At 70.9% G+C, this 47,977-nt stretch carries 40 protein-coding genes, 2 rRNA genes, 1 pseudogene and 1 riboswitch; of the genes and pseudogenes, 26 read left to right on the top strand and 17 right to left on the bottom strand.

Annotation, left to right across the window (positions count from 1 at the left end):
- The 12 genes from ABT381_RS15035 to ABT381_RS14980 form a co-directional block, all read left to right on the top strand.
- A 23S ribosomal RNA gene (locus ABT381_RS15035) occupies nt 1-1,395 on the top strand; the annotation flags it as partial.
- 76 nt (nt 1,396-1,471) lie between these two features.
- Nucleotides 1,472-1,588: ribosomal RNA gene (rrf, locus tag ABT381_RS15030) — 5S ribosomal RNA — on the top strand.
- Nucleotides 1,589-1,805: 217 nt separating this feature from the next.
- Nucleotides 1,806-2,414: a cardiolipin synthase ClsA gene (clsA, locus tag ABT381_RS15025; RefSeq protein ID WP_223732209.1), complete on the top strand. Its 609-nt coding sequence runs from the start codon at nt 1,806-1,808 to the stop codon at nt 2,412-2,414.
- Between the two features lie 113 nt (nt 2,415-2,527).
- Nucleotides 2,528-5,023 (top strand): sugar phosphate nucleotidyltransferase, encoded by a 2,496-nt coding sequence (locus ABT381_RS15020; RefSeq protein WP_351593200.1) that lies wholly within the window; start codon nt 2,528-2,530, stop codon nt 5,021-5,023.
- Between the two features lie 85 nt (nt 5,024-5,108).
- On the top strand, nt 5,109-6,026 hold the full coding sequence (locus ABT381_RS15015) for a DUF881 domain-containing protein (RefSeq protein WP_351593198.1): 918 nt from the start codon (nt 5,109-5,111) through the stop codon (nt 6,024-6,026).
- Nucleotides 6,023-6,355 carry a small basic family protein gene (locus ABT381_RS15010; protein WP_003984969.1) on the top strand — a complete coding sequence of 111 codons (333 nt, stop codon included), beginning with the start codon at nt 6,023-6,025 and terminating at the stop codon, nt 6,353-6,355. The genes ABT381_RS15015 and ABT381_RS15010 overlap by 4 nt, the downstream gene beginning before the upstream one ends.
- Before the next feature lie 617 nt (nt 6,356-6,972).
- Nucleotides 6,973-7,899 carry a DUF881 domain-containing protein gene (locus ABT381_RS15005; protein WP_351593196.1) on the top strand — a complete coding sequence of 309 codons (927 nt, stop codon included), beginning with the start codon at nt 6,973-6,975 and terminating at the stop codon, nt 7,897-7,899.
- 106 nt (nt 7,900-8,005) lie between these two features.
- A complete protein-coding gene (locus ABT381_RS15000; protein ID WP_467753886.1) occupies nt 8,006-8,875 on the top strand; it encodes a double zinc ribbon and FHA domain-containing protein in 870 nt (289 codons plus the stop codon).
- 17 nt (nt 8,876-8,892) lie between these two features.
- Nucleotides 8,893-9,642 (top strand): transcriptional regulator FtsR, encoded by a 750-nt coding sequence (gene ftsR / locus ABT381_RS14995; protein WP_351593192.1) that lies wholly within the window; start codon nt 8,893-8,895, stop codon nt 9,640-9,642.
- 74 nt (nt 9,643-9,716) lie between these two features.
- The gene (locus ABT381_RS14990) at nt 9,717-10,190 is read left to right on the top strand and encodes a bifunctional nuclease family protein (RefSeq protein ID WP_030263902.1); all 474 of its coding nucleotides are present in this window, start codon (nt 9,717-9,719) and stop codon (nt 10,188-10,190) included.
- A gap of 219 nt (nt 10,191-10,409) precedes the next feature.
- Entirely contained in the window at nt 10,410-11,012 is a 603-nt protein-coding gene (locus ABT381_RS14985; protein WP_467753883.1) for a MerR family transcriptional regulator, read from the top strand.
- Between the two features lie 192 nt (nt 11,013-11,204).
- Nucleotides 11,205-12,842 (top strand): DNA polymerase IV, encoded by a 1,638-nt coding sequence (locus ABT381_RS14980; protein WP_351593187.1) that lies wholly within the window; start codon nt 11,205-11,207, stop codon nt 12,840-12,842.
- Here the strand turns inward: ABT381_RS14980 and ABT381_RS14975 are convergent.
- A pseudogene (locus ABT381_RS14975) lies at nt 12,728-13,135 on the bottom strand (PRC-barrel domain-containing protein); the annotation flags it as partial. The gene ABT381_RS14980 and the pseudogene ABT381_RS14975 overlap by 115 nt on opposite strands.
- Nucleotides 13,136-13,248: 113 nt before the next feature.
- A riboswitch (glycine riboswitch) is annotated at nt 13,249-13,346 on the top strand.
- 186 nt (nt 13,347-13,532) lie between these two features.
- Here ABT381_RS14975 and gcvP point away from each other — a divergent pair.
- Nucleotides 13,533-16,418 (top strand): aminomethyl-transferring glycine dehydrogenase, encoded by a 2,886-nt coding sequence (gene gcvP, locus ABT381_RS14970; protein WP_351593184.1) that lies wholly within the window; start codon nt 13,533-13,535, stop codon nt 16,416-16,418.
- Nucleotides 16,419-16,516: 98 nt separating this feature from the next.
- Here gcvP and ABT381_RS14965 read toward each other — a convergent pair whose 3' ends face one another.
- Together ABT381_RS14965 and ABT381_RS14960 are read right to left on the bottom strand one after the other, a co-directional pair.
- Nucleotides 16,517-16,723, bottom strand: a complete 207-nt coding sequence (locus tag ABT381_RS14965; RefSeq protein WP_030263889.1) for a DUF5999 family protein — start codon at nt 16,721-16,723, stop codon at nt 16,517-16,519.
- Nucleotides 16,724-17,092: 369 nt separating this feature from the next.
- Nucleotides 17,093-17,677 carry a hypothetical protein gene (locus ABT381_RS14960; RefSeq protein ID WP_351593181.1) on the bottom strand — a complete coding sequence of 195 codons (585 nt, stop codon included), beginning with the start codon at nt 17,675-17,677 and terminating at the stop codon, nt 17,093-17,095.
- A 534-nt stretch (nt 17,678-18,211) separates the two neighbouring features.
- On the opposite strand from ABT381_RS14960, the gene ABT381_RS14955 reads away from it, so the two are divergent.
- Nucleotides 18,212-19,714 carry a glutamate-cysteine ligase family protein gene (locus ABT381_RS14955; protein WP_351593179.1) on the top strand — a complete coding sequence of 501 codons (1,503 nt, stop codon included), beginning with the start codon at nt 18,212-18,214 and terminating at the stop codon, nt 19,712-19,714.
- A gap of 306 nt (nt 19,715-20,020) precedes the next feature.
- Nucleotides 20,021-20,815 (top strand): CPBP family intramembrane glutamic endopeptidase, encoded by a 795-nt coding sequence (locus ABT381_RS14950; protein ID WP_351593176.1) that lies wholly within the window; start codon nt 20,021-20,023, stop codon nt 20,813-20,815.
- A gap of 119 nt (nt 20,816-20,934) precedes the next feature.
- Here the strand turns inward: ABT381_RS14950 and ABT381_RS14945 are convergent, their stop codons facing one another.
- Nucleotides 20,935-21,780 (bottom strand): PhzF family phenazine biosynthesis protein, encoded by an 846-nt coding sequence (locus ABT381_RS14945; RefSeq protein WP_351593173.1) that lies wholly within the window; start codon nt 21,778-21,780, stop codon nt 20,935-20,937.
- A gap of 257 nt (nt 21,781-22,037) precedes the next feature.
- On the opposite strand from ABT381_RS14945, the gene ABT381_RS14940 reads away from it, so the two are divergent.
- Nucleotides 22,038-22,634 (top strand): PadR family transcriptional regulator, encoded by a 597-nt coding sequence (locus ABT381_RS14940; RefSeq protein WP_351593171.1) that lies wholly within the window; start codon nt 22,038-22,040, stop codon nt 22,632-22,634.
- A 145-nt stretch (nt 22,635-22,779) separates the two neighbouring features.
- Here ABT381_RS14940 and ABT381_RS14935 read toward each other — a convergent pair whose 3' ends face one another.
- Nucleotides 22,780-23,232, bottom strand: coding sequence for a type II toxin-antitoxin system Rv0910 family toxin (locus tag ABT381_RS14935; protein ID WP_351593169.1), 453 nt, complete (start codon nt 23,230-23,232; stop codon nt 22,780-22,782).
- Between the two features lie 365 nt (nt 23,233-23,597).
- On the opposite strand from ABT381_RS14935, the gene ABT381_RS14930 reads away from it, so the two are divergent.
- Complete coding sequence (locus ABT381_RS14930; protein WP_351593166.1) at nt 23,598-24,161, top strand: Clp protease N-terminal domain-containing protein; 564 nt, start codon at nt 23,598-23,600, stop codon at nt 24,159-24,161.
- A 151-nt stretch (nt 24,162-24,312) separates the two neighbouring features.
- The gene (locus ABT381_RS14925; RefSeq protein ID WP_351593163.1) at nt 24,313-25,341 is read left to right on the top strand and encodes an EamA family transporter; all 1,029 of its coding nucleotides are present in this window, start codon (nt 24,313-24,315) and stop codon (nt 25,339-25,341) included.
- Between the two features lie 81 nt (nt 25,342-25,422).
- Here the strand turns inward: ABT381_RS14925 and ABT381_RS14920 are convergent, their stop codons facing one another.
- Together ABT381_RS14920 and ABT381_RS14915 are read right to left on the bottom strand one after the other, a co-directional pair.
- Entirely contained in the window at nt 25,423-26,064 is a 642-nt protein-coding gene (locus ABT381_RS14920) for an FMN-binding negative transcriptional regulator (RefSeq protein WP_351593160.1), read from the bottom strand.
- 8 nt (nt 26,065-26,072) lie between these two features.
- The gene (locus ABT381_RS14915; protein ID WP_351593157.1) at nt 26,073-26,828 is read right to left on the bottom strand and encodes a pyridoxamine 5'-phosphate oxidase family protein; all 756 of its coding nucleotides are present in this window, start codon (nt 26,826-26,828) and stop codon (nt 26,073-26,075) included.
- Between the two features lie 37 nt (nt 26,829-26,865).
- Here ABT381_RS14915 and ABT381_RS14910 point away from each other — a divergent pair, with 37 nt between their 5' ends.
- Nucleotides 26,866-28,197: an aminotransferase class I/II-fold pyridoxal phosphate-dependent enzyme gene (locus ABT381_RS14910; protein WP_351593154.1), complete on the top strand. Its 1,332-nt coding sequence runs from the start codon at nt 26,866-26,868 to the stop codon at nt 28,195-28,197.
- A 187-nt stretch (nt 28,198-28,384) separates the two neighbouring features.
- Here the strand turns inward: ABT381_RS14910 and ABT381_RS14905 are convergent, their stop codons facing one another.
- Together ABT381_RS14905 and ABT381_RS14900 are read right to left on the bottom strand one after the other, a co-directional pair.
- A complete protein-coding gene (locus ABT381_RS14905; RefSeq protein WP_351593151.1) occupies nt 28,385-28,750 on the bottom strand; it encodes a DUF4180 domain-containing protein in 366 nt (121 codons plus the stop codon).
- A 134-nt stretch (nt 28,751-28,884) separates the two neighbouring features.
- Complete coding sequence (locus tag ABT381_RS14900; protein ID WP_351593148.1) at nt 28,885-29,841, bottom strand: DMT family transporter; 957 nt, start codon at nt 29,839-29,841, stop codon at nt 28,885-28,887.
- Nucleotides 29,842-29,916: 75 nt separating this feature from the next.
- On the opposite strand from ABT381_RS14900, the gene ABT381_RS14895 reads away from it, so the two are divergent.
- Nucleotides 29,917-30,822: a LysR family transcriptional regulator gene (locus tag ABT381_RS14895; protein WP_351593146.1), complete on the top strand. Its 906-nt coding sequence runs from the start codon at nt 29,917-29,919 to the stop codon at nt 30,820-30,822.
- A 212-nt stretch (nt 30,823-31,034) separates the two neighbouring features.
- Here ABT381_RS14895 and ABT381_RS14890 read toward each other — a convergent pair whose 3' ends face one another.
- From ABT381_RS14890 to ABT381_RS14880, 3 genes are all read right to left on the bottom strand, one after another.
- Nucleotides 31,035-32,492: a carboxyl transferase domain-containing protein gene (locus ABT381_RS14890; protein WP_351593143.1), complete on the bottom strand. Its 1,458-nt coding sequence runs from the start codon at nt 32,490-32,492 to the stop codon at nt 31,035-31,037.
- 352 nt (nt 32,493-32,844) lie between these two features.
- A complete protein-coding gene (locus ABT381_RS14885) occupies nt 32,845-34,293 on the bottom strand; it encodes an acyl-CoA synthetase (RefSeq protein ID WP_351593141.1) in 1,449 nt (482 codons plus the stop codon).
- A gap of 82 nt (nt 34,294-34,375) precedes the next feature.
- Complete coding sequence (locus ABT381_RS14880; protein WP_351593138.1) at nt 34,376-35,839, bottom strand: SLC13 family permease; 1,464 nt, start codon at nt 35,837-35,839, stop codon at nt 34,376-34,378.
- 216 nt (nt 35,840-36,055) lie between these two features.
- On the opposite strand from ABT381_RS14880, the gene ABT381_RS14875 reads away from it, so the two are divergent.
- Nucleotides 36,056-36,802: a FadR/GntR family transcriptional regulator gene (locus tag ABT381_RS14875; protein ID WP_351593135.1), complete on the top strand. Its 747-nt coding sequence runs from the start codon at nt 36,056-36,058 to the stop codon at nt 36,800-36,802.
- A gap of 39 nt (nt 36,803-36,841) precedes the next feature.
- Here the strand turns inward: ABT381_RS14875 and ABT381_RS14870 are convergent, their stop codons facing one another.
- Nucleotides 36,842-37,312 carry a pyridoxamine 5'-phosphate oxidase family protein gene (locus ABT381_RS14870; RefSeq protein ID WP_351593132.1) on the bottom strand — a complete coding sequence of 157 codons (471 nt, stop codon included), beginning with the start codon at nt 37,310-37,312 and terminating at the stop codon, nt 36,842-36,844.
- Between the two features lie 221 nt (nt 37,313-37,533).
- On the opposite strand from ABT381_RS14870, the gene ABT381_RS14865 reads away from it, so the two are divergent.
- On the top strand, nt 37,534-38,187 hold the full coding sequence (locus tag ABT381_RS14865) for an isochorismatase family protein (protein ID WP_351593129.1): 654 nt from the start codon (nt 37,534-37,536) through the stop codon (nt 38,185-38,187).
- A 24-nt stretch (nt 38,188-38,211) separates the two neighbouring features.
- Here the strand turns inward: ABT381_RS14865 and ABT381_RS14860 are convergent, their stop codons facing one another.
- The 4 genes from ABT381_RS14860 to ABT381_RS14845 all read right to left on the bottom strand — a co-directional run bounded on the left by ABT381_RS14860 (nt 38,212) and on the right by ABT381_RS14845 (nt 43,924).
- Nucleotides 38,212-38,808 carry a Rieske (2Fe-2S) protein gene (locus ABT381_RS14860; RefSeq protein ID WP_351593126.1) on the bottom strand — a complete coding sequence of 199 codons (597 nt, stop codon included), beginning with the start codon at nt 38,806-38,808 and terminating at the stop codon, nt 38,212-38,214.
- A 111-nt stretch (nt 38,809-38,919) separates the two neighbouring features.
- A complete protein-coding gene (locus ABT381_RS14855; RefSeq protein WP_351593123.1) occupies nt 38,920-40,638 on the bottom strand; it encodes an acyl-CoA dehydrogenase family protein in 1,719 nt (572 codons plus the stop codon).
- Between the two features lie 169 nt (nt 40,639-40,807).
- Nucleotides 40,808-41,710 (bottom strand): LysR family transcriptional regulator, encoded by a 903-nt coding sequence (locus ABT381_RS14850; RefSeq protein ID WP_351593120.1) that lies wholly within the window; start codon nt 41,708-41,710, stop codon nt 40,808-40,810.
- 33 nt (nt 41,711-41,743) lie between these two features.
- Nucleotides 41,744-43,924 (bottom strand): S9 family peptidase, encoded by a 2,181-nt coding sequence (locus ABT381_RS14845; protein ID WP_351593117.1) that lies wholly within the window; start codon nt 43,922-43,924, stop codon nt 41,744-41,746.
- Nucleotides 43,925-44,108: 184 nt separating this feature from the next.
- Between ABT381_RS14845 and ABT381_RS14840 the strand changes: the two genes are divergently transcribed.
- The 4 genes from ABT381_RS14840 to ABT381_RS14825 are packed head-to-tail and all read left to right on the top strand — an operon-like array spanning nt 44,109 to nt 47,835.
- Nucleotides 44,109-45,392, top strand: a complete 1,284-nt coding sequence (locus tag ABT381_RS14840) for an ABC transporter substrate-binding protein (RefSeq protein WP_351593114.1) — start codon at nt 44,109-44,111, stop codon at nt 45,390-45,392.
- Between the two features lie 11 nt (nt 45,393-45,403).
- A complete protein-coding gene (locus ABT381_RS14835) occupies nt 45,404-46,360 on the top strand; it encodes a carbohydrate ABC transporter permease (protein ID WP_351593111.1) in 957 nt (318 codons plus the stop codon).
- Nucleotides 46,357-47,208: a carbohydrate ABC transporter permease gene (locus ABT381_RS14830; RefSeq protein ID WP_351593108.1), complete on the top strand. Its 852-nt coding sequence runs from the start codon at nt 46,357-46,359 to the stop codon at nt 47,206-47,208. The genes ABT381_RS14835 and ABT381_RS14830 overlap by 4 nt, the downstream gene beginning before the upstream one ends.
- A gap of 9 nt (nt 47,209-47,217) precedes the next feature.
- Entirely contained in the window at nt 47,218-47,835 is a 618-nt protein-coding gene (locus ABT381_RS14825; RefSeq protein WP_351593106.1) for a hypothetical protein, read from the top strand.
- Nucleotides 47,836-47,977: the final 142 nt, after the last annotated feature.

The following is a 47,977-nucleotide window of genomic DNA, read 5'->3' as shown; positions in this document are numbered from 1 at the left end:
AGGGTGAGACCTGATGCCGAGCCGATTGTGGTGAAGTGGATGATCCTATGCTGTCGAGAAAAGCCTCTAGCGAGTTTCATGGCGGCCCGTACCCTAAACCGACTCAGGTGGTCAGGTAGAGAATACCGAGGCGTTCGGGTGAACTATGGTTAAGGAACTCGGCAAAATGCCCCCGTAACTTCGGGAGAAGGGGGGCCATTGCTGGTGATGAGGTTTTCCCTCTGAGCTGGTGGTGGCCGCAGAGACCAGCGAGAAGCGACTGTTTACTAAAAACACAGGTCCGTGCGAAGCCGTAAGGCGATGTATACGGACTGACGCCTGCCCGGTGCTGGAACGTTAAGGGGACCGGTTAGTCGACCTTCGGGTCGGCGAAGCTGAGAACTTAAGCGCCAGTAAACGGCGGTGGTAACTATAACCATCCTAAGGTAGCGAAATTCCTTGTCGGGTAAGTTCCGACCTGCACGAATGGCGTAACGACTTCTCGACTGTCTCAACCATAGGCCCGGTGAAATTGCACTACGAGTAAAGATGCTCGTTTCGCGCAGCAGGACGGAAAGACCCCGGGACCTTTACTATAGCTTGATATTGGTGTTCGGTTCGGCTTGTGTAGGATAGGTGGGAGACTGTGAACCGATCACGCCAGTGGTCGGGGAGTCATTGTTGAAATACCACTCTGGTCGTGCTGGATGTCTAACCTGGGTCCGTGATCCGGATCAGGGACAGTGTCTGGTGGGTAGTTTAACTGGGGCGGTTGCCTCCCAAAGGGTAACGGAGGCGCCCAAAGGTTCCCTCAGCCTGGTTGGCAATCAGGTGTTGAGTGTAAGTGCACAAGGGAGCTTGACTGTGAGACTGACGGGTCGAGCAGGGACGAAAGTCGGGACTAGTGATCCGGCGGTGGCTTGTGGAAGCGCCGTCGCTCAACGGATAAAAGGTACCCCGGGGATAACAGGCTGATCTTCCCCAAGAGTCCATATCGACGGGATGGTTTGGCACCTCGATGTCGGCTCGTCGCATCCTGGGGCTGGAGTCGGTCCCAAGGGTTGGGCTGTTCGCCCATTAAAGCGGTACGCGAGCTGGGTTTAGAACGTCGTGAGACAGTTCGGTCCCTATCCGCTGTGCGCGTAGGAGTATTGAGAAGGGCTGTCCCTAGTACGAGAGGACCGGGACGGACGAACCTCTGGTGTGCCAGTTGTCCTGCCAAGGGCATGGCTGGTTGGCTACGTTCGGGAGGGATAACCGCTGAAAGCATCTAAGCGGGAAGCCTGCTTCGAGATGAGTACTCCCACCTCCTTGAGAGGGTAAGGCTCCCAGTAGACGACTGGGTTGATAGGCCAGATATGGAAGCCCGGTAACGGGTGGAGTTGACTGGTACTAATAGGCCGAGGGCTTGTCCTCAGTTGCTCGCGTCCACTGTGTTTGTTCTGAAGTAACGAACTCGCCTTTCCGGCTGGAGTTGTTATCTTCATAGTGTTTCGGTGGTCATTGCGTTAGGGAAACGCCCGGTTACATTTCGAACCCGGAAGCTAAGCCTTTCAGCGCCGATGGTACTGCAGGGGGGACCCTGTGGGAGAGTAGGACGCCGCCGAACAATTTTTCAGCTCCGGTCCCTGAACCTTCTGGTTCAGGGACCGGAGCTTTTTTGTTTTCGGGTGTGCCTGGCTGTCGGCCGGCGTTTGTTTCCGGACATGGTGGGGCCTCCTCGCCGGCCTGACCGCGGCCGATACGGGGCCCGCGGTACAAGGGGACGAACCGGGCAGGTAAAGTCATGGGGCATCGTCGCTACGTTCCCCACAGGAGGCCCACGGGTGGAGGTTCAGGAGACGCGGATCCAGACTGATCGCGTCCTCACCATCCCCAACATTCTGAGCATGGCGCGCCTGGTCGGCGTACCCGTGTTCCTGTGGCTGATTCTGTGGCCGGAATTCGGCGGTCCCAAGGCTGATGGTTGGGCGCTGCTGGTGCTGGCTCTGAGCGGCGTCAGTGACTATCTGGACGGCAAGCTCGCGCGCCGCTGGAATCAGATCAGCAGCCTGGGGCGCATTCTCGACCCGGCGGCCGACCGGCTGTACATACTGTCCACGCTGGTCGGTCTGACCTGGCGGGAGATCCTGCCGCTGTGGATCACGATTGCGCTGCTGGCCCGAGAGCTGATGCTGCTGATCGCGGTGGGCTGGCTCAGCCGGTACCGGTACGGACCGCCTCAGGTGAACTTCCTGGGCAAGGCGGCCACGTTCAACTTGATGTACGCGTTCCCGTTGCTGCTTCTCAGTGACGGAAGTGGCTGGCTGCATACACTCGCTGCTATTTTCGGATGGGCGTTCGCCGGATGGGGTACAACGCTCTACTGGTGGGCAGGAATCCTCTACGTGGTTCAGGTCCGTCGCATCATCAAGGCGGACGCCGCGGCCGACTGAGCTCGCCGAACCGGCAGCCGTGCGATGGCCGGGTGCCCAACGCGAGAGAAGTGGGCCATCTGGGCGGGTGAAGTCGGCTAGATCGTCGTCTCTTCGAGGAGGACGCTTCCGACATGAAGGCCGTTGTGATGGCGGGCGGCGAAGGCACGCGCCTTCGGCCCATGACTTCGAGCATGCCCAAGCCGCTGCTTCCGGTGGTGAACAGGCCGATCATGGAGCACGTGCTGCGGCTGTTGAAACGGCATGGCCTCAGCGAGACCGTAGTGACGGTGCAATTCCTGGCCTCGCTGGTAAAAAACTATTTCGGCGACGGCGAAGAGCTCGGCATGGAGCTCACGTACGCCAATGAGGAAAAGCCGCTCGGCACCGCCGGCAGCGTCAAGAACGCCGAGGAGGCGCTCAAGGACGATGCCTTCCTGGTGATCTCGGGCGATGCGCTCACCGACTTCGACCTGACCGACCTGATCCGTTTCCACAAGGAGAAGGGCGCCCTCGTCACCGTCTGTCTGACACGGGTGCCGAATCCGCTGGAGTTTGGTATCACGATTGTCGACGAGGACGGTCAGGTCGAGCGGTTCCTGGAAAAGCCGACCTGGGGCCAGGTTTTCTCCGACACCGTGAACACGGGCATCTACGTCATGGAGCCGGAGGTCTTCGACTACGTCGAGCCGGACGTTCCGGTGGACTGGTCCGGTGATGTGTTCCCGCAGCTCATGAAGGAGGGCAAGCCGATCTACGGCTATGTCGCCGAGGGCTACTGGGAGGATGTCGGTACACACGAGAGTTATGTGAAGGCCCAGGCCGACGTCCTCGAGGGAAAAGTCGATGTGGATATCGACGGCTTCGAGATGTCCCCGGGTGTGTGGGTGGCCGAGGGCGCCGAGGTTCACCCCGACGCCGTATTGCGCGGCCCGCTCTACATCGGCGACTACGCGAAGGTAGAGCCGGGCGTAGAGCTGCGCGAGCACACCGTCGTCGGCTCGAATGTCGTGGTGAAGAGCGGCGCGTTCCTGCACAAGGCCGTGGTGCACGACAACGTGTACATCGGGGAGCAGTGCAACCTCCGGGGCTGCGTCATCGGAAAGAACACCGATGTGATGCGGGCGGCCCGGATCGAGGACGGCGCCGTCATCGGCGACGAGTGCCTCATCGGTGAGGAATCGATCGTCCAGGGCAACGTCCGCGTCTATCCGTTCAAGACGATCGAGGCGGGCGCGTTCGTCAACACGTCGGTGATCTGGGAGTCCCGCGGCCAGGCGCACCTTTTCGGCGCCCGCGGCGTTTCCGGAATTCTGAACGTGGAAATCACGCCCGAGCTGGCGGTGCGGCTCGCGGGCGCATACGCGACGACCTTGAAGAAGGGTTCCTCGGTCACCACGGCGCGGGACCATTCACGGGGTGCCCGGGCGCTGAAGCGTGCGGTGATCTCCGCGCTGCAGGCGAGCGCCATCGATGTACGCGACCTCGAGAACGTGCCGCTTCCGGTGGCCCGTCAGCAGACCGCGAGGGGCAGTGCCGGCGGAATCATGGTGCGTACGACGCCGGGCGTGCCGGACTCCGTGGACATCATGTTCTTCGACGAGCGGGGCGCGGATCTCTCGCAGGGCGGTCAGCGCAAGCTGGACCGGGTGTACGCCCGCCAGGAGTACCGTCGCGCCTTCCCCGGCGAGATTGGTGACCTGCACTTCCCGTCCAGCGTCTTCGACTCGTACACCGGATCGCTGCTGCGGTCCGTGGACACGACCGGGATCGCGGAGGCCGGCCTCAAGGTCGTCGTGGACGCCTCGAACGGCAGCGCCGGTCTGGTGCTCCCCAGCCTGCTCGGCCGCCTCGGGGTGGACTCTCTGACGATCAACCCCGGTCTCGACGAGTCGCGGCCCACGGAGACCGAGGACGCGCGGCGGTCGGGCCTCGTACGGCTGGGCGAGATCGTCGCGTCGGCGCGCGCGGCCTTCGGGGTGCGCTTCGACCCCGTGGGTGAGCGGCTGTCCCTCGTTGACGAGCGGGGGCGGATCATCGAGGACGACCGCGCCCTGCTGGTCATGCTGGACCTGGTGGCCGCCGAGCGGCGCAGCGGGCGGGTGGCGCTGCCCGTGACCACCACCCGTATCGCCGAGCAGGTGGCGGCGTACCACGGTACGCAGGTGGAGTGGACGACCACTTCGCCCGACGACCTGACCCGGGTCGGCAGGGCGGACGACACGATCTTCGGCGGTGACGGCCGAGGTGGCTTCATCATCCCGGAGTTCGCGAGTGTCTTCGACGGCTCGGCCGCGTTCGTCCGGCTGATCGGCCTGGTGGCCCGTACGCAGCTCACGCTGAGCCAGATCGACGCGCGCATCCCGCGTGCCCACGTCCTCAAGCGCGACCTGGCGACCCCCTGGGCCGTCAAGGGTCTCGTGATGCGGCATGTGGTGGAGGCGGCCGGCGACCGCTCCGTGGACACCACGGACGGCGTGCGGGTCGTCGAGGCCGACGGGCGGTGGGTGCTGGTGCTGCCCGACCCGGCCGAAGCGGTGACGCACCTGTGGGCGGAGGGCCCGGACGACGCCTCCGCGCAGCAGCTGCTCGACGAGTGGGCGTCCGTCGTGGACAGCGCGGGCCGCTGACCCGAGTCCCCACCGGCGTGTCCCGATTCGGCGCGCCGGTGGGGCCATTGGGTGACTGCGCCGCCGACGTGCGACGATGTGCGGCATGTCGCAGCAGCACCCCGAACGGAGCAGCCCCGGACACGCTCCGCGCCCCGATGCCTCCATGTCGCTGCTGACCAATGTCATGGAGCACAGCCTCGATGACGGGTACGCCGAGGCGGCGGCCCGTAAGGCGGCGACGGCGGGGGGCCTGCCCCGTACGCTGCGGGCCAAGTTGGGCCTGGCGGCAGGGCTGGTCCTGGCCGCTGTGGTCGTCACGGTGGGCGCCGCCCAGGCGCGGATATCAGCACCGACCATGGCGAAGGAGCGCGAGGAGCTCATCGCCCGGATCGACCAGGGCACCGACAAGGCCGACCAGCTGCAGCAGCGCGTCGACTCGCTCCGTGAGGACGTCGACGACATGCAGCGCAGGGCGCTCAAGAAGAGCGGCGGCGAACGGGCCGACCTACTGGCGCTGCTGTCCGGCTCCACGCAGGTCACCGGGCCGGGCGTGAAACTGGTCGTGGACGACGCCAAGGAAGCGGAGACCGGCAGTGGCGGGCCCCGCGAGAGCACCGGCTTCTCCGACACCGGGCGGGTGCGCGACCGGGACATGCAGCGGGTGGTCAACGGCCTGTGGGCGTCCGGCGCCGAGGCCATCTCCGTCAACGGGCAGCGCCTCACGTCCCTCTCGGCGATCAGGGCGGCGGGAGACGCCATACTGGTCGACAACAAACCGCTGGCGCCTCCGTATACGGTGCTGGCGGTGGGGGACGGGCAGCGGCTGAGCACCACGTTCCAGGACAGCGCCGACGGCCAGTACCTGCATGTGCTGCAGCAGAACTACGGCGTCCGCACCAGGATTTCCACCGAGGGCGACCTCACGCTGCCGCCCGCGCCGAGCTTGATCGTACGTACCGCACAGCCGAAGACCGGTGCCGCGCAGCCGGGCGGCACCGACACAGGGAAGGGCACATCGTGATCGCCGTACTGGGCCTCATCGTGGGAGTCGTGGTCGGACTTGTCGTCCGCCCCGTGGTGCCGACGGTGGTCGAGCCCTACCTGCCGATCGCTGTCGTCGCGGCGCTGGACGCCGTGTTCGGCGGTCTGAGGGCGATGCTGGACGGCATTTTCGACGACAAGGTCTTTGTCGTCTCCTTCCTGTCCAATGTGGTCGTCGCCGCACTCATCGTCTTCCTCGGGGACAAGCTGGGTGTCGGCGCCCAACTCTCCACCGGTGTGGTCGTGGTGCTCGGCATCCGCATCTTCTCCAACGCCGCCGCGATTCGCCGGCACGTGTTCAGGGCGTGAGACCGATGGCATCCGACGAGCATGACGAGCATGACGAGCGCGACGAGACGCCGGGGAGCGAGGACGCGCAGGAGCGCGCCGAGTCGCCCGAGAGCGGCCGGACGGCCGGGCGCGACGAGGCCACGCCTGCTGAGGGCGGTACGGCGCAGAAACGTCCCGTGACACTCGGAAATGGCGAGCCGTCAGAAGACCGCGGTACTCCGGAGGGTGATGATGCCCCGGAGCGCCGCGAAACGCCCAAGGCGCCCGAGACGTCCGGTAAGCCCGAAGAGGGGGAGCGTACCGGGACGCCCGAGAAGCCCGTGACGCGCAGGTCGGACGAGGTGGACGCCCATCAGGCGGCGGCCGCGCAGGCCCCGAAGGAGGGGCCCGGCGAAGGCCGTCCGCAGCGTCCCGGCCCCGGCCGTCTGCAAGGCCCCCTCCAGGGCCCCGCCCAAGGGCGCCCGCCGCGCCCCGTACAGGGGCAGGCCGACCCTCAGGGCCGTCCGCCGCGCCCGGTACAGGGCCGCCCGCAAGGAGGGCCGCAGGCTCGCCCTCAGGGCGGCGGGCAGGCCGGCCCCCATGGTGCGCGCGGTCCCGTACGGGGGCGTCCGCAAGGGCCCGGTGGGCGGCTGCCCATGCCGCCCGAGCGGCAGGGCCCCGGCGGGCCTCCGCAGGGGCCGCAGCAGGGCCGTCCCGGTGGTGCGTCGGCAGCACCTCAGGGCGGCCGTCCCGCGGCCGCGGCGCCCTCGGGGGCGGAGCAGCGCGGCCCCGTAGGGCCCGGGCCGGCTCCCGCGTCCGGTCAGCCGTCCGCGGCGCGGCCGGATCCCGGAGGCGCGCCCCAGCTCACCGGCCGGGAGCGGCTGAAAGCCGGTCTGTGGCCGCCGCGGCTGAACCGGGCTCAATTGATTGCCGCGGTACTGCTGTTCATTCTCGGGCTGGGGCTCGCTATTCAGGTACGTTCCACCAGTGACAGCAGTGCGCTGCGCGGAGCGCGCCAGGAGGACCTGGTGCGCATCCTTGACGAGCTCGACGACCGCTCGCAGCGCCTGGAGGACGAGCAGCGGCGGTTGGAAGGTCAGAAGACCGAGCTGGAGAACAGCTCGGACCAGGCCGAGGAGGCCCGTAAGCAGACGGTGGAAAAAGAACAGCAGCTCGGGGTGCTGGCCGGTACGGTGGCGGCCGAGGGGCCCGGCATCTCGCTCACGATCGACGACCCGTCGCACTCCGTCGAGGCCGACAAGCTCCTGGACACGATCCAGGAGCTGCGCGCGGCCGGCGCGGAGGCCATTCAGGTCAACGACGTCCGTGTCGTGGCGAACACCTACGTCTCGGACGTGCGGGGCGGCGTGGAGATCGACGGGAAGCGGGTCGTGCAGCCGTTCCGTTTCAAGGTCATCGGTAAGCCCGAGGATCTGGAGCCGGCCCTGAACATCCCCGGCGGAGTGGTTCAGACATTGGAGAAGGAGCAGGCCACGGTGTCTGTGACCCGTCAGGACAAGATCGTCGTGAACGCCTTGCGCAAGGCGGAACGGCCCGACTACGCGCGGTCGTCGTCGCAGTGAGGCGGGAACGTATGGCGAGGCGTGCGACGGGGCATGAGGTAGCCGGGGGTCGGCGCACCGCACAAGTGGTGCGTGGTGGAAACTGTGTGAAGGCCTCGGACGTTGAATGGATGTCCGGATCGGCCGGTGTGTGCATCGAGGGTTCGTCCTGCCCCACGGGCGGGTCTGTTTCGTTCAAGGGGAATCGCCCGTGAGTTTTTTTGCGAAGCTGTTCGGCAAGAGTGACCGCAAGGACGGCGGCAACGCCTCTGCGCGGCACGCCGCGCCACGGCAGTCAGGTGAGCCGGCGGCCAATGAGGAGCGTCCGCTCTTCCGTGACGAGGTGGCCGGCCCGGCCGGTGGTACTTCCGGTGGTCAGCAGCCCGGTTCTGTTGACCCTGCCGCGTCCGGCCCCATAGGTTTCCAGGAACCATCAGCCGCTACGGGTGGAGGGTCCGCCTTGCCGGTTTGTACGAGGTGCGGGCACCGCAATGCCGAGGCGAGCCGGTTCTGCTCCAACTGCGGCGCGCCGCTGCGCGCCGGTGGGCAGGCCGAGCGTCCCTCCGAGACGACCTCGACCATCTCCATTTCGGGTATCGAGGCGTATGACGCGGAGGCGACGGGGCAGACCCCGATGCCTTCGCTGTCCCCCGAGGCCCAGGCCGCCGTGGACGCGCTGCCGCTCGGCTCCGCGCTCCTCGTCGTGCGCCGGGGTCCCAATTCCGGCAGCCGTTTCCTGCTGGACGGTGACCTGACCACGGCGGGCCGCCATCCGCAGAGTGACATTTTTCTGGACGACGTGACGGTCTCCCGCAGCCATGTGGAGTTCCGCCGCGGCCAGGACGGCGGCTTCACCGTCGCCGACGTCGGCAGCTTGAACGGCACCTACGTCAACCGCGAGCGGATCGACTCCGTTCCGCTGGCGAACGGCGACGAGGTGCAGATCGGCAAGTTCCGCCTGGTCTTCTACGCGAGCCAGCGGGGCGTCGGCATCTGACCGGCCAGGGAAGGCACATGCACCACACACCGTCCGGCGGTGTCGGTTCCTCCGGCACCGCCGCCGCGGGCGGCGAGCTGGTGAGCATCGGTACGGTGCTCAATCTGCTGCGCGACGAATTCCCCGAGGTCACGATCTCCAAGATCCGATTCCTGGAGTCGGAGGGCCTGGTCGAGCCGCAGCGTACGCCGTCCGGGTACCGCAAGTTCAGCACGGAGGACGTCGAGCGGCTGGCGGGCGTGCTGCGGATGCAGCGCGACCACTACCTGCCGCTGAAGGTCATCCGTGAGCACCTGGACGCCGTGGCGCGGGGTGAAGACGTGCAGCTCCCGGCGCCCGCCTCGGCGCCCAGGGAGTTCCTGGACGGTGTACAGGAGCCGTCCGGTGAGCATCCGACGGCCGCCCGGATCGGCCGCGACGAGCTGCTGGCCGCCACTGAGGTGGACGAGTCCGAGCTCGCGGACTGGGAGGCGTACGGTCTGCTCGCCCCGGCGTCCGACGGCGGGTACGGCATCGAAGCCGTCGCGGTCGCCAAGCTCGTCGCCGAGCTCGGCCGCTTCGGCCTGGAAGCGCGTCATCTGCGGGCGGTGAAGGCCGCGGCGGAGCGCGAGGCGGGCCTGATCGAGCAGGTCGTGGCGCCGCTGAAGCGGCACCGCAACCCGCAGACCAGGGCCCATGCGGAGGCCACGGCCAGGGAGCTGGCCACGCTCTCCGTACGACTTCATGCGGCCTTGGTCCAGGCCGCCCTCCACGTCCGGCTGCCGTGACCTTGGGTGCGGTCACCCCCGCCGAGGGGGTGCCCGACTACCCAAACCGGCCGGGCACGTCCTAGGGTTGCTGTGTGAACGAGCTCGACGTCGTGGGTGTCCGGGTGGAAATGCCTTCCAACCAACCGATCGTGCTGCTGCGCGAGGTGGGGGGCGACCGCTACCTGCCCATTTGGATCGGGCCGGGCGAGGCGACCGCCATCGCCTTCGCCCAGCAGGGCATGGCCCCTGCCCGGCCGCTGACGCACGACCTGTTCAAGGACGTGCTGGAGGCGGTGGGTCAGGAGCTGTCCCAGGTGCGCATCACGGACCTGCGGGAAGGCGTCTTCTACGCCGAGCTGGTTTTCGCCAGCGGCGTGGAGGTCAGCGCCCGCCCGTCCGACGCCATAGCGCTGGCGCTGCGCACGGGTACGCCGATCTACGGGACCGACGGGGTGCTGGACGATGCCGGCATCGCGATCCCGGACGAGCAGGAGGACGAGGTGGAGAAGTTCCGCGAGTTCCTCGACCAGATCTCGCCCGAGGACTTCGGCACCAACAGCCAGTAAGGCCGCAGGGGGCGCTGCGCCGTCAGAGAGCGAGCGGGGCGCACGGCCGCACACCCGGCGCACAACCCACCAGACATTCCCCGCATAAAGTCACGTGAAACCACTCGTAGGGTGATTATCACTCGGCGTGGCGAGCGCGGCGATCGTTGACGCACCCCGAGTGACTGCATACCGTCGATAAGGCAGGTCCCGTCCGGGACGTGAAGGACGGAGGTCGGCGTGGCAATCACCGGCGACGGTACGGCGGCGGGAGGGGCATTGCCGCTTCACAGTGGCGCGGCGAATCGTGCCCCGGCACAGGCCGCCGGGAAGCCGGCCGGCCCGGGCAGCGACACGGTCGGGTACCGAGGGCCGACGGCATGTGCCGCCGCGGGGATCACTTACCGGCAGCTGGACTACTGGGCGCGTACGGGACTGGTCGAGCCCAGCGTGCGGCCGGCCTACGGCTCGGGCACCCAGCGGCTCTACAGCTTCCGGGACGTCGTCGTCCTGAAGATCGTCAAGCGGCTGCTGGACACCGGCGTCTCGCTGCAGAACATCCGCACGGCCGTGCAGCACCTCGCCTCCCGCGACCTGTCCGATCTGGCGCAGATGACGCTGATGAGCGACGGCGCGACGGTGTACGAATGCACCTCGCCCGACGAGGTCGTCGATCTGCTCCAGGGTGGCCAGGGCGTCTTCGGCATCGCCGTCGGCGTGGTCTGGCGGGACGTGGAGGCCGGACTGTCCCAGCTGCACGGAGAGCGCGTGGACACCGGGGAGACCCTCATCGGCCACAATCCCCACGACGAGCTGGCCCGGCGGAGGAACCGCGCGGTCTAGAGCGCCCTGGCGGTACGGCGCGGGGGCGGACGCACGGTACGGAGCCGGTGCAGGCGCACGGTACGACGCGGGGCGCGAGAGCAGTCATGAGCAGTCCTACAGCTCGCGCGGAAGCCGGTGCGGGGCTCCCGCCGGAGCGCTCCCGGCCCGCCGCGAGGCCGATTGTCAGTGGCGTACGGCACCATCAGTGACGTGAGACGTGCGCCGACGATCCTGCATCTGGACATGGATGCGTTCTTCGCGGCCGCCGAGCAGGCGGCCAAGCCCAGCCTGCGCGGGAAGCCCGTGGTGGTGGGCGGCATCGGCGGGCGCGGCGTCGTCTCCACTGCGTCGTACGAGGCCCGCGTCTTCGGCGTCCGCTCGGCCATGCCCACGGCCCAGGCCCGCCGCCTCTGTCCCAACGCCGCCTACCTCACGCCCCGCTTCCACGTCTACCGCCAGGTGAGCGAAAAGGTGATGGCGCTGCTGCACGAGCTGTCGCCGCTGGTGGAGCCGCTGAGCCTGGACGAGGCGTTCGTGGATCTGGAGGCCGGCGGGGTCGCCGACGACGCCGCGTCGGCCCGTGCGGTGGGGGAGCGGCTGCGCCGCGACATCCTGGCGGTCACGGGACTGACCGGCTCGGTGGGGCTCGCGGGCGCGAAAATGCTCGCGAAGATCGCGTCCGAGCAGGCCAAGCCGGACGGCCTGGTGCTGATCGAGCCGGGCACCGAGCGCGAGCTGCTCGGGCCGATGACCGTGCGGACGCTGCCGGGCGTCGGCCCGGCCACGGCCGAGGCGCTGCGCAAGGCGGGGATCCACACGGTCGCGGAGACCGCCGAGGCCGGCGAGGCGGAGCTGGTGCGACTGCTGGGGCGGGCGCACGGCGCGGGGCTGTACGCGATGGCGCTCGGCCGGGACGACCGGCCCGTGGTCGCGGAGCGGGACGCCAAATCGGTCTCCGTCGAGGACACCTTCGAGGTGGACCTCACCGACCGTACGAGAGTCCGCGCCGAGGTGATGCGGCTGGCGGACCGGTGCGTGCAGCGGCTGCGCGCGGCCGGGCGCTCGGGCCGTACGGTCGTGCTGAAGGTCCGCAACTACGACTTCTCCACGCTGACCCGGTCCGAGACGCAGCGCGGGCCGACGGACGACCCGGCGGTGGTGCGGGAGGCGGCGGGGCGGCTGCTGGACCTGATCGACACGACGGGCGGGGTGCGGCTGCTCGGCGTCGGGGTGACCGGCCTCGCCGACTTCACGCAGGAGGACCTCTTCGCGCAGGTGGCGACGGAGCGGGCGGCCGAGGAGGCCCGGCTCGTCGAGGAGGCCAGGGCGGCAGCCGGGACGGCAGGGGCCGATGGGGCGGAAGAGGCCCAGGAGGCCGCTGAGCGGCCCAGGAAGTGGCTGCCGGGCCTGGACGTGGTCCACGCCGAGTACGGCCCCGGATGGGTCCAGGGAAGCGGCCTGGGGCGGGTCACCGTACGGTTCGAGCAGCCCTGGTCCGCGCCGGGACGGGTGCGGACGTTCCTGGTGGACGACCCTGCGCTGACGCCGGGGGAGGCGCTGCCCCTGGTGGGCGGCGGGCCGGACGCTCCGCCCGCGGCCGATGACGGCGCACATCCGCCCATAGCCTCGGATCCGCTCGCGCCGGCAGCCGCGGGTCCTCCTGCACCGACAGCCGTGGACGCACCGACAGCCGTGGACGCACCGACAGCCGTGGATCCGCCCGGCGCTCAGTCCTCCGGCGAGCCCGCTATCCGGCCGAAGTCCCGGTCGGCGGACCCGGCTGCCGGGCGGCCGGCGACGTCCTCCCCGGCGAGCTCCGCGTCCGTGGCGGAGATATCCAGCCGGTAGTGGTGGTAGAGCTGCAGTTCCTGCTCGGGCGAGAGGTGCCGGCCCACCCCGAAGTCCGGCGCGTCCTTGATCAGCTTCCGCTCGTACGGCACGTGCAGCGCCTCGTCGACCAGCCGGCTCGGCTCCAGCGGCACGAACGCGTCCCGGCTGAAGAGCCCCGTGCGGACCGCCGCCCACTCCGGCTCGCCGGTCGCGTCGTCCAGGTACACCTCGTCGATGGTGCCGATCTTGGTGCCGTGCCGGTCGAACGCCTTGCGGCCGATCAGACTGCGGGGATCGATATCGGTCTGCACGGTTCCTCCTACCTGCCGGAACTGCCCTGTGCACCCTACGAAACGGCACATTTCCCACCCTGGCCACTCGAGGGATGCCGAGCAGTCGCGCTGGTAGGCTGGTCAGCGATCGATGACCCCGTGCGGGAGAGCTCTCCGACCCCCGGGCCGGAGGCGCCGAAGGAGCAACTCCTCCCCGGAATCTCTCAGGCACACGTACCGCGCGGACGAGATCACTCTGGAAAGCAGGGCGGGCCACGGACAGTGCAGTACCGGAGCCCCTCCTCACCGACGGTGAAAACCGGACGCCGCGTGCGTTCCGGTGAAGCTCTCAGGTTGAGATGACAGAGGGGGAGGCCGTCCGGGCACCAGCGCCGTGGTGCCCTCGTAGGTCCCAGAGACCAGGAGGCCCCCGCAGATGACCACTCACCGCATCTCGTTGACCGAGTTGGAGCGCGGCACCCCCTTCGAGCAGCGCCACATCGGCCCCGACCAGGCGGCCCAGGCGAAAATGCTCGCGCACATCGGCTTCGGCTCGCTGGACGAACTGACCGCGGCCGCCGTCCCTGACGTGATCAAGAGCGCCGAGGCGCTGGACCTGCCCCAGGGCCGTACCGAAGCGGAGGTCCTGGACGAGCTGCGGGCGCTCGCCGACCGCAACCACGTGCTGTCCTCCATGATCGGCCTGGGCTACTACGGCACGTTCACGCCGCCGGTCATCCTGCGCAACGTCATGGAGAACCCGGCCTGGTACACCGCGTACACCCCGTACCAGCCGGAGATCTCGCAGGGCCGCCTCGAAGCCCTGCTGAACTTCCAGACCATGGTCGCCGACCTCACCGGGCTGCCCACCTCCGGCGCCTCGCTGCTCGACGAGGGCACCGCGGCCGCCGAGGCCATGGCGCTCTCCCGTCGCGTCGGCAAGGTCAAGAAGGGCGTCTTCCTCGTCGACGCCGACTGTCTGCCGCAGACCGTCGCCGTCATAGAGACCCGCGCCGAGCCCACCGGCGTCGAGGTCGTCGTCGCCGACCTGAGCGACGGCATCCCCGCCGAGATCGCCGAGCGCGGCGTCTTCGGCGTCCTGCTGCAGTACCCCGGCGCGTCCGGCGCGGTCCGCGACCCCCGCGCGCTCATCGAACAGGCTCACGAACTTGGCGCGATCGTGACCGTCGCCGCCGACCTCCTGGCCCTGACCCTCCTCACCTCGCCCGGCGAGCTCGGCGCCGACATCGCGGTCGGCACGACGCAGCGCTTCGGTGTGCCGATGGGCTTCGGCGGCCCGCACGCCGGCTTCATGGCCGTCCGCGAGAAGTTCGCCCGCAGCCTCCCCGGCCGCCTGGTCGGCGTCTCCGTCGACGCCGACGGAAACAAGGCGTACCGCCTGGCCCTGCAGACCCGCGAGCAGCACATCCGCCGCGAGAAGGCCACCAGCAACATCTGCACCGCGCAGGTCCTCCTCGCCGTCATGGCCGGCATGTACGCCGTCTACCACGGCCCCGAGGGCCTGGCCGCGATCGCCCGCCGCACCCACCGCTACGCCGCCGTCCTCGCCGAGGGCCTGCGCGCCGGCGGCATCGACGTCGTGCACGGCACGTACTTCGACACCCTCACCGCGCGGGTCCCCGGCCGCGCCGCCGAGATCGTCGCCGCCGCCCGCGAGGCCGGCGTCAACCTCCGCCACGTCGACGCCGACCTCGTCGGCATCGCCTGCGACGAGACCACCGGGCGCGCCCAGCTCACCGCCGTGCTCGGCGCCTTCGGCGTCCAGGGCGACATCGAGCAGCTGGACGCGGCCGCCGCCGACGCGCTGCCCGAGTCCCTGCTGCGCGGCGACGACTACCTCGCCCACCCGGTCTTCCACCAGCACCGCTCCGAGACCGCGATGCTGCGCTACCTGCGCACCCTCGCCGACCGCGACTACGCGCTGGACCGCGGCATGATCCCGCTCGGCTCCTGCACGATGAAGCTGAACGCGACCACCGAGATGGAGCCGGTGACCTGGCCGCAGTTCGGTCAGCTGCACCCCTTCGCGCCGGTCGACCAGGCGCAGGGTTACCTCACCCTCATCCAGGAGCTGGAGGAGCGCCTCGCCGTCGTCACCGGCTACGACAAGGTCTCCCTCCAGCCCAACGCCGGTTCGCAGGGCGAGCTCGCGGGCCTGCTGGCGGTGCGCGCGTACCACCGCGCCAACGGTGACGAGCAGCGCACCGTCTGCCTCATCCCGTCCTCCGCGCACGGCACCAACGCCGCCAGCGCCGTGATGGCCGGCATGAAGGTCGTCGTCGTCAAGACCGGCGAGGACGGCGAGGTCGACACCGACGACCTGCACGCCAAGATCGAGCAGTACCGTGACGAGCTGGCCGTCCTGATGGTCACCTACCCGTCCACGCACGGCGTGTTCGAGGAGCACATCACCCAGATCTGCGCGGCCGTGCACGACGCGGGCGGCCAGGTCTACGTCGACGGCGCCAACCTCAACGCGCTGGTCGGCGTCGCCGAGCCGGGCAAGTTCGGCGGCGACGTCTCGCACCTGAACCTGCACAAGACCTTCTGCATCCCGCACGGTGGCGGCGGCCCCGGCGTCGGCCCGGTCGGCGTGCGCGCGCACCTCGCGCCGTACCTCCCCAACCACCCGCTGCAGCCCACCGCGGGACCCGAGACCGGCGTCGGCCCGATCTCCGCGGCGCCCTGGGGCTCGGCCGGCATTCTGCCGATCTCCTGGGCGTACGTCCGCCTCATGGGCGGCGAGGGCCTCAAGCACGCCACCCAGGTCGCGGTGCTGTCCGCCAACTACATCGCCAAGCGCCTGGAGCCGCACTACCCCGTGCTCTACACCGGCCCCGGCGGCCTGGTCGCGCACGAGTGCATCATCGACGTACGGCCGCTGACCAAGGCCACCGGCGTCAGCATCGACGACGTCGCCAAGCGCCTGATCGACTACGGCTTCCACGCGCCGACGATGTCCTTCCCCGTGGCCGGCACGCTCATGATCGAGCCGACCGAGAGCGAGGACCTCGCCGAACTGGACCGTTTCTGCGACGCGATGATCGCCATCCGCGCGGAGGTCGAGAAGGTCGGCACGGGGGAGTGGGACAAGGAAGACAACCCGCTGCGCAACGCCCCGCACACCGCCGCCTCCCTCACCGGCGAGTGGACCCACCCGTACACCCGTGAGGAAGCCGTGCACCCGGCCGGCGTGGACGCCGCGGCGAAGTACTGGCCGCCGGTGCGCCGCGTCGACGGTGCCTTCGGCGACCGCAACCTCGTGTGCTCCTGCCCGCCGCTGGAGGACTACGACGGCTGACGGCCGTCCGGCGCCCGTGCCGTTCGGGACGGGCGCCGACATACCAAAGGGCCCTCGGCGATCTCCGCCGGGGGCCCTGCTCGTTCCCGCTCACCGCGTCAGGCCGCGGTGACGACCTGCCCGGTGCCCATCGGCCGGTGCGGGTCGATGACCTGCCCGTCCGGCAGGAGCTCACCGGTGTCCTCGAAGAGGAGGACGCCGTTGCACAACAGGCTCCAGCCCTGCTCCGGGTGGTGCGCCACAAGATGGGCGGCCTCCCGGTCGGCTGATTCTGCTGACGGACACGGTGGCTGGTGCTGGCACATGGATGCTGTCTTTCGCTGCGGTGTGGTGGTGGACGTCTTCCTGCGGCTCGATGCACGGTTCATCGCCGCTCCCCCCGTTCGGTAGTTCGCTCCCAGTGTTGCCCTACGGGCGTGATTCCGCAGGGATTTCGCAGCAGCAGTACTTACTGGATGAAGACGCATCACCCGTGCGGGCGGTTGCCGCTTCTTGTACCGCACCTCTGGGTGGTCCTGACTGGTCATTGTGGGCTAGTCACCCGGCGGAACGGTGCGTTCGGGGGAGCGCGGGACAGCAGTGCGCCCCGCGGTGAGGAGAACCGCGGGGCGCACTCCGGCGAATCGGTACCCACCCGGCACACGGCGCTTCGAGGGACGCCGCGTCCCGGGACCCTAGGCCGGCGAGCCCAGCAGGGACGCGGGCGTGAGGCGGAGCGTGAGGCGGGACAGGAGCTCGGCGACACGGTGCGGCCGGTGGGCGGCGATGCCGGGAGGAGCCGGGGCGAGTGGGACCAGCAGGTCCCCCGCCGCCGGGCAGCCTTCGGCACCGTCCGCCGTGATGTCCTCGTGCAGCCACAGCGTGAGCATGTACAGCTCCGGTACGGACAGCAGCCGTGGCTGGTACGCCGTGGGCACGGATTCGGCCTGGTGCAGCGCCCGTTCGATCGCGGACACGTACGGACCCTCGCCGAAGTGCGAGAACGCCCAGCCGTCCGGCGTGAGCATGGCGTCCGCAGTGGCCAGCGCATGCTCGCCGCCGCGGATGAGGAATCGCCAGCCGGTCAGGCGGGTACGCGGGGTGCCGCGACGGGAGACGTCGTCGAGTACATGGACGGGCAGGGGGCGTTCGGGACGCAGGGGCCCTTGGTGGACACGGAGGGCGGGGGTCGGGGCCTCACGTACGGCGGCAGGAGAACCGAGGGCGGTGAGGACGCTGCGCAGGGCGGGAGCGGGAGCAGGGGGTACATGCAGCGGCATGGTGGGTCGCCTCTCACTTGGGAGACACGGTGGTGCTGGGCAAGTGCGGACGGCGCTGTCAGCAGACGGGAGCAGAGCGTGGCCGACCGGGGCCATGGCCCGGCGGGGGTGTCAGCCGCTGTGCCTCAGCCTCGGAAATGCCCCGCTAGCTGGGCGCCAACTCTCTGCCTCGTCCACGAAGTTTATACGACAGGTGTTCAGTGCTTGTTTCGGCTACCGCTGACGGAGATTTTTGGCAAGTCGTATTACGGCCCGTTCTCCACGGTGTTTTCGATGCAATTATGCACCCCGCCGGTCCGCGGACCTCGGATTACCCCGGCGACGCGGTCGGCCTGATGTCATCGTGCTTTGGAACAGGGCCAATGCAGGGGGCCCGGGCCCCCTCGGTATGCCCTCGGAATGTGCCATTCGGCTTGCCCTCCCCAGCCTATCGGGGGCACCCGGCCCCCCGAGGCGTTATCGAACCGATTGCCGGGCATCATCGACCGCACGGGCCCGCAGCCGCGGGCCGGCCACGCCAGGAGGGACGCTTCGATGGGGGAGAAGGTCACGGCCGGTGAAATTGAGCACGACGACCGGCAGCGTTATCGAAGAAGGTTGAGCGAGTGCCTGGAGAGTTTGGCGAGGCTGCTGGACGAGAAGCGCTTCGACCGCCCGAAGAACCTCATGGGCCTAGAGATAGAATTGAATCTTGCCAGCGCCGACGGCATGCCCCGGATGATGAACTCCGAGGTGCTGGAGCGCATCGCCAGCCGGGATTTCCAGACCGAGCTCGCCCAGTTCAATCTTGAAGTCAATATCCTGCCGCACCGCCTCTCCGGGCGCGTGCTGGACCAGCTCGCCGAAGAACTGCGCACCGGCCTCGCCTACGCCGACCGCAAGGCCCGCGAGGTCGCCGCCCGTATCGTGATGATCGGCATTCTGCCCACGCTCACCGCCGCGGACCTGGTCTCGTCGAACCTCTCCGAGGCCGACCGCTACACACTCCTCAACAACGAGATGCGGGCCGCACGCGGCGAGGACTTCGAGATCGACATCGAAGGGGTGGAGCGGCTCACCGCCACCTCACCCTCCATCGCCCCCGAAGCCGCCTGCACCTCCGTACAACTGCACCTCCAGGTCACCCCCGAGCGCTTCGCCCCCGTATGGAACGCCGCCCAGGCGCTGACCGCCGTCCAGGTCGCCATCGGCGCCAACTCGCCCTTCCTCTTCGGCCGCGAACTGTGGCGCGAGTCCCGGCCCCCCGTCTTCCAGCAGTCCACCGACACCCGCCCGCCCGAACTCCAGACCCAGGGTGTCCGCCCGCGCACCTGGTTCGGCGAGCGCTGGGTGGAGTCGGCGCACGACCTCTTCGAGGAGAACGTCCGCTACTTCCCCCCGCTGCTGCCCAAGTGCGGCGAGGAGGACCCGCTCGCCGTACTGGAGAAGGGCGGCGTGCCGGAGCTCTCCGAACTCGTCCTGCACAACGGCACGGTCTACCGCTGGAACCGCCCCGTCTACGCCGTCACCGAAGGCGTCCCCCACCTCCGCGTCGAGAACCGCGTGCTGCCGGCCGGCCCCACAGTGACCGACGTCATCGCCAACGCCGCCTTCTACTACGGCCTCGTGCGGGCCCTGGCCGACGAACCCCGGCCCATCTGGACCCGGCTGCCGTTCGCTGCCGCCGCCGAGAACTTCGACACCGCCTGCCGCTACGGCATCGACGCCGCCCTCCAATGGCCGCGCCCCGGTCGCTCCGGTGGCATCGCCCAGATCCCCGCCGTACGCCTCGTCCTCCAGGAACTGCTGCCGATGGCCGCCGCCGGACTGGACGGCTGGGGCGTGGCGCCGGCCGACCGGGACCACTACCTCGGCGTCATCGAGGCCCGCTGCCGACGCCGCGTCAACGGCGCCTCCTGGCAGGCCACTGCCTTCCACCGTGCTCTGCAGACCGGCCTGGACCGCGAGGAAGCCCTGGCCGCGATGACCCGGCGGTACAGCGAACTGATGCATGAGGGACAGCCGGTGCATGAGTGGCCGTTGGAGGGGGTTGTGTAGGGGATGGCGGCTTTAGGGGCAGCTCTGTATGTGAGGGCTGTGTGAGGTGAGGAGGGGGCGTACGAGCCTGGCCGTACGCCCCCACTCCCTGGCCGTCCGGAGCGCGGCCCCCCCGTGCTGGCGGCCTGCGGCCCTTCGGGCAAGCTGTGATCTCCTCCACGCGGATGGCGCCCGTACTCGCGTACTCGGCTTGTCGCGCGCGATCTTCGTACCTGCTGTTCGAGACCTGAGACCCTGGCGGGGCAGTGGAGGCGTACCGGCGCTATCGCGGAACTGGAGGCAGGCGTGCAGTCCGAAGTGCACCCCGTGGCTGAATCTCTCCCCGACGAGGACCCGCCCGGCAGCCTCGCCCGCAGCACACTGAGAAGCGAGACGCTGATCGTCCTCGCGCTCTCCGTCGGCGCCAGCGCGGTGTCCGCCCTCATCAGCTTCGCGGGATCACTCACCAAGCCCGGCGGCCTGAAGGACCAGGCGGCGAACCTCAACAGCTCGCAGGCGCCCGGCCGCCCATGGCTGGATCTCGCCTGGCAGCTCTTCGGGATCGCCACCGCGCTGGTACCCGTACTGCTCGTCGCCCACCTGCTGCTCAGAGAGCGCGCGGGCGGCCTGCGCGCCCTCGGGTTCGACCGCCGGCGCCCCGGCTTCGACCTCGGGTGGGGACTCGTGGTGGCGGCCGGCATCGGGGGCAGCGGTCTGCTGCTCTACCTGGGGGCCAGGGCGGCCGGGGCCAACCTCACCGTCGTACCGGAATCCCTGCCCGACGTGTGGTGGAAGTTCCCGGTGCTGATCGCCTCCGCGCTGCAGAACGCCGTACTGGAAGAAGTGATCGTCCTCGGCTACCTGCTGCGCCGCCTCGGCCAGTTGGGATGGTCACCGATGGCCGCACTCGTGGCCAGCTCGGTCCTCCGCGGCTCGTACCACCTGTACCAGGGCATCGGCGGCTTCATCGGCAACATGGTGATGGGCGCACTCTTCGTACTTATCTACCGCCGCTGTGGACGAATCGCCCCCCTCGTCGCCGCCCATGCCATCATCGACATCATCGCGTTCGCCGGCTACGCCCTCCTGGCGGGGAGAGTGGGGTGGCTGCCTACGGGGTGAGGGGGTTGGGGGAGGTGGGGTGGGGGTGGGGGGAGCCCCCCCCAGAGGCCCGCCGAGAAAAATTCCCCCCGCCCCGCCCCGCCCCCTACCTCCCGCTGCCCCACCCCCATCCCTGCCCCTCACCCCTCAGCCCACGCCCCCGCCCGCGCCGCCTCCGTCAGTTCGCCGTCGATGACCGTCACCGCGCTGCCGGTCAGCAGCGTGCGGTCGCCGCGCAGTGCGGTGCGCACGAATCCGGTACGGGCGGAGCCCTGCAGGCCGGTCAGTTCGTCGCGGCCCAGCCGCTGCGACCAGAAGGGCGCGAGCGCGGTGTGCGCGCTCCCCGTCACGGGGTCCTCGTCGATGCCGACGCCCCGGAAGAAGCACCGCGTGGCGAAGTCGTAGCCCCCGTCCGGGTCCTCGGCGCGCGCCGTCGCGATCACGCCCCGGCTGCCGAACCGGGTCAGCGCCGCGAGATCGGGAGACAGTTCGCGTACGGTCCGCTCGTCCGCCACCTCCACGAGCAGGTCCCCCACCTGCGGCCCGGTCTCGTACGTGGAGACCGGCTCGGTACCGAGCGCGGCGGCCAGCCCCGGCGGTACGGGTACCGCGGTGAGCGGCGCCGTCGGGAAGTCCATGGTGAGGGAACCGTCGGCCGATGCCGTGGTGGTCAGCACGCCGCTGCGGGTCGAGAAGCGGACCGTTCCGGTGGCCGTCCCGGTGGAGTGCAGTACGTGCGCGGTGGCGAGCGTGGCGTGGCCGCACATGTCGACCTCGGTGGCGGGAGTGAGCCAGCGCAGCGCCCAGTCGGCGTCGTCGCTGTCCGGCAGCGGCAGCGCGAACGCGGTCTCGGAGAGGTTCACCTGGGCCGCCACCTGCTGCAGCCAGTACTCGTCGGGGAAGGACGGGCCGTCCAGCAGCACGACTCCCGCCGGGTTGCCGGCGAAGGGGCGGTCGGTGAACGCGTCGACGATTCGGATTCTCATGGCGCGAGCCTAAGCACCGGAGATCGGCACCAACGAGGGCCAATTCCAGGAAATTGGCCTGGGTTGGAGGACCGAATGGACTGTTTCCCTCAAGCCAGTTCCCGAACCGTACGCCCAACACGCCCCGAACTCCCAGGGGTTCCGGCCCGCCGCCACTGGCGCGCCGGCAAAAACCTGCCAACGGATCCTTGCCGACCGAACGCTTCCGATATATCGTTGAAGCATCGTGACAGATCAACGATGGGAGTGACGTAAAAATGCGTTCACATGGACACGAACACTGGGGAGCCGGGCGTCATGGTGGCGGCGGCCGGGGTGAGTACGAGGGGCGGCGTGCCGCCTTCGGGCCGTTCGGGCCGCCCTTCGGCGGGCCTCCGTTCGGCGGCGGCCGGGGCCGGGGAGGCCCGCGCGGCCGGGCGCGGCGTGGTGACGTGCGCGCCTCGATCCTGGCGCTTCTCAAGGACCGTCCGATGCACGGTTACGAGATGATCCAGGAGATCGCCGAGCGCAGCGGCGGTACGTGGAAGCCGAGTCCCGGCTCCGTGTACCCGACCCTTCAGCTCCTGGAGGACGAGGGCCTGATCGCCAGCCGGAGCGAGGGCGGCAAGAAGCTGTTCGAGCTCACCGATGAGGGGCGTACGGCTGCGGAGAGCGGCTCGGACGCCCCCTGGGAAGAAGCCGGCCGCGGCGTGGACTGGGAGGCGATGCACGAGGTCCGCAAGGCGGGCGGCGGCCTGGTCGAAGCGTTTCGGCAGGTGTGGGCGACCGGGACACCCGAGCAGCGGGAGAAGGCGATCACGGTCGTCAATCGAGCACGGAAGGAGCTCTACCTGATCCTCGCCGAGGACGAGTGAGCGAAGCCCGCGAGTGCCCGAGCGCGAAGCTCGAAGCGCGAAGCTCGAAGCGCGGGGAACAGGGGAGGCGGGAAGGCGCCAAGGCGAGGCAAGAGGGCGCGAAGCCGTGGCCGGCCGGTGTACAGGCCGGCCACGGCTTTCGTGATCAGGTGACCAGTCGCGCGAGTTTGCTGAGCGACTCCTGGAGTGCGGACGTCGCCGAGTCCTTGAGCTTGCCGGCCATCAGCGACACGGCCGCGCCGGTGAACGAGCCGTCGATCCGTACGGTCGTGGTGCCGGCCCGCGCCCCGGCCGTCGCCTCACTCTCCGGTACGAGCGCATACCGCATACCGAGGGTTACGCCCATCGGGCCCTTGCCCTGAATGTCGAGCAGGCGGGCGGGCTCCGCGGCCCGTACCGTCCAGGTCACCTCGGCCGGAAAGCCCATGAGCTTCATGTTCTCGGCGTAGCTGACCCCTGGCTCCAGCGTCGCCGGACCCCCTTCGGGGAAGCTGGTGTGGGTGGCATTCCACTGGTCGTAGCCGTCGAAATCGGTCAGGCGGTCCCATATCTTCTCCGCCGGTGCTTCTATGCGTGCCTGGGCGGTGACATCGGCCATGCGGGCACCCCTTGGTGACGGCCCGGGAGGCCGTCCGGTCGGTGACTGGGCCTGACCGGGAAGCGTCCGGTCCGGTCCGGTTCGATTCGGAACCGGACGGGTCCGAGTGTGCGTGGGGTCAGGCGAGTCCTGAGTGGTGCCGCGGAAGGTAGCCGCCGGAGGCGCAAGGTTCAATACTGATGGGCCATCAGGTACTGCAGGGGGCGCGCGTCCGTGCCTCTGTCGCAGCCTTGATCACCCCTCCCGCGCCGGTCATATCCTCCGTAGGGATGAGATTTCGTTCTCGCGTACCCAACCACGGTGGGATGCGCAAATGCTCCCTCCCGGGGATGTTCCGGTAGCAAGAGGCTGGTGGGGTGGGTTCTGTGCAAAACCGTACTGCGTACAACAGCGGAGGGGGTCCGTCGCCGGAGGACCTCGACGCTTGCCTGACCGCTCAGCTCGCGTCGGTGCTGTCGGCTGCCCGCAGGCGGGCCACGCGCGACGGGGACCGGCAGGTGGACACGGCTCACCTCCTGCACGGCCTCCTCGAATCCGACCCCGCCGTACGGGAGATGGTCGACCCCGAGGGCGGCCGGATCGCACGCCTCCTCGGCTACCTCGTCCAGCGCAGCATCGGTTACGGACGGCAGTGGTACGGCACGGTGGAGGACTCCGGGGCGGTGCCGATGGTGGCCGAGGGCGGCGTCCCGGGCTGGTCACCGGCTGCTGCGGCTGCCATGGACGGCGCGCGGGACCGCGCGCACGCCCGCTACGCCGTCCATGCCGAATGCCTCGATCTGCTGGCCGCGCTCGTGGACGACACGGAATGCCGTGCCGTCGAGGTACTGCGCCGGGCCTCGATCGACACGGCGCAGCTCGCGGCACGCCTGGACGGGCAGACGCAGGACGCCATGATGGAGGACGCGATGATGGAGGACGAGCGGTAATTCCCGCACGGCGCGGTGCCGTCACCGAACCGTCGCCGCACCGTCCACTGCGCCGCCCTCTGACCCTCGTACTCCCTTCAGCCCCGCTGCCCCGCCTCGCGACAGGGGTATCGGTGATGACGCTGCTGACCCCCCCTGTCATCATGGCCCGATGCACGCGACTTCGGGGACGGAATCGAGCCAGAGGGGCAGGGGGAGAGGCTTCGGCCTCGGTCTGGCCCTGCTGTCGGCGTTGGCCTTCGGCGGATCGGGCGTGGCCGCCAAACCACTGATCGCAGCCGGTCTGGAACCGTTGCACGTCACCTGGTTGCGGAGTGCCGGCGCCGCGCTCGTCATGCTGCCCGTCGCCTGGCGCCACCGCGCCCTGTTGCGCCGCCGCCCCGCGCTGCTGGCGGGGTTCGGACTGCTCGCCGTCGCGGGCGTCCAGGCGTGTTACTTCGCCGCGCTGTCCCGGATCCCGGTCGGCGTCGCGCTGCTCATCGAGTACCTGGCACCGGCCCTGGTCCTGGGCTGGGTGCGGTTCGTGCAGCGCCGGCCCGTCAGCCGCGCCGCCGCGGCCGGTGCCGTCCTCGCCGTCGGCGGCCTCGCCTGCGTCGTGGAGGTGTGGGCCGGGCTGAGCTTCGACGTGTTCGGGCTGGCGCTCGCGCTGGGCGCGGCGTGCTGCCAGGTAGGGTACTTCGTCCTCTCCGACCACGGCGGCGATGGCGACGGCGACGACGCCACCCACCCGCTCGGCGTGATTGCGTACGGCCTGCTCTTCGGCGCTGTCGTACTGACCGCGGTCGCGCGCCCCTGGACCATGGATTGGTCGGTGCTCGTCGGCAGCGCGGACATGAACGGCACGAGTGTTCCCGCCGTGCTGCTCCTGGCGTGGCTCGTACTGCTGGCGACGGTGCTCGCCTACCTCACCGGCGTGATCTCCATCCGCCGGCTGTCGCCGCAGGTCGCAGGCGTGGTCGCGTGCCTGGAGGCGGTGATCGCCACCGTACTGGCCTGGGTGCTGCTGGGCGAGCACCTGTCCGCGCCGCAGATCATCGGCGGCGCGGTGGTGCTGACCGGTGCGTTCATCGCGCAGTCCACCACGCCCAAGGCGCCCCGGGACGTGGCGTCGCAGCACGATGACGAGGCGCACCAGGAAGCCGCCTTGTCGGCCGGTACAGCGGGCACGCCCGGTACGTAAGGCGCCGGTCGCCTCGCGGGCGGCCACCCGCCCGCGATCCGCTCATCGAGCCGGTCTCGGCCGACCGCGGTGATCTCCCCGTCAGCGGTCTCCCGCCGCCATGCGGCGCAGCTGGTGGGAGCGGGCCGCGGCGTCTCGGGGGCCGTCGCGGTCGGCCAGTCGCTGTGCGATGCGTTCCTGTACCTCCCTGCTCTTCTTCCCGGCGTACTTGAACTTCGCGCGCGCCTCCGTCACTTCGAGGCGCAGCGCGCGGATGCCCGACAACATGCGGCCGTACGGCGGGCCGTCGGCTGTCACCGGGGCCGACCCGCCCGCGGGCTGGAAGTGCGCCATCTGGCGACGCAGCAGCTCGGCCTTCTCCTCCGGGTCGTCCACGATGTGAGCTGTGCAGCGGAGCTGGACTGCCGCATAGAAGCTCGTGGGCACGCCGTGCTCGGGCGGGACGTCCTCGGTGGCCTGCCAGGGGCCGGGTATGAAGGTGTAGTCGTCGACGACGCTGAGCACGACGGAAGGGTCGGCCTCCAGCGCGGGCCACAGGGGATTCGGGCGGGCGAGGTGGGTGACCACCTCGTAGTGCCCGGCGTCGTACGCGAAGTGCAGCGGCTGGACCCACGGCGGATCGCCGGGCAGGCCGTTGCCCGCGAGCTGGCCGAAATCGTGGCCGGCCAGCCAGCTCTGCCATTCGGTGTCGTCGGACGGCGCGTCCCAGGGATGGATCAGCATGGCGGACCTCAGAGGTTCTGGAGGTAGGCGGGCAGGGCGACGCCGGGGGCCAGGTCGTCGGACGGTATAGGGGCGCCGTATGTGGGCGTCACCGGGATGACGCCGCTCCAGTGGGGGAGGGCGAGGTCCTCGGGCTCGTCGTTCGGCCCGCCGGTACGGATCTTGGCGGAGACCTCCGTCAGGTCGAGCCGGATGACGGCCGTGGCGGCCAGCTCCTTGGTGTTTCCGGGGCGGGAGTCGGCGGCGCGCCCGGGCAGTACGTGGTTCACGAGCGCGTCGAGTGCGGCGGTCTTCTCCTCCGGGTCGGTGACTTGGTGGGCGGTGCCGTGCACCACGACGCTGCGGTAGTTGATGGAGTGATGGAAGGCGGAGCGGGCGAGGACCAGGCCGTCGACGTGGGTGACGGTCACGCACACCTCCAGGCCGGGATCCGCCTGGCCGGCCATCCGCAGTGGCCGCGAGCCGGTGGAGCCGTGGAGGTAGAGGCGGCTGCCGACGCGGCCGTAGAGCGTGGGCAGGACGACCGGGGCGCCGTCGCGCACGAAGCCGAGGTGGCAGACGTATCCGGCGTCGAGGATGGAATGGACGGTGTCGTGGTCGTACGCGGCGCGGTCGGCGGACCGCGTCGGGACCGTGCGCCCGCTCGGGGCGTAGGCGGTGGGGGAGCCGTCACCGGCACCGGTCTTGGCGGCGGCACCGGCCTCGGCGGCGGTGGCGAACTCGGGGCCGGCGTCGGACGTTGTGGAGGACACGGGCTCGGGCATCTTGCCAACTCCATTGCTCTAGTGCATAATCAAGTTTGTGCTAGGAGAGTATCGGATCGAAGGGCGGCGCGCATCGGAAATTGCCGCCAGCGTCGAGCGAGCCATCGGTGCGGGCGAGCTCCTACCAGGCGAAATCCTGCCCCCCATGCGGGAGTTGGCCGTCTACCTAGAGGTGAATCCCAATACGGTCGCGTCCGCGTACCGGACGCTGCGCGATCGCGGAGTGGTCGAGACCGGGGGCCGACGCGGCACCCGGGTGCGTCCACGGCCGACGAGTACACCGCGCGAGGCGCTCCGGGTCGAGGTGCCGCCGGGCGTGCGGAATGTGTCCGACGGCAATCCCGACCCCGCGCTGCTCCCCGCGCTCGGGCCGGCGCTCGCCGCGGCCGCGGACCGCGCCACGGCCCGCCCGACGCTGTACGGCGCGCCCTTGGTCGACGAGGAGCTGGCCGGCCGGGCGCGGGCCGCGCTGGATGCCGATGGTGTGCCGGCCGGTCCGGTCGCCGTGACCTCCGGCTCGCTCGACGCCATCGAGCGGGTGCTCGCCGCGCATCTCCGGCCCGGGGACGCGGTGGCGGTCGAGGATCCCGGCTGGGGGAGCCTGCTGGATCTCATCCCGGCGCTGGGGCTGCGCCCCGTCCCGGTGGGGATGGACGAGGACGGGCCGCTGCCCACGGACCTGGAGCGGGCCTTGGCGCTCGGGGTGCGGGCGGCGATCGTCACGGACCGCGCGCAGAATCCGACCGGAGCGGCGGTGGGCGCGGCGCGCGCCGAGGAGTTGCGGTCGCTGCTGGCCGAGTATCCGACCGTGCTGCTGATCGAGGACGACCACGGCCATCACATCGTCGACGTCCCGCTGCATCCGCTGGCGGGGGTGACCGACCACTGGGTCATGGTGCGGTCGACGGCCAAGGCGTACGGGCCGGACCTGCGGCTGGCGGTCCTCACCGGCGATGCCGTCACGGTGGACCGGGTGCGCGGGCGGCAGCGCCTGGGCCCGGGGTGGGTCAGTCATCTGCTCCAGGACACGTTGATCCATCTCTGGCAGACGGATGCCGTGGACCCGAGCGAGGTGGCCGCGTCCTATGGGCGTCGCCGCGACGATCTCATACGGGCCCTGGCGGACCGCGGCGTCGCGGCGCAGGGCTGCAGCGGGATGAACGTGTGGGTGCCGGTCCCCGAGGAGACGGGCACGGTGTCGCGACTGCTGCACGCCGGCTGGGCGGTGGCGGCCGGAGCCCGGTTCCGGATGGACTCCTCGCCCGGCATACGCATCACCGTGTCCACCCTCTCGCACGGCGACACGGAGCCGCTCGCCGAGGCCATAGCGGCCGCGTGCCTGCGGGGGGAGGCCCGCCGGTACGACTGACCGGTACGGCTGGCAGGTACGACCGACCGGTACGGCTGGGCGGTACGAGTGGCCGGTACGGCTGGGCAGTACGGCCGGGCGGTGCGGTGCGAGTGGCCGGTGCGACGGGCCGGGGCCGCTGGGGGGCTGTGGCGGCTGCGGGTCCGCAGGGTGCTGCCGGATTGTTCGGTCGCGCCCGCCGGTTCTTCTAGTTCTTCAGTCGCTGCTGGAGTTCGTCATGGTCGGTGAGGAACCAGGTCTGCCGTCCGCGGTTGCATTCCCGGATGAAGTCCCGCAGAGCTGAACTGGCCGCTGTATGGCGCGAGATGTTGCCGAGGACGACGAGGCCCATGCGGTAGTTGACGAACTTCTGGACGATATCGCCGGCGACGCGGGTGCGCAGCTGGAAGAACCGCTCGTCGAGCCGCTCGGCGGGGATGACGACCCACTGGGCGCCCTGGTAGCTGGCGTTGCCGATGAGATCCAGGACATCGCGTTCGTCGGCGATGACTTGCCCGTCCTCGGAGGCGCAGATCAGGACGGGCACGTCATGGATCGTCAGCAGGGTGCTCATAGGGAGTGAGGCTAACGGGAGATGGAGGTGTGGGCGACGTAATTGTCCGGGCGGTGGATGCCGATTGCCAGGTCGCCAGGTCGCCAGGTCGCCAGGTCGCTCGGTCGGTGGGCCGGTGAGCCGGTGGCGGGCGGTCAGGGGCGACGGCGGGGGCGGCTTTGGGTGAGGGCGGCGCCGGCGAGGACGATCAGGGCGCCGACGGGGGTGTTCCAGCTGAGGTGTTCGCCCAGGACGGCGACGCCGGCGGCGGTGGCGATGACCGGGATGAAGTACGTGACCATCTGCGCGGTGGTGGGGCCGACCTCGGCGACCAGACCGTACTGGAGGAGGAAGGCGAAGCCGGTGCCGAGGGCGCCGAGGGCGATGACCGCCAGCAGGGGGACGAGGGGGAACGAGGTCGGGAGGGAGGTGAAGAACGGGGTCACCACGGCCAGTTGCAGCGTGGCCAGCATCAGTTGGGCGCTGGACATGGAGAGGCTCGAGTTCTTGCTGCCCGCGAGGGTGCGGCGGACGTAGATCCAGCCGATCGGGTAGCAGAGCGAGGCGCCCAGCGCCATGAACGTGCCCAGCGGATCCGTGCCGGAGAAGCCCTGCCAGGCGCCGAGAACGGTCAGCACGCCGAGGAACCCGAGGCCGAGTCCCGCGACGCGGCGGCGGGTGGGGCGGTCCTCGGACAGTGCCACGACGGACAGGGCCATGCCCCACAGCGGGGAGGTGGCGTTGCAGATGCCGGCCAGGGTGGAGGGGATGGTCAGTTCGGAGTACGCGAAGAGCGAGAAGGGGAGGGCGTTGAGGAACAGGGCGGCCACCGCCAGGTGAGCCCAGGTCCGGAGGGTCCGGGGCAGCCGGTCCCGCTTGGCGACGAGCACGGCGACCAGTACGGCCGTTCCGAAGATCATGCGGCCGAGTGTGACGTGCAGCGGGGCGTAGCCCTGCGTGCCGACCTTGATGAACAGGAAGCTGAATCCCCAGATCAGCGCCAGGACGGCGAATCGGATGCGCCAGTCGATGGCGGGCCGCGGTGCGGCCGGCATTGCGGGGCTGGGTGTTGTGGTGGACCGGGATGAGGAGGTGGCGGTGGTGGAGCTCATGGCGTACACGATCGTCTGTCTGTACTGCGTAGCACAAGTGAGAATTCCTGGGGTGCATCGCTTAGCATTCCTTATATGTTGAACATGGAGCGGCTGCGGACGCTCAGCGCCGTGGCGCGGCACGGGTCGGTACGGGCGGCGGCCGAGGGGCTGCACGTCACCACCTCCGCCGTCTCACAGCAACTGGCGAAGCTGGAGCGGGAGACGGGGCAGCAACTGCTGGCCAAGAACGGGCGGGGCGTACGGCTGACGGACGCGGGCCGGTTGCTCGCCGGGCACGCCGCGCGCATCCTCTCGCAGGTCGAGCTGGCCGAGGCCGAGCTGGAGGCGCACCGCGGGCAGGCAGTGGGTGAGCTGCGGATGGGGGCGTTCCCCACGGCGGCGCGTGGGCTGTTCCCGGATGCCCTCGCCGCGCTGGTCGCCGATCACCCGCAGTTGCGCGCGCGGCTGTGGGAGATGGAGCCGGCGGACTCGGTACGGGCGGTGGTGCGGGGCGACATCGACCTGGGGGTGGTACTGGACTGGTACAACCGTCCGTTGCCGATGCCGGAGGGGCTGGCGAAGGCTCCGCTGCTGGATGATTCGGCGGATGTCGCCATGCCGTCGGACCATCGGCTGGCGGGGCGGCGCACGGTGGAGCTGGAGGACTTCGCGGAGGACGCGTGGATCTCCTGGCCGCAGGGCGAGTTCTGCCACGACTGGCTGATGTTCACGCTGCGCAGCAAGGGGATCGAGCCGCGGATCGCGCACATGGCCGAGGAGCACGGCACGCAGCTCGCCCTGATCGCGAGGGGGCTCGGCGTAGCGGTGGCGCCGCGGCTGGGGCGGGGGCCGGTTCCGGAGGGGGTGAGCGTGGTGCCCGTACGGCATCCGATGCGGCGGCACGTGTACGCGATCTGGCGCGCCGACGCGGATCGCCGCCCGTCGATCCGCGCGGCGGTCGCGGCGTTGAGGGAGGTGGGCGCGGGGTTGGAAATGTGACAGGGGGTTGGTTGGAGATGTGGTCGGGGCTGGAGGTGTGGACGGCCGGGCCCGATAAGGGGGCGCGCCGCACGGCGGGCGGGGCCAGATGGCCGGGGCGCCGCCGCGCCACCGTGCTGCCGTGCCGCTATGAGCCCGCGCGCCGGGGGCCGTGCGGTGGCCGGCGCGCGGGTGGGATGGGGAAGGGGGCCTGGGGAGCCGGTGCGGTGGGGTTAGTTGGCTGGGACGATGCCGCGGATCAGGCCCAGGGACATCAGGTCCTGGGGGCGTAGGTGGAGTTGGTCGGCTGTGCGGGGGACTTCGGACGGGGGGCGTTTGAGGATGGCGGTGGCCAGTTCGGGGGCGATGACGGAGAAGTAGCTGTCCGGGGTAGCCCACAGGCGGCCCGGTGCGGCCAGTGCCAGTGCGCCGCCCGAGCCGCCCTCGCCGATGAGCAGCGAGGTCAGCGGCGTACGGGCTGCGGCCATGGCGGCGAAGAGGTCAGCGATGGCGGCGCCCGCGCCGGACTGTTCGGCCGCCGCGTCGTTGGCCGCGCCCGGGGTGTCCACGAGGGTGAGGACGGGGATGCCGAGGCGGTCGGCGAGGCGTACGAGCCGGGCGGCGGTGCGGAAGCCGGCCGGGCGGGTGGCCGTGCCGCACTGGGCCGCGTACGCGACCGTACGGCCGGCCCGGTGGCCGAAGCCGCAGCGCACGCCGTCGTCGATGCCCCCGCAGCGGTCGCCGCTGATGTCCTCGCGCCAGTCGAAGTACGTGTCCAAGTACGCGTCGGCGCGCGGACGTTCGGGGGCGCGGGTCCGTTGTACGGCGGTCCAGCCGGAGTCCGGCGGGTCGCCCGTGCCCTGCGCGGCCGGTACGGGGGCCGTCTCCTCGTCGGTCGTGGTCAGCAGCCGCAGCCAGCGGGCGAGCGCGCCGCGCAGCCGGTCGGGCGGCACGACGGCGTCGACGTGCCCGGTGGCCAGCTGGCCTTCGGCGGTGTACGCGGACGGATCGGCGTCGGCGGGGCGTACGCGGGAGCCGGCGAAGCCGACCTGGGCGCCGGGCAGTGCCAGGACGACGTCCGCGCCCGCGCCGAGCGTCGCCCAGCCGCCGCCGGTCGTCGGGTCGCGCAGCACGGCGAGCTGCGGCAGTCCGGCGGCGCGGTTGAGTGTGGACTGCCCGGCGATGCGCTGCAGTTGGGTGAGGGCGAGCATGCCCTCCTGCATGCGGCTGCCGCCGGTGGCGATCAAGGAGACGACCGGGAGGCGGAGTTCGCGAGCCCGGGTGTACGCGGCCTCTAGGCGGTCGCCGGTGTGCCGGCCGAGCGAGCCGCCCAGGTAGCGGAACTCGAAGGAGATCACGACGGTGCGGGTGCCGCCGATGGCGGCGGTGCCGCAGACGACGGACTCGCGTTCGCCGGTCGACTGCGTGGCGCGGGCGCGTGCGGTGCCGTAGCCGTCCCAGTGGAGGGGGCCGTCGTCGAGTGGGCCCGGGGCCGTTGCCGGCCCCTCGGCCGGCGCCTCCGGAGTCCCCGCCGCTCCCTCGGCCGCCCCTTCGGGACGGGGTTCCCCTGCCCCATCGGGCCGGGGCTCCGCTGTCCCCTCGCTGTCGGCCTCCGCCGCTCCCGGGGGCCCGGCAGGTTCCGAGCCGGGGAGCGGCTGGAAGGTGCCCGCGTCCGTTACCTGCGCGAGCACCTCCCGGGCGGAGAGCCGAGCGGAGAGCCCGCCGTCGCCGACGCGAGCGGGGAGCCCGTCGGCGAGTCGAGCAGCCCCCCGGTCCGAGGACGAGGATGAGGATGATGGTGATGAGGAGGAGGACGAAACCCCGGACGGGTCCGTGGACGAACCCGTGGGCGCGCCGGCGGACGGATCTGCGGACGAACCCCCGGACCGATCCGCAGGCGAGCCCCCAGCCCAATCCGCAAACCGATCCGCGGACGACCCCGCAGCCGGCCCCCCGGAAGGACCCCCAGGCGACCCCGCAGTCCACCCACCAGGCGCCCCCCGAGCCGACCCCGCAGACTGGCCCAGGTCCTCCGTCCTGTCCCTACGCATGGAGGCCCCGCTTGAGGATTTTGCCCATGTCGTTGCGGGGGAGGGCGTCGAGGTAGTGGACGATGCGGGGGCGCTTGTGCGGGGCGAGTTGGGTGGCGACGTGGTCGATGAGGTCCTGGGCGGTCGGTGCGCCGTCAGTGGCGTCGGTCGCGGGGACGATCCAGGCCACGATGCGCTCGCCGAGGTCCTCGTCCGGCTCGCCCGTCACCGCGGCCTCCGCGACGCCGGGGTGTTCCAGCAGGGCGTTCTCGATCTCGCCCGCGCCGATCTTGTAACCACCGCTCTTGATCAGGTCGGTGGCCTTGCGCCCGACGATCCGGTAGCGCCCGGCCGCGTCCCGGGTGGCCATGTCCCCCGTACGGAACCAGCCCCCGTCGAACGCCTCGGCCGTCGCGTCCGGCCGGTTCAGGTACTCGACGAAGAGGTTCGGGCCGCGGACCTGGATCTCGCCGACCGTCTCGCCGTCGCTCTCCTCGATGGCCGTACCGGACTCGTCGACCAGCCGCGCCTGTACGCCGGGCAGCGGCACCCCGACCGTCCCCGGGGCCGAGGTGTCGTCGGCCCGTACCGCGGTGTTCATGAGCGTCTCGGTCATGCCGTAGCGCTCGACGACCCGCGCGCCGGTCGCCGCCTTGATCTTCTGGTGGTCCGTCAGCGGCAGCGCCGCCGAGCCGGAGACCAGCAGCCGGGCGCCGCCCAGCGCCTTGGCGAGCGCCGGGTTCTCGCCCGCCTCGGCGGCCAGCCGGTGGTACATGGTCGGCACGCCGAACAGCATCGTGCCCGCGCCCCCCAGCTCGCGCGCCACCCCCTCGGTGGAGAAACGGCCGAGGTGGTGCACCGTGCCGCCGCGCCGCAGCGGGCCGAGGATGCCCAGGATCAGCCCGTGGACGTGGAACAGCGGCAGCCCGTGGACGAGCACGTCGTCCGCTGTCCACTCCCACGCCTCCTCCAGCGCGTCGAGCGTGGCGGTGATGGCCCGTCGGGGGATGACCACGCCCTTCGGCCGGCCCGTGGTGCCGGAGGTGTACACGATCACGGCGGGGGCCTCGGCGCCCGGCTCCGCCGGCGGCTCGGCCTCGTCGTCCGCCTCGTACGGGTTCACGTCGACACGGGGCAGTGCCGCGAGCGCGCCGGGGAGTTCGACGTCCGGTTCGGCCAGGACGAGGGTGGGCGCGCTGTCGGACACGATGTGCGCCAGCTCGCTCTCGCCGATCTTGGGATTGACCGGTACCGCCGGTACCCCCGCGAGCAGCGCCGCGACGACCGCGACCGAGGTCTCCAGCGTGGGCGTGGCCCACACCGCCACCCGCCGCTCGGCGCCGATCCGCTCCGCGAGCGCGCCGGCGGCCGCGGCGAGCTGCCCGTAGGTCAGCGCGCGGTCCTGGAAACGCAGTGCGGTACGGGAGGACGCTGTCCGCAGCGCCGGGAAAAGCTCGTTCACCGAAACTCCTTCGTTCTCTTGCTGTTCGGGTACTCGGGGCACCCGTTCCTGGATACCCGAGGTCCACGGGTACCTGCGGGTATCAGCCGAAGCCCGGGACCACCAGCGCCAGCCAGACCAGCGCCGGTACGGCCGCGACCACGAGGGCTCCGTACACCATCAACTGCTTGAAGAAACCGTCCCGGTCGACATTCTTGGCGTTCGCCAGCACCAGCGCGCCGTTCGTCGAGAACGGGCTCACATCGACGACGGTGGCGGACACCGCGAGCGCCGCGACCATGCCCACGGCCCCGATCGACCCCTGCGCCAGGAACGGCACGGCCAGCGGGATCAGCGCCCCGATGATGCCGACGGAGGAGGCGAAGGCGGAGACCAGCGCGCCGATGTAGCACAGCAGGAGGGCGGCCAGCAGCGGAATGCCGATGCCGCCGACGGCCTGACCCGCCCAGGTGATGGTGCCCATGTGGTCCAGGACGCCGACGTAGGTGAGGACGCCGCAGATCAGCAGCACGGTGGGCCAGGTGATCTCCGCGACGGCGGCCTTGCTGTCCTGCGGCCAGACGGCGCTGAGGACGACGGCGAGGGTGATCGCGGTGAGGCCGGCGTCCAGGTCGAGGACGAGCACCGCCACGACCAGCGCCAGCAGGGCGACGAGGGTGGCGATCCGGGCCGGCGTAAGGGCGAGGGCACCAGCCGCGGCCCCGTCCCGCTCACCACTCACACGCGTGGCGCTCTCGGTGAGCTGCCCGCCACCCGTACGCGTGGCGCTGCCCGCAACGCTCCCGCCACCCGTACGCGTGGCGCTGCCCGCACCGCTTCCGCCACCCGTACGCGTGGCGCTGCCCGCAACGCTCCCGCCACCCGTACGCGTAGCGCTCTCCGCACCGCTTCCGCCACCCGCACGCGTGGCGCCGCTCTCCTTGGCGCTTCCGCCACCCGTACGAGGGAGTCGGAGGCCGCCCAGGGCGACGAACAGGGCCGCCGCGATGAGGAGGTTGACGACCAGGCTGGCGGCGAAGAGGGCGAGCGGGCTGCCGGGGAGGTGCTCGCGGGCGACGATGCCGTTGACCGTCGATCCGTAGATGCTGATCGGCGAGAAGCCGCCGGCCTGCGCGCCGTGCACCACCAGTGCGCCCATGAGCAGCGGCTTGATGCCGTACTGCGCCGCGAAGCCGAGTGCGAGCGGCGCGACGATCGCCACCGCCGCCGGGCTGACCGCGCCGATCGCGGTGAGCGCGCCGGTGACCGCGAACATCACCCAGGGGATCAGCGCGACCCGGCCGCCGACGAGTCGTACGGAGGCGTGCACCAGCCAGTCGGTGGTGCCGTTGGCGCGGGCGATGGCGAAGAGGTACGTGACGCCGACCAGGACCACGAACAGGTCGCCGGGGAAGCCCGCGAAGATCTCGTCCGCGTCCATCCCCGCGACCAGCGTGCCCACGCCGAACGCCGCGGCGAACGCCAGCGCGCCCATGTTGATGGAGCGGGTCGTGGCCAGTACGAAGATCACCGCGAGCACGAGTATCGAGAGCACTTCCGGCGACATCTGCGGCTCCGTTCGTGGACGACAATGGCCGGGTGGCGCATTGGCAAAGTGGCTGAGCCACTTATGGCTGAGCCACTTTGCTGGTCGGCGACGGAGTGCGTCAATACTCTTGTCACGACGTACGTCACGACCGCACGTCACGACCGCACGTCACGACATATGTCGCGGCTCTTGCAGCGACAAGTGTCGCGGGAACCGATCGAGGGGGGCCAACCGATGTCCGAGGCTCTGCGGCCGATGGCCAGGCCGCGGCTCTACGAGCAGGTGGTCGAGCGGCTGCGCCAGTACGCCGTCGAAGACGGGCTGGGCGCGGGCGACCGCCTGCCGGCGGAGCGCGAGCTGGCCCAGCGGCTCGGCGTCAGCCGGGCGTCCGTGAAGCAGGCGATCGTCGTGCTGGAGGTGCAGGGCCTGGTGGAGGTGCGGCACGGCGGCGGCACCTACCTGGTGCGCGACACCCTCGACGCGGCGGAGCCGGTCGAGCGCCTGGTCGAGCGCCGCCGCCGATTGCCGGACGTCCTGGAAGCGCGCGAGGCCATGGAGACCAAGCTCGCCGAACTGGCGGCCCGCCGCCGTACGGACGCCGACCTCGCCGCCCTCGACGACGCCCTGGCCCATATGGCGAAGGACGTCGAGGACGGCGGCCCGGGCGTCGAGGGCGACCGCCGCTTCCACGCCGCCGTCACCGCGGCCGCGCACAGCGCGCTGCTCGCCGAGTTCATGCGCTCCATCGCCGAGCAGATCGGCGAGAGCCGCAACGAATCGCTGCGCCAGCCCGGCCGCCCCAAGCGGTCGCTCGCGCAGCACCGGCGGATTCTGGAGGCCGTCCGGGCGGGCGACCCGAAGGCCGCGGCGGCGGCCATGCGCCGCCACCTCCGCACGGTCGCCGAAGTACGGCTGCTGACCTGGACCCCGGAGGCCGGCGAGGCCGGCGAGGACGGAGAGGCCGGGGCGCCGGAGAAATAACCGGGCCCTCGGCGACGGCCGCCCGACTGCCCCTCCCGCTCACCCCGGAATCTTGCGGAAGTCCCAGGACGCCACCGCCTCCGGCGTGAGCCGCAGCCAGGCGTGCCGGCCGTCGTGCGGCATCGTCTCCAGGCCGAAGTACTTCGCCGCGAAGAGCTTCTCGGGCGCCGCCAGCTCCGGGCAGGGCTCGCCGTGCCGCGGTGCCTCGCCGACGAACGCCACGCTGCCCGACAGTTCGGCGCCGCGCAGTTCGCCGTACTCGTGGCCGTCGTCGACCACGACCGCGACCCGCTGGTCCTTGACGAGGTGGGCCCAACGCCTGCTGCGGGTGAGGGAGTACAGCCACAGCGCGGTGCCGTCCCAGACGAACCACAACGCGCCGACGTGCGGCGCGCCGTCCGGCCCCACCGTGGCGATCCGGCAGGTCCGCTGCCGGGCCAGGAAGGCGTCCAGCTCCTGCGGGCTCATCATGATCCGGCGTCCTCTGCGCTGCCCTGCCGCTGCCGCCATCCGCGGCCACCTCCCCGGTCGCTCCCTGGTCACCTGACCGGGTGTCAGGAACCATGGGTGTCAGGAATCATGAGCCCTTCGACCGACGAACGCAATGGACGCCCGGACCACCGCCACCACGCCCCCCCCACCATCCCCCCCACCATCCCCCCCCAGCATCCCCCCCCACCATCCCCCCTCACCGTCCCCCCTCACCATCCCCCCTCCCAGGAGGTATCCCCATGCCCACGGACGCCCAGGTCGCCCAGCTCGTCGAGCAGCTCGACCCCGGGACCACGGCGCTGCTCACCGTCGAGTGCCAGAACGGTGTCGTCGGCCCGGACAGCGCGCTGCCCGAACTGGCCGAGGCCGCCCGTACGTCCGGCGCGCTCGCCAAGGTGGCGCGGCTGACGGCCGCCGCGCACGAGGCCGGCGTCCAGGTCCTGCACGCGGTCGCCGAGCGCCGGCCCGACGGCCGCGGCTCCAACGGCAACGCCCGCCTCTTCCGCGCCGCCGGGCAGCTGCCCGTACAGCAGCTCACAGGGACGACCGCGGTGCGGATCGCCGACCCGGTGCCGGTGTCCGAGGACGACCTGATCGTGCGCAGGCTGCACGGTCTGTCGCCGATCGCCGGTACGGAGGTGGACGCGCTGCTGCGCAACCTCGGCGTCCGCAACGTCGTGGTCGTCGGCGTCTCGGCGAACGTGGCGATACCGAACGCCGTCTTCGACGCGGTCAACCTCGGCTACACGGCGGTGGTGCCTGCCGACGCCATCGCCGGGGTGCCTGCCGAGTACACCCCGGCGATGGTGCGGAACACGCTCTCCCTGGTCGCCACCGTCACCTCCACGGACGCGGTGCTGACCTGCTGGAAGCGGTCGCCGAGACTGCGGTGAGAAGGGGGCGCGGTGAGCAGGGGCTCAGGACAGTTCGATTTCGCCGCCCCGGACCTTCAGCGGTACGGAGGGCAGGCCCGTGGTCGCCGGGCCGTGCCGCACGCTGCCGTCCGCGATGGCGTACTTGCTGCCGTGGCAGTGGCAGTTGATCGTGCCGCCGCTGACGTCGCCCACGATGCAGCCCGCGTGCCGGCAGATCGCCGAGAACGCCTTGAAGTCGCCCTTCTCGGGCTGGGTCACCACGACCTTCTGCGCCTTGAAGATCTTCCCGCCGCCGGCGGGGATCTCCGACGTCCTGGCCAGCGCCTTGGCGGAGCCGCCGGTGGCGCCGCCGCTCTTGGAGGGGGCCGCCGAGCCACCGGACGACGGCGAGCCACTGGACGACGAAGACCCACCGGACGACGGGGACCCGCCGGACGACGGCGAGCCCGACGAGGCTGAGGAGGACGACGAACCGTACCCGCCGCCCCCTCCGCCCCCGCACGCGGCGAGCGCCGCGGACAGGCCCGCCGCGCCCGCCGCGGCGACGACCGTGCGCCGGGCGGTGCCGGCACGTTCCTGTGATCCGGCAGGCTTCTGTGGCTTCTGTGATCCGGCAGGTTCTTGTGATGGTGAGTTCATGGTGCCTCCAGAGGTCCCGGTCCCGGTGTGTCCCTTCGCCTTGTGAAGGTTCCATACGGACCGGTGGCCTCCGGTGTTCAACGGGTCGGCCGAAAGGGTGGTCGTGCCCGCCTATCCCGCTTCCGCATCCGCATCCCCATCCGCGTCACCATCCGCCTCCGCCGCCGCGACCGCGATCGGCACCTCGCCGCCGTCGGCCAGCGCGTCCAGGTGGGCCAGGGCGGTGCGCGGCAGCGCGTCCGGGTCGGCGAGCAGCGCGAGATAGGCGTGCGCGGCCAGCAGGGCCCGCCCGTTCGGCGCGGGCGCCTCGCACTCGTACGCCGCCTGTTCCAGCAGCAGTGTCCCCATCACGGTGCGCGTCAGCTCCTCCGCGTACCGCCCGGCGCGCATCTCCTGCTCGTCCGCCGGGCTCGCCAGCAGCCGGTTGCCGCGGGCCGCCAGCTCCTCCCAGCGGACGGCCAGCCGCTTCCCGGCGGGCAGGGGAACGGCGCGTGCCCGGTCCCCGTACGCCCGCGCGAGGGTGTGATGCGCGGAGTCGCGGCGCAGACAGCGGAGCACGTCCAGTGCGATGACGTTGGAGGAGCCCTCCCAGATGGAGCCGAGGTGGGCGTCGCGCAGCAGCCGCGGGTTCACCCAGTCCTCGATGTAGCCGTTGCCGCCGCGGATCTCCATCGCCTCGCCCGTGACGGTACGGGCGCGCTTGCAGACCGTGTACTTGGCGAGCGGCGTGAGGACGCGTACGAGGTCCCGGGCGGCCGCGTCGCCCGCGTCGGCCGCGTCGAGGCGGGCCGCGGCCTCCAGGACCAGGGCGAGCGCCGCCTCCGCGTCGAGGAGCATCGGCAGCAGCGTCACGCGCATCAGGGGCTGCTCGAACAGCGGCGTACCGAAGACCACCCGCTCCCGGGTGTGGGCGACCGCTTCGCGGACCGCGCGGCGCATCAGGGCGGCGGAGCGCATCGCGTTGGACAGCCGGGAGACGTTCAGCATCTCGGCCATCTGCCGGAAGCCGCGGGTGAGTTCGCCGACCGGGGTCGCGTACGCGCCGTCCAGGGTGACCTCGCCACTGGCGATGGAGCGCGAGCCGAGCTTGTCCTTGAGGCGGTCGATGCGGACCGCGTTGCGGGTGCCGTCCGGGCGCAGCCGCGGTACCAGGAACATGCCGAGCCCGCGCGTGCCCTCGCCCTGCCCCGGCACCCGCGCGAGCGTGAGCACGATGTCCGCGCCGGGGTTGGAGGCGAACCACTTCTTCCCGGTGAGCGTCCAATGCGTGCCCTCGTCGGTGGCGACGGTCTCGGTGCGTCCGACGTCCGTGCCGCCCTGCTTCTCGGTCATGAACATCGCGCCGGTGGCGCGCGTCGCGGGGTCGGTGGAGGTGAGCGCGTCGATCTCGGCGGCGTACCGCTCGGGGTCGAAGAGGCGCAGCACGCGGGCGGCGGAGTCGGTCATGGACAGCGGGCAGGCCATGCCGAACTCGGCCTGCACGTAGAGGTAGGACAGCGCGTACTTGACGGTATGCGGGGTGCGGGCGGGGTGGCCGTGGACGCCAGGGCGGTGCGACATCGCGGCGAGCCCGAAGCGTTCGTACGCGATCTCCGCGAGCCGGTCGTGGGCGGGGTGGTACTCGATCTCGTCGATGCGGTCGCCGTCGGGCGCGTAGGAACGCAACCGGGGCGGATGGGCGTCGGCGAGCGCCGCCTGCCGGTCGATCTCACCGGCGGCGAGTGCCCCGAGTTCCGTGATCAGGGGTTCGATGCGGGCGCGGTCGTCGGCGGACAGTACCCGGTCCAGCAGCGGGCGCAGGGCGGGGTCCTGGTCGGCGAAGTTCGGCATACGGGTCTCCTGGTGCCTTGAAGTGATCCGCGCGGCATGACGAGACGCGGATCACCTTCGCAGGAGCCGGCGAGCGCTGTCCAAGATGTATTCGCCACCCCATTGAGACGCGATCGAGGACAATCGCCCGCCACCAGGGCGCTTCGGACGCGGGCTTCAGGACAGGCGCTTACGGCACGTACTCGCCCGGTGTCGGCAGTACCCGTTCCGCGACCTTCAGCACGTTGTGCAGGGCCGCCGACTCGTTGCCCGCGCGCCAGGCGAGGGCGATCGGGAGCGGGGCCACCTCGCCGGCCAGTGGGCGCAGGACCACGTGCTCCAGACGGATGTGGCGCGCCGACTCCACCACCAGCGCCACGCCCACCCCGGCCCCGACCAGCGCCAGCAGGTTGTAGGAGTCCGGTGCCTCCTGGGCGACGCGCGGCGAGAAGCCGGCGGCGTGACAGGCGTGCACCAGCGCGTCGCGCACCGCCGAGCCGCGCGCGGCGGGGAAGGTCACGAAGCGCTCCCGCGCCAGCGCGGCGACGTCGACCGCGTCCCGCGCGGCCAGCGGATGGGTGTCCGGCAGCGCCAGGACCAGCCGCTCGACGCGGACGACCCGGGAGAGGATGCCGCGGCGCACGGGGAGCGAGACGAAGCCGAGGTCCAGGGTGCCGTCGGTGATCCGGCCGAGCGCCTCGCCGGAGTAGACCTGGCCCTGCAAGGACAGCTCGATGCCGGGGTATTCGGAGGTGACCGCGCGGGCCAGCGGCGGAAGTGCCGCGTAGCTGCTGGCGCCCGCGTACCCCACAGTGACCCGGCCCGCCTCGCCGAGGCTGACCGCCTGCACCGTACGGCGCACGGCGGCCGCGTCGGCGAGGAGGTTGCGGGCCGGTTCCAGCAGGGCCTGGCCGGCCGCGGTCAGCCGTACCGAGCGGGTGGTGCGGTCGAAGAGGGCGGCGCCCAGGTCCCGCTCCAGCAGCCGGATCTGCTGGCTGAGCGGGGACTGGGCGATGTGCAGGCGTTCCGCGGCCCGGCCGAAGTGCAGTTCCTCGGCGACGGCCACGAACCCGGTGAGATGGCGCAGTTCCACGCGCCGCACCTTCTCAGGGCGCGTGACCGCGGCTCAAGCGCGGTGACCGGGCCCCCGACCGGGCGGCCGGGTTCCGGCGGGGTTCCGGCCAGGCGCGAGCGCGTCCCGGAGGAAGTCGCGCTGGAACAGGAGGAGATTCTCGTTCACCCGGTCGTCGGCCGGGGCGTGGGTGGCGCCGGACAGCGGCAGGACCGTGTGCGGGCGACCCGCGGCGAGCAGTTCGGCCGAGAACCGCAGCATGTTGGCGGGCGTGACGTTGTCGTCCGCGAGGCCGTGGATCAGCAGCAGCGGGCGGCGCAGCAGATGTCCCCGGCCGACCAGCGAGGACCGTTCGTAGTTCTGCGGCTCCTCGGCGGGGTGGCCGAGGAAGCGCTCCTTCCAGTACGTGTCGTACAGCCGCTGGTCGGTCGGCGCGGCACCGGCCACCGCCGCGTGGAAGATCTCCGGGCGCAGCAGCACCGCGGCGGCGGCCAGGAACCCGCTGAAGGACCAGCCGCGGATCACCACCCGGTCCAGGTCGAGGTCCGGGAACTGCTCGGCCGCCGCGTGGAGCGCGTCGACCTGGTCCTCCAGGGCGGGCGTCAGCTGGTCGCCGTGTACCGCCTTCTCCCACTCCGGGCCGCGCCCCGGCGTGCCGCGCCCGTCGGCGACCAGCACGGCGAAGCCCTGCTCGGCGAACCACTGCGAGACACAGGCGGCCCAGCCGCGCGCGGCGACCGCCAGCTGCATGCCGGGTCCGGCGTACGGGTCGAGCAGTACGGGCAGCGGGCCCGCACCCGGCTCGTACCACGAGGGAAGGTACAGCGCGGCCCGCAACTGCCGGGTGCCGAGGACGAGATGGCGTGGGCGCGGGGTGACGACCGGGTCCTCGGCGAGGGAGCGGATGGCGGCCACCGCGGAGGTCTCCGTCCCGTCCGTCCGGCGGACCTCCGCGTACGGCCCCTCCGGGGTCAGCCCGTGGAACACCGCCGTGCCGCCGCGGATCGCGGCGCTGTGCGTCCCGGGGCCCTCGCTCAGCCGCACCGGCCCGGTCGCCTCCGGATCGTGGCACCACACGTGCGTCTCCACGGGGTCGTCGGAGGCGGTGAAGTACACCCGCTCGCCCTCCGTGCCCAGCACCTCGCGCACCTGGAGGCCGGCCGGCGTGACCTCCTTGCCGCCGACCGCGAGGTGCCGGGTGCCGGCCACGTCGTGGGTGCGCACGAGTGCGCCGGACGCGGTCCTGGCGGGCGTGCCGGGCACCAGCTCCACCCAGGCGGGGTCGGTCCGCTCGTCGAGGAGCGAGGTCGCGCCGGTGTCCGGGTCCACGGCGAGGGTGCGCAGCGTGCGCTGGTTCCGGGACTGCACCCCGATGAGCGGGCCGTGCGCGTCCCAGCCGACGGTGGCCAGGTACTCGTACGCCGCCCGGTCCCACACCACCTCCGTACGGCTGCCGTCCAGGCCGTACACCCACAGGCTCACGTCCGCGTTGTCCGTGCCGGTCAGCGGGTACCGGATCGCGCGCGGCGGCCGGTCGGGGTGTGCCGGGTCGCTGATCCACCGCCGGTGTACGGGTGTGGTGTCCACCCGCGCGACGAGCAGCCGCGCGCCGTCCGGCGACCACCAGTGGCCGCGCAGCCGGCCCATGGACTCCGCCGCGCAGTACTCGGCGAGCCCGTAACTGATCTCCGGGCCCTCGGTGGCGGCCAGTTGCCGGTCCCGGCCGGCGGCACCCGCACCGGCCACCGCGTCCGGTACCTCCACGATGTGCAGCGAACGGCCCGTCACATAGGCGATGTGCCGGCCGTCGGGGGAGGGGCGCGGGTCGACGACGGGTCCCGCTGCCGGTACGGAGAAGGGTGCGCCGCCGTCCGTGCGCACCGCCCACAGGGCGCCGCCCAGCGCGAAGACCGCGAGGCGCGCCGCGCGGTCGGTGGCGTACGCCACCACACCGGCGGAGCGCTCGCGGGCCCGCTCGCGGCGCAGCCGTTCCTCCTCCGGTACCTCGCCCCCGCCGCCCACCAGCGCCGTCGGGTCGGCGAGCAGCCGCTCGGCGCCGTCCGCCAGCAGCCAGAGCCGGCCGATCGGGTCCCGGCCGCCCCCGGTGCGGGTGAACAGGACGCGCTGCCCGTCGGGGGAGAGCGTGAAGTTCCGTGGCAGGCCCAGCGAGAAGCGGCGGGTGCGGGCGAATTGGCGAGGGAAGGCGGCGCTGTCGGAAGTGTCTTTGGAGTCCATGGAGGAGTCCTATCGGCTGGGCGGCGGCCTCGGACAGTGAATAGTCCGTGTGTGAATCGATTCATCACTTCAGTCCAACCCGTTGACCGCAGCAGGGTCTCTCCTTACCTTGTGCAGCAAGCGCTTTCCTTGAACGATTCAATGAACGGACTCGGGACACCGGGATACGTGCGGAGGACGGACTGTGCGTGCCAGCGGAAGAGTTGACCGGCGCGGCCTGCTCAAGATCACGGGTGGCTCGGTGGCCGCCCTCGGTCTGACGGCGGCGGGCTGCGGCACCGGCGGGGGATCGGCGGACGGGACCGTCACGATCCGGTACGCATGGTGGGGCGCCGACGACCGCGCCAAGCGGATCAACGAGAGCATCAGGCTCTTCGAGAAGAAACACCCCAAGATCAAGGTGAAGACCGACTTCCAGGACTACGTGGCGTTCTGGGAGAAGTTCCAGACCCAGGCCGCCGGCGGCAATCCACCGGACGTGTTCCAGAACGCGATCGCCTTCCTGCGCAAGTACGAAGAGCGGGGCGTGCTGCTCGACCTGAAGCAGCAGGTCGACGCGGGCCGCCTGAAGATGACGGGCTTCCGGTCCGGGCTGGAGAAGGCCGGCGAGGTCGACGGCAAGCTGCTCGGCGTGCCGGTCGGCTCCAACACGATGTCCCTCGTCATCGACGAGAAGGTCTTCGCGAAGGCCGGCGTCGCACCGAAGCAGGGCTGGACGTGGAAGCAGTACTTCGCCGCGCTGAAGAAGATCCGCGACACCCAGCACCGGGCCGGCGACACCGGCTACTACAACGTGATGTACCTCTACGACCTCTACCTGCGCCAGCACGGCAAGGCGTTCTTCACGAAGAACGGGCTGGGCTTCGACGAGGCCGACCTGCGGGAATGGTGGACCGAGGCCCGCAGCGGGGTCGGCTCGGGACTGCTCGCGGACCCCAAGAAGGTCGTGCAGCTCAAGCCCAAGTCGGCGCTCTCGGACGGCCTCGCGGCCTCGGAGTTCACCTGGGACAACTTCTCGGTGCGGTACTCCTCCGAAGGGGACAGCACGTACGGGCTGGCGCCCGTCCCGAGCGCCGACGGCAAGAAGACCGGGCAGTACCTGGCGTCACTGATGCTCAGCGCCTCGGCCCGCACCCAGTACCCCCAGCAGGTCGCCCAGTTCATCGACTTCATGGTGCACGACCCCGAAGTCGGCCGGATCATGGGCTACGACCGGGGCGTCCTCGCCACCAAGGCGCAGTACGAAGCGTTTGAACCGACCGACCCGGTGAACAAGTCGATCGCCGCCTACGAGGAGCGGACGGCCGCGGCCGGCGTCCTCGGGCCGGTCACCCCGCACCCCGCGGGCGCCGACACCGTCGAGGCCGCCTTCCTGCGCATCGGGGAGGACATGGGGCTGGGCAAGACGAAGGTCGCCGACGCCATCCAGCAGTTCTTCTCCGAGGCCAAGACCGCGCTGGCCGGCTGAGGGAGACACCAGTGACGCTCGTCAAGGACTCCCCGCCGGGCCTGCGGCAGGCCCGGCCCCGTAACCCCGCGGCCGTGCGGCGCCGCGGCCGCCGCGACAATCTCGCCGGCTACCTCTTCCTGTCCCCCTGGATTGCCGGATTCGTGCTGCTCACCGCGGGCCCGATGATCGCCTCGCTCTACTTCGCCTTCACCGACTACAACCTCTTCAACACCCCGTCGTGGATCGGCCTGGACAACTTCACGAAGATGTTCGCCGACCCCCGGTGGCGCAAGTCGGTCGAGGTCACCGCCAAGTACGTGGTCATCGGCACGCCGCTGAAGCTGCTGCTGGCGCTCGGCGTGGCGCTGCTGCTCGCCCGGAGCCGGCGCGGCCAGGGCTTCTACCGTGCGGCGTTCTACGCGCCCTCGCTCATCGGCGCGAGCGTCACCGTCGGCTTCGTCTGGCGCGCGCTCTTCTCCGACGGCGCGCTCGTGGACCGCGCGCAGTCGCTGCTCGGCACGCACGTCGGCGGCTGGGTCGGCGACCCGGAGTGGGTGCTGTACTGCCTGGCGGCGCTCACGGTGTGGCAGTTCGGCGCGCCCATGGTGATCTTCCTGGCGGGGCTCAAGCAGGTGCCGCGCGAGCTGTACGAGGCGGCCGCGGTGGACGGCGCCGGGCCGCTGCGGCGGTTCTGGAGCGTCACCCTGCCGATGATCTCCCCGGTGCTGTTCTTCAACGTCCTGCTGGAGACCATCCACGCATTCCAGATCTTCGGCTCGGCGTACGTCGTCTCCAACACCAGCTGCGGCCCCGCCGATTCGACCCTTGTCTACACCTGTTACCTCTACCAGAAGGGCTTCAAGGAGGCCCAGATGGGCTTCGCCTCCGCGATGGCCTGGATGCTGCTGCTCGCCGTGGCGCTGGTGACGGCGGTGCTGTTCTGGTCGCAGAAGCGGTGGGTCCACTACGAGGAGGCGGCCCGATGAGCGCTGTCGGCACGTCCCGTACGCGCTCCGGTGTCGCCTGGCACCTCGGCGCCCTGGCGGTCCTCGCGGTCGTCCTCTACCCGGTGGTCTGGGTCATCGGCGCGGCGTTCAAGCCCAGCAAGGAGATCGTCGGCAGCCTGGAGCTGTTCCCGGTCCGGCCCGTGCTCGACAACTTCCGCGGCCTGGCCGACGGCATCGCCGACATCCCGATCACCACCTTCTTCGGCAACTCGCTGTTCTATGCGGTGGGTTCCGTCGTGGGTGTGCTCTTCTCCGCCTCGCTGACGGCGTACGCGTTCGCCAAGGTGCGGTTCGCCGGGCGCGGGCTGATGTTCACGCTGATGATCGGCACGCTGCTGCTGCCGTACCACGTGCTGCTGATCCCGCAGTACGTCATGTTCCAGAAGCTCGGGCTGATCAATACCTATGTACCGCTGCTGCTCGGGAAGTACCTGGCCACCGAGGCGTTCTTCGTCTTCCTGATGGTGCAGTTCATGCGCGGCCTGCCGCGCGAGCTGGACGAGGCGGCGCGGCTCGACGGCTGCGGGCACCTGCGGATCTACTGGTCGGTCGTGCTGCCGCTGTGCCGCCCGGCCCTCATCACCAGCGCGATCTTCACGTTCATCAACGCCTGGAACGACTTCATGGGCCCGCTGATCTACCTCAACGAGCCCGCCAAGTACACCGTTTCGCTCGGCATGATGATGTTCCGGGACCAGGAGGGCGTGGCCAACTACGGCGGCATGATCGCGATGGCGCTGGTGGCGCTGCTGCCCGTGCTGGCGTTCTTCCTCGCCTTCCAGCGGTACCTGATCGACGGCATGGCCACGTCCGGGCTGAAGGGCTGAGGGCCGGCCATGACGACGGCGAGCGGGACACGCACGGCGGCGACGCGAGGGAAGGCCGGGGAGTCGCCGTTCCGGGAGCGGTTCGGGCTCTTCGCCGAGGCGCTGCTGACCGGGGTGTGGATCGGCCTGGCCGCGCTGCCGCTGGTCACGTATCCGGCGGCGTTCGCGGCGGGCGCCCGCCACCTGCGGCGCCACCTTGCGCACGAGCCCTCCGGGCTGCGGGAGTTCGCGGCCGATGTCCGCGCTGCGGCCCGCCGGGGCTGGCTCGTCGGTCTCGGCGGCTGGGTCGCCTGCTGGCTGGCGTGGCTGGACCTGGCGGCGGTACGCGGCGGGGTGCCCGGCGGGCCGCTCGTGGGCGCGGCAGGCCTCCTCGCGCTGTGCGGGGCCGCCGTTGCGGGGCTGCGGGCGGCCGCCGTCTGGGAGCCGGGGGCGTCCTGGCGGGCGCTGCTCGCCGCCGCGGGCCGGCGCACGGTCCTCGACCCGGCCGGCTCGTTCCTCCTGGTGGGCGGGGTGGCCGTGGTGGCACTCTCCGCCTGGTTCAGCCCGCCGCTGGCCGTCCCGGTGCTCGGCGCCCTCACCGCGGCGGCGCTCGCGGTGGAGGAGCGGTACGCGCGGCGTCACCACTGATCTCGACCAGCCAACGGAAAGGAACAACGATGTCCCCGATCCCCCGCAGAGCCCTCCTGAAGGCGGCCGCGGTCGCCGGCGCCGCCGCCCAGTTCAGCTGGGCGCTCGGCAGCGCACCGGCGCACGCCGCAGGCCCGGCCGG

The sequence above is a fragment of the Streptomyces sp. NPDC000151 genome (genome assembly GCF_040301705.1).
GTDB lineage: Bacteria > Actinomycetota > Actinomycetes > Streptomycetales > Streptomycetaceae > Streptomyces.
This window is presented reverse-complemented; position numbering and strand designations above follow the sequence as displayed.

What these genes read in the sequence shown, in the direction of transcription:
- ABT381_RS14925 (WP_351593163.1), top strand. Translation starts at nt 24,313, where the DNA reads ATGCACGCGACTTCGGGGACGGAATCGAGCCAGAGGGGCAGGGGGAGA.
- ABT381_RS14935 (WP_351593169.1), bottom strand. Translation starts at nt 23,232, where the DNA reads ATGGCCGATGTCACCGCCCAGGCACGCATAGAAGCACCGGCGGAGAAG.
- ABT381_RS14865 (WP_351593129.1), top strand. Translation starts at nt 37,534, where the DNA reads ATGCCCACGGACGCCCAGGTCGCCCAGCTCGTCGAGCAGCTCGACCCC.
- ABT381_RS14920 (WP_351593160.1), bottom strand. Translation starts at nt 26,064, where the DNA reads ATGCTGATCCATCCCTGGGACGCGCCGTCCGACGACACCGAATGGCAG.
- ABT381_RS15000 (WP_467753886.1), top strand. Translation starts at nt 8,006, where the DNA reads ATGGATGTCCGGATCGGCCGGTGTGTGCATCGAGGGTTCGTCCTGCCC.
- ABT381_RS14945 (WP_351593173.1), bottom strand. Translation starts at nt 21,780, where the DNA reads ATGAGAATCCGAATCGTCGACGCGTTCACCGACCGCCCCTTCGCCGGC.
- ABT381_RS14915 (WP_351593157.1), bottom strand. Translation starts at nt 26,828, where the DNA reads ATGCCCGAGCCCGTGTCCTCCACAACGTCCGACGCCGGCCCCGAGTTC.
- ABT381_RS14860 (WP_351593126.1), bottom strand. Translation starts at nt 38,808, where the DNA reads ATGAACTCACCATCACAAGAACCTGCCGGATCACAGAAGCCACAGAAG.
- ABT381_RS14880 (WP_351593138.1), bottom strand. Translation starts at nt 35,839, where the DNA reads ATGTCGCCGGAAGTGCTCTCGATACTCGTGCTCGCGGTGATCTTCGTA.
- ABT381_RS14825 (WP_351593106.1), top strand. Translation starts at nt 47,218, where the DNA reads ATGACGACGGCGAGCGGGACACGCACGGCGGCGACGCGAGGGAAGGCC.
- ftsR (WP_351593192.1), top strand. Translation starts at nt 8,893, where the DNA reads ATGCACCACACACCGTCCGGCGGTGTCGGTTCCTCCGGCACCGCCGCC.
- ABT381_RS14895 (WP_351593146.1), top strand. Translation starts at nt 29,917, where the DNA reads ATGTTGAACATGGAGCGGCTGCGGACGCTCAGCGCCGTGGCGCGGCAC.
- ABT381_RS14855 (WP_351593123.1), bottom strand. Translation starts at nt 40,638, where the DNA reads ATGCCGAACTTCGCCGACCAGGACCCCGCCCTGCGCCCGCTGCTGGAC.
- gcvP (WP_351593184.1), top strand. Translation starts at nt 13,533, where the DNA reads ATGACCACTCACCGCATCTCGTTGACCGAGTTGGAGCGCGGCACCCCC.
- ABT381_RS14830 (WP_351593108.1), top strand. Translation starts at nt 46,357, where the DNA reads ATGAGCGCTGTCGGCACGTCCCGTACGCGCTCCGGTGTCGCCTGGCAC.
- ABT381_RS14875 (WP_351593135.1), top strand. Translation starts at nt 36,056, where the DNA reads ATGTCCGAGGCTCTGCGGCCGATGGCCAGGCCGCGGCTCTACGAGCAG.
- ABT381_RS15015 (WP_351593198.1), top strand. Translation starts at nt 5,109, where the DNA reads ATGTCGCAGCAGCACCCCGAACGGAGCAGCCCCGGACACGCTCCGCGC.
- ABT381_RS14960 (WP_351593181.1), bottom strand. Translation starts at nt 17,677, where the DNA reads ATGCCGCTGCATGTACCCCCTGCTCCCGCTCCCGCCCTGCGCAGCGTC.
- ABT381_RS14940 (WP_351593171.1), top strand. Translation starts at nt 22,038, where the DNA reads ATGCGTTCACATGGACACGAACACTGGGGAGCCGGGCGTCATGGTGGC.
- ABT381_RS14900 (WP_351593148.1), bottom strand. Translation starts at nt 29,841, where the DNA reads ATGAGCTCCACCACCGCCACCTCCTCATCCCGGTCCACCACAACACCC.
- ABT381_RS14905 (WP_351593151.1), bottom strand. Translation starts at nt 28,750, where the DNA reads ATGAGCACCCTGCTGACGATCCATGACGTGCCCGTCCTGATCTGCGCC.
- ABT381_RS15020 (WP_351593200.1), top strand. Translation starts at nt 2,528, where the DNA reads ATGAAGGCCGTTGTGATGGCGGGCGGCGAAGGCACGCGCCTTCGGCCC.
- ABT381_RS15005 (WP_351593196.1), top strand. Translation starts at nt 6,973, where the DNA reads ATGCCGCCCGAGCGGCAGGGCCCCGGCGGGCCTCCGCAGGGGCCGCAG.
- ABT381_RS14965 (WP_030263889.1), bottom strand. Translation starts at nt 16,723, where the DNA reads ATGTGCCAGCACCAGCCACCGTGTCCGTCAGCAGAATCAGCCGACCGG.
- ABT381_RS14870 (WP_351593132.1), bottom strand. Translation starts at nt 37,312, where the DNA reads ATGGCGGCAGCGGCAGGGCAGCGCAGAGGACGCCGGATCATGATGAGC.
- ABT381_RS14845 (WP_351593117.1), bottom strand. Translation starts at nt 43,924, where the DNA reads ATGGACTCCAAAGACACTTCCGACAGCGCCGCCTTCCCTCGCCAATTC.
- ABT381_RS14955 (WP_351593179.1), top strand. Translation starts at nt 18,212, where the DNA reads ATGGGGGAGAAGGTCACGGCCGGTGAAATTGAGCACGACGACCGGCAG.